Below are 43,442 nucleotides of genomic sequence, written 5' to 3'. Positions count from 1 at the left end.
CCCAGCACCCAGCACCCAGCACCCAGCACCCAGCACCCAGCACCCAGCACCCAGCACCCAGCACCCAGCACCCAGCACCCAGCACCCAGCACCCAAGCCCCAAGCCCCAAGCCCCAAGCCCCAAGCCCCAAGCCCATTATCTTGATAGGAGATAGTAGCTACCGGAACCACCACAGCGGTTGCACGGGAATCTCAGTGGGCGAGGAACTCCGCACGGGTGAGCCGCCAGCGGACGTCGACCCCGTCCTCCCCCGGCGTGATCGGCTCCTGCGGTGGCGACACCCGGGCCACCTCCCGGAACCCCAGCCGCCGCGGCACAGCCCCGCTGCGCGGGTTGGCCGTGTCGTGCACGATCTCCACCCACTCCACCTCGGGCAGCGCGAACACCGCGGCCAGCATCGCTTCGGTGGCGGTCGTGGCGAACCCCCGGCCCACCGCGCCCGGGTGCAGCCAGTACCCCATCTCCACGCCACTGGTGCCTGCGAGGAACCGGGCCCCGCACCGCCCGACGATGCTCCCGTCGACGGTGATCGCGTAGGCGAAGTCGACCCCGCCCTCCCACTGCTCGTCGCAGCGGGCGATGTGGGCACGGACCGTTTCCGGGGTGGGGTCCTCTGCCGCCCAGGCCATCCACGGGCGCAGGTGCTCGATCGACTCCTGGATCACCCGCAGCAGCTCGTCCAGGTCCGCAGCCGAGGACCTGCGCAGCACGACCGGCGACTTGCTCAAGACAGCGGGAAGGCGGGCCATGCCGGAAGATCCTCCCGGCACAGCCCGCCCTCCGGCAACGCGTTTACAGCGAGGCGATCAGCCGTTCCACCCGCTCGTCGACCGCCCGGAACGGGTCCTTGCACAGCACGGTGCGCTGGGCCTGGTCGTTGAGCTTGAGGTGCACCCAGTCGACGGTGAAGTCGCGGCCCGCCTGCTGGGCCGCGGCGATGAAGTCGCCGCGCAGCTTGGCCCGGGTGGTCTGCGGCGGGGTGTCCTTGGCCGCCTCGATCTCGCCGTCGTCGGTGACCCTGGCGACGAGGTCCTTGCGCTGCAGCAGGTCGAAGATGCCCCGGCCGCGGCGGATGTCGTGGTAGGCGAGGTCCAGCTGCGCGATGCGCGGGCTGGACAGGTCCAGGTCGTGCTTGGCCCGGTACCGCTCGATCAGCCGGTGCTTGATCGCCCAGTCGATCTCGCGGTCGATGCGGGTCAGGTCCTGCGCCTCGACGGCGTCGAGGACCTTGCCCCACAGCTCGACCACGCGCTCACCGATCGGGTCCGGCGAGCGGCGCGCCACGTGCTCGACGGCCTTCGAGTAGTACTCGCGCTGGATGTCGAGCGCCGAGGCCTCGCGGCCACCGGCGAGCCGGACCGGCTTGCGGCCGGTCAGGTCGTGGCTGATCTCGCGGATCGCCCGGATCGGGTTGTCCAGCGAGAAGTCGCGGAACTGGACGCCGTCCTCGATCATCTCCAGCACCAGGTTGGCGGTGCCGACCTTGAGCAGGGTGGTGGTCTCGGACATGTTCGAGTCGCCGACGATGACGTGCAGCCGCCGGTAGCGCTCGGCGTCGGCGTGCGGCTCGTCGCGGGTGTTGATGATCGGCCGGGACCGAGTGGTGGCGCTGGAGACGCCCTCCCAGATGTGCTCGGCGCGCTGCGACAGGCAGAACACCGCCCCGCGCGGGGTCTGCAGGACCTTGCCCGCCCCGCAGATGAGCTGGCGGGTGACCAGGAACGGCAACAGCACGTCGGCGATGCGGGAGAACTCCCCGGCCCTGGTGACCAGGAAGTTCTCGTGGCACCCGTAGGAGTTGCCCGCCGAGTCGGTGTTGTTCTTGAACAGGAAGATGTCGCCGCCGATGCCCTCGTCGGCCAGCCGCCGCTCGGCGTCGACGAGCAGGTCCTCCAGGATCCGCTCGCCCGCCTTGTCGTGGGTCACCAATTGCACGAGGTCGTCGCACTCCGCGGTCGCGTACTCCGGGTGTGAGCCGACGTCGAGGTAGAGGCGTGAACCGTTGCGCAGGAACACGTTCGAGGAACGCCCCCACGACACCACTCGCCGGAACAGGTACCGCGCGACCTCGTCCGGTGACAGCCTGCGCTGCCCGTGGAACGTACAGGTCACGCCGAACTCGGTCTCGATGCCGAAGATCCGCCGCTGCATCCTCTAAGCGTAGGCGCAAAGAGCGCACCGGACCGTGCGCCGTTCGGGGTGGTCCACATTCTGTTATCGAGCGCACGGTGACCGGTTGTGCACCGAGCCGGTCCGGGCGGCCACTGCGGCGGTCCCACGCGGCGGCGCGGGCGGCTGTCGGGTTGAATCTACGATCATGTTCGGACAAGTCCGGCGGACCGGGCGCCAGGTGGGCCGCGTCGACCTCGATCTCATGCACCGCAGTGCCGCATTGTCGCGGAGCCGGGCCGACGACGCGCTCAAGACGCTGTCGCGCTCGGCGAACAAGGGCAGGTTGTGGTTCGCCCTGGCCGCGCTGCTGGCCGCCCGCAAGGGCCCGACCAGGCGCGCGGCGCTGCGCGGGGTGGCCGCGATCGGCTTCGCGAGCGCGTCGGCGAACCTCGTCGGCAAGAATCTGTTCCCGCGCAGGCGCCCGGCGGCCGAGCTGCTGCCCGAGCACCGGCGGCTGACCAAGCGGCCGACCAGCTCGTCCTTCCCGTCCGGGCACTCGGCCTCCGCGGTCGCGTTCACCACCGCGGTCGCCATGGAGAGCCCGGGTGCGGCCATCGCTCTGGCGCCGGTCGCGGCGGCGGTGGCGTACTCGCGCATGCACACCGGGGTGCACTGGCCGACCGACATCGCGGCGGGCGCGGCCATCGGGGTGGGCGCGGCGTACGCGACCCGGCACTGGTGGCCCAAGACGCACGAGGGTCCCGCGCACGTCACCGAGTCGGTCCGGTTGGCCGCCCTGGAGGAGGGTGACGGGCTGTTGGTGCTGGTCAACCCGCACTCCGGCACGGCGGGGGTGGACCCGACCGACGAGATCAAGGCGTCCTGGCCGAGGGCGACGGTCGTCTACCCCGAACCCGGCCGCGACCTGGTGGAGCAGCTCTCCGAGGAGCTGGGCACCTCGCCGGGCGACATCAAGGCGATCGGGGTGGCGGGCGGGGACGGCACGGTGGCCGCGGTCGCGACGGTCGCCGCGGAGTTCGACCTGCCGCTGGTGCTGATCCCGGCAGGCACGCTCAACCACTTCGCCCGCGACGTCGGTGTCGAGTCGACCGCGGAGTCGGTGGAGGCGGCGCACACCGGGACCGGCGTGCGCATCGACCTCGGCTACGTCGACATCTCGGGGGTCGAGGGCAGCACCCACCGGTGGTTCGTCAACACCGCCAGCCTGGGCGGTTACCCGGAGATGGTGCGGCTGCGGGAGCGGCTGGAGGGCCGCAACTGGCCGAAGTGGCCCGCGGGCGCGATCGCGCTGATCCGCACGCTGCGCCGCGCCCAGCCGATCCGGCTGGAGCTCAACGGCAAGTCGCACCTGGTGTGGATGCTGTTCGTCGGCAACGGCACCTACAAGCCGAAGGGCTTCGGCCCGACCAGGCGGCCCGCGCTCGACAGCGGTCTGCTCGACCTGCGCTACCTGCGCGCGGACGTGCCGTACTCGCGGTCCCGGTTCGTGCTCGCGACGCTGGCCGGGACCCTGGTCACCAGCCACGTCTACCGGCAGCGCGACGTGCGGTCGGTGCGGGTGCGGCTGCTCGACGAGCACCGCAGGATCGCCACCGACGGCGAGGTGGGCCCGCTGGCCGAGGAGTTCGAGTTCAGCGCCCGACCGGGGGCGTTGGCGATCTACCGCGGTGTCTAGGCCGGGCGGCTAGGCCTCGTCCGGGTTGAACTTGGCCCACCACGCGGCGAAGAGCGGGTTGGTGCCGGTGAGCTGGGAGTAGGCCTCCAGCAGGGCCTTGGGCGCCTGGTCGGCGGCACCGGCCAGGGCGCTCTCCTCGTGCCAGACCAGCACGATCTCCTGGCGCATCGGGCTGCCCGCGATGGCCCGGATGACGATGCCGCTGCCCTGCCTGGCGACCGGTTTGGCCAGCGTCACCGCGCCCGCCTGGACCAGGGCGCGGGTGGTGGTCGAGTCGGTCAGCTGGTGCTTGATGATCGGGGTGAACCCGTGCTGCGCGCAGACCCGGGTGAAGGCGAGCTGCTCGGTGCCCTCGGCGACCGGCGGCATCACCCAGTTCTCGCCAGCCAGCTCGACCAGGTTGATCTCGCCCTGGTCGGCGAGCGGGTGGTCCACCGACAGGGCCAGGAACAGCGGCGCGCGGAACATGATCCGGCTCAGCAGCCGGGGCGGCAGGGTGGTCCGGAAGCCGGGGTTCTCCTCCAGCACCGCGAAGTCGACCTTGTGGTCGAGCACCTTGCGGACCAGCTCGGCCGGGTGCATGTCGATGTCGATGGTCGCCTCGGCGCCGCCAAGGCGCTTGGCGATGGCGGTGGCGAACAGCGGGACGATCAGCCCGGGCGGGCCGCCGACGCGGACCTGGCCGGTGTGGGTGGCCAGCTGGGTGCGCTGGCGGATGCCCGCCATCAGCTCGTCGACGTCGTTGAGCAGGGCGCGCGCCGAGGACAGCACGTAGCTGCCGAGGTCGGTCGGCACGACGCCGGTGCCGGTCCTGGCGAACAACAGGCCACCGACGCGGCGTTCCAGGCGCTGCAACTGGGCGGTCAGGGCGGGCTGGGAGACGCCGAGTTGGACGGCCGCCTTGGACAGGCTGCCCGCGTCGGCGACCGCGCGGATGACGCGCAGATGACGGAGTTCCAACTCGCTCACACCAAAGTTATGCCCGCCGCGCGGACATTATGCAAACTTCCTGCCGATCCCTGGGAATATCCGCACATTTTCCCAGCGCGGCGTGTGGAACCAGCGAGTAGTGCATCCATGCGCACATCGGTCGGCGCGCTGACGGTGAGCGATCGGCGGTCACCGGACGTCGCGGGCGATCGGCGGTGGCGGCGGCGCGAACCGGACCGGGATCGCTCCCACCGGTGAGCGCCGAGGGCCGCGCGCGGGTCGGCCACTATCGGCCGACCGCGCACGGCGACCGGTGCTACTCGGGTGCGTCCTCGGACGGCAGTTCGACGTCCTCGACCGGGCGGGCGGGCGACTCCGGCTCGGCCGGGGCGGGGGCCTCGGCGGGCAGGACCGCGGTGAGCGCGGCGCCCTGGATGCGGCGGAAGGCGCGGTTCGGGCGGTGCCGCTCGAGGACCGCGACCTCCAGCTTGTCGGTGGTCGGGCCGGTGTCGGCTGCCGCGCCGTTGCCCGCGGCGGCCGAGCCGAGCGCCTTGAGGGCGACCCGGATCGCGTCGGCGAGGGCGAGGCCGTCGGTGAAGTTCTCCTTCAGCGAGGTGACCAGCGGCTCGGTCTGCCCGCCCATCACCAGGAACTGCGGCTCGTCGACGATGGAGCCGTCGTAGGTGAGCCGGTAGAGCTGGTCCTGCGCGGGGGTCGCGCCGACCTCGGCCACGCAGATCTCGACCTCCATCGGCTTGACCTGCTCGGTGAAGATCGTGCCCAGGGTCTGCGCGTAGACGTTGGCCAACTGCCGGGCGGACACGTCGCGCCGGTCGTAGGAGTAGCCCCACAGGTCGACGTGGCGGATGCCGCCGCGGCGCAGGCTCTCGTACTCGCTGTAGCGGCCCGCGGCGGCGAACCCGATCCGGTCGTGGATCTCCGACACCTTGTGCAGCGTCGCCGAGGGGTTCTCGGCGACGAACAGCACGCCGTCGGCGTACTTGAGCGCGACGACGCTGCGGCCCCGGGCGATGCCCTTGCGGGCGTACTCCGAGCGATCGCGCATCAACTGCTCGGGCGAGGCGTACAACGGCATCGTCACGGGGCGGGCTCCTCGTCAGTCCTGGTCCGGCACGGGGGCGGGTGGTGCACCAGCTCGGGTGGGGGTCGGCTCAGCCGCGCGGGTGGGCGGAGCGCTGGGCGACCACGGTGGCGGCGACCGCGGCCGCCTCCTCCTCGGTCACCCGCACCGCACCGGCGTCGGCGGTGATGGTCGCGATGCTCGGGTAGATGCCGCGGCCCATGTCGGGGCCACCGGTCGCCGAGTCGTCGTCGGCGGCGTCGTAGAGCGCCTCGACCGCCGCGCGCAGCGCCGCGTCGCGGTCGCCGTCGGGCTGGTAGAGCTTCTTGAGCGCGGAGCGGGCGAACATCGAGCCGGAGCCGATGGCGTGGAACCCGGCGCGCTCCTCGTAGCGGCCGCCGGTGATGTCGAACGACACGATCCGCCCGGCCCGCGCGGGGTCCTCGGCGTCGATGTCGTAGCCGACGAACAGCGGCAGCACGGCCAGCCCGGCGAGCGCGACGTCGAGGTTGCCGCGCACCATGCTGGCCAGCTTGTTGGTCTTGCCGTCGAGGGAGAGCTGGACGCCCTCGATCTTCTCGTAGTGGCGCAGCTCCACCGCGTACAGCCGGACCATCTCCACGGCGAGGCCTGCGGTGCCCGCGATGCCCACCGAGGAGTAGTCGTCGGTGACGAAGACCTTCTCGATGTCGCGCTGCGCGATGAGGTTGCCCGCGGTCGCGCGCCGGTCACCGGCGATCAGCACACCGCCGGAGAAGGTCAGCGCGACGATCGTCGTGCCGTGCGGCGCGGCGTCGATCGGTGCGACCCGCTCCCCCGCGCCGCGGCCGCCCGGCAGCAGCTCGGGGGCCTGCACGCGCAGGAAGTCGGTGAACGAGGAGGTTCCTGCCGACAGGTAGGCGGCCGGGAGCGAGGCGCCCAGCTGCCCTCGGGACGAGGTGTGTTCCATGCCTTCTTTCAATCCTGTCGTGGGTCGGGGACGTGACGAGCGCGGGACTGCCCTGGTCGGCAGGGGACCCTCACTCGCCGCCCTTCTGCACGTAGGCGCGGACGAAGTCCTCCGCGTTCTCCTCGAGGACGTCATCGATCTCGTCGAGGATGGCGTCGGTGTCGTCGCCGAGCTTCTCCCGGCGCTCCTGACCGGCCGCGGTGGTGTCCTCCGCGCCGTCGTCGCCGTCTCCGCCGCCTTGACGCTGCGTCTGCTCCTGGGACATCTCGCCCTCCCGGTGTCGACTGGGGCCCTACCGGAAACACTACCCAGCCGGACCGACTTTCGTCGCGGGCCGCGCCGGGGACTTGATCAACCGGCCCCGATCACCGGGGCCGCCGCTCGGTGAGCAGCTTTTTCCCGCGTGAAGGCGGCACCCGGCCCGCCCTGTTCGGCAGCGGGCCGGGCCCTTGCTGTGGCGCCCAGCCTGTGAGACCGGCACGGGTGTCGCGGCCCGCGCGGTACGGGCCGGGCCCGCGCTAACGCCGTGCGGCGCCGGTCAGGGCGTCGACGAGCTCCTCGGCGGTGTTGGCGGCGTCGAGGAGGGCCCCGACGTGGGCCTTCGTGCCGCGCAGCGGTTCCAGGGTGGGGATCCGGACCAGCGACTCGCGGCCGAGGTCGAAGATCACCGAGTCCCAGGAGGCGGCCGCGATGGCGCTCGGGTAGCGCTCCAGGCAGCGGCCGCGGAAGTAGGCCCGGGTGTCCAGCGGCGGGGTGGTGATGGCCGCGCGGACCTCGTCCTCGGTGACCAGGCGCTTCATCGAGCCCCTGGCGACCAGCCGGTTGTAGAGGCCCTTGTCCAGGCGCACGTCGGAGTACTGCAGGTCGACCAGCTGCAGCCGCGGCGAGGACCAGGCGAGCCCGTCGCGGGCCCGGAAGCCCTCCAGCAGGCGCAGCTTGGCGGGCCAGTCCAGCCGGTCGGCGCACTCCATCGGGTCGCGGCGCAGCGCGTCGAGGATCTCGCCCCAGGTGCGCAGCACGTCGCGCGAGACGCGGTCGGGGTCGGTCTTGTCGACGTTCTCCGAGACCAGCTCGTGGTAGGCCTGCTGCAGGTCGATACCGGTGAACCGGCGGCCGTTGGCGAGCTCCACGGTGGCCTTGAGCGTCGGGTCGTGGCTGAGCACGTGCACCGCGCGGACCGGGTCGGCGAGCTTGAGGTGGTCGAAGCGGATCCCGGCCTCGATCAGGTCGAGCACCAGCGCGGTGGTGCCGACCTTGAGGTAGGTGGCGGTCTCGGCCAGGTTCGCGTCGCCGATGATCACGTGCAGCCTGCGGTACTTGTCGGCGTCGGCGTGCGGCTCGTCGCGGGTGTTGATGATGCCGCGCTTGAGGGTGGTCTCCAGGCCGACCTCGACCTCGATGTAGTCCGCGCGCTGCGAGAGCTGGAACCCGGCCCCGTCGCCGGAGGCGCCGAGACCGACCCGGCCGGAGCCGCAGATGACCTGGCGGGAGGCGAAGAACGGGGTGAGGCCGCCGATCACCGAGACGAACGGGGTCGAGCGGGCCATCAGGTAGTTCTCGTGGGTGCCGTAGCTGGCGCCCTTGTTGTCGATGTTGTTCTTGTAGAGCTGCAGCCGGGGCTGGCCGGGGACGGTGGCGGCGCGCAGGGCGGCCTCCTCCATCACCCGCTCCCCCGCCTTGTCCCAGATGACCGCGTCGCGCGCGTTGGTGACCTCGGGCGCGGAGTACTCGGGGTGGGCGTGGTCGACGTAGAGCCGGGCCCCGTTGGTGAGGATGACGTTGGCCGCGCCCAGGTCCTCCACGTCCGGGTCCGAGGGCGCCATGCCGGGGACGCCGAGGTCGAAGCCGCGCGCGTCGCGCAGCGGGGACTCCACCTCGTAGTCCCACCTGGCCCGCCGGGCGCGCGGGATGTCCGCCGCCGCGGCGTAGGCCAGCACGACCTGGGTCGATGTCAACACCGGGTTCGCCGTCGCGTCGCCCGGCACCGCGATGCCGTACTCGACCTCGGTTCCCATGATCCGCCGCATACGGCAAGCCTACGGGTCCGCACCGACCGCCTCGCCGTGACACGGGCCCCGCAGGCGAACCCGGTGCGGTCGTCGGAGGGCGGTGGCCGCCGGGCGGGTGACTGTTGGGCGGGTGACTGCTGGGCGGTAACTACGGTGGCGGCAGGAGATCGGGCGTGGAGGGGGCGGCATGGAGGTCGTGGCGCACTACGACGCGGCGGGGGCGGTCATCGGCGCGGTTCCCCGGCCCAGGATGCGGGCGGAGGGACTGTGGCACGCGTGCACGTCGGTGTTGCTGCGCTCGGGTGACGGCGAGCGGGTGTACGTGCACCGGCGCACCGACACCAAGGACATCTTCCCCGGCGCGCACGACTGTTGGGCCGGTGGCGTCGTGGCGGCGGGCGAGTCTGTCGAGGACTGCGCGACGCGGGAGCTGGCGGAGGAGTTGGGCGTAAGCGGGGTGCCGCTGACTCCGCTGTTCACCCTGCCGGTAGAGCTACCGCCGTTGCGGGTGCACGTGTTCGCCTACGAGACCCACTGGGACGGCCCTGTGGTCCACCAAGAGGCTGAAGTGGCCGACGGGTGGTGGATGTCCGTGGACGAGCTGCGGGACCGGCTGGGCGACCCGTCGTGGCCGTTCGTGCCGGACGGGAAGCTGGCGGCGCTGGAGTGGCTCAGACGCCTCGGGTGAGCGCCTCGGCCGCCTTCAGGGCGACGCGGGCGATCGCGGCCTTGGCGCGGGCGGCGGTGCTCGCCTCGACGGTGATGACCGTGGCGAGGCGACCGTTGGCGAACACCACGGTGCACGAGGACTTCCCCGTGCTGGTGGCGCACCACGTCAGCTGGTCGTCCGCGCCGGTCAGCGCGGGTAGCGCCACCGACTCGTCCACCTGGTAGGTGACGCTGCCGGAGCGGAACGACTTGCAGTCCAGCCCGTCGCGCACGGCCTCGACGAACGCGGCGGTGTCCTCGGCGTAGAGCACGACCTGGCGGAGCTTGGCGCCGCTGGGGTAGGTCCAGGTCGCCTGGCGGGCGGTGGCGGGGCCCAGCGCGATCCCGCAGTCCGGTAAGGCGGTGATCGGCGTGGCGGCCGGGTCGCTCTCGACCTCCTCGGCGGCCAGGTCGGCCGCCGACAGCACGGCGCGGGCGGCGACGGCGTCCGGGCGCGGTGTCGTGGTCGTGGGGACCGCGGCGCGGGTCGACGGGACGCCCTGGACGACCCCGGGCTGGGCCTGGGCGGCCTGGCTCGTGGGGTCGTCGTAGTAGGTGTAGAGGTCGTTGGGGCGGTTCGAGCAGGCCGCGAGCGCGGCCAGGGGAAGCGCGGCGACGGCGGCGAGGGCGCGGGCCCGGGGCAACGGTCGTCCCTTCGAGGGGAGGCGGGTGATCAACCGACCGTACCGGTAGGGATCACCACCGCGTCCGGGCCCCGGGTGCCCGCGGTGGTCGAGGCGGGCGTCCGGCGGGCTTGGCCCGCGGTTCACCTCGGTGTGGCGCCGCGTTCGACCCCCCGTGGCCGCTGGGTGCGATGGTCTGCGCTGGACGGGTCTGGACACGGCGGTGGGCCCCGACCAGGGGGTGGTCGAGGCCCACGCGCGCGCTGTCCTACAGGTACTGACCGGTGTTGGTGGCGGTGTCTATCGCCCGACCGGACTCCTGGTTCTTGCCGGTGACCAGTGTCCGTATGTAGACGATGCGCTCACCCTTCTTGCCGGAGATGCGCGCCCAGTCGTCGGGGTTGGTGGTGTTGGGCAGGTCCTCGTTCTCGGCGAACTCGTCCACAATGGCGTCCAGCAGGTGCTGCACCCGCAGGCCGGGCTGGCGGGTCTCCAGCACCGACTTGATGGCCGCCTTCTTCGCCCGGTCCACGATGTTCTGGATCATCGCGCCGGAGTTGAAGTCGCGGAAGTACAGGACCTCCTTGTCCCCGTTGGCGTAGGTCACCTCCAGGAACCGGTTGTCCTCGGTCTCCTCGTACATCCGCTCCACGGTGTGCTGGATCATCGCGTCGATGCACACCCGCTTGTCGCCGCCGAACTCGGCGAGGTCGTCGGCGTGGATGGGCAGGTTGGTGGTGAGGTACTTGGAGAAGATGTCGCGGGCCGCCTCGGCGTCCGGCCGCTCGATCTTGATCTTCACGTCCAGCCTGCCCGGTCGCAGGATGGCCGGGTCGATCATGTCCTCCCGGTTGGACGCCCCGATGACGATGACGTTCTCCAGGCCCTCCACACCGTCGATCTCGCTGAGCAGCTGCGGGACGATGGTGGTCTCCACATCGGAGGAGACACCGCTGCCGCGGGTCCGGAAGATCGAGTCCATCTCGTCGAAGAACACGATCACCGGGGTGCCCTCGGAGGCCTTCTCGCGCGCCCGCTGGAAGATCAGCCGGATGTGCCGCTCGGTCTCGCCGACGAACTTGTTGAGCAGCTCGGGACCCTTGATGTTGAGGAAGTACGACTTGGCGTCCTTGGGCGCGTGGTCCCCGCGCGCCGCGGCCACCTTCTTGGCCAGGGAGTTGGCCACCGCCTTGGCGATCAGCGTCTTGCCGCAGCCGGGCGGGCCGTAGAGCAGCACGCCCTTGGGCGGGCGCAGCTCGTACTCGGCGAACAGGTCCTTGTGCAGGAACGGCAGCTCGACCGCGTCGCGGATCTGCTCGATCTGCCGGAACAGGCCACCGATGTCGGCGTAGTCGACGTCGGGCACCTCCTCCAGCACCAGGTCCTCGACCTCGGCCTTGGGCACCCGCTCGTAGGCGTAGCCGGACTTGGCGTCCACCAGCAGCGAGTCACCCGGCTTGAGCGGCGCCTCGGTCAGCGGGTCGGCGAGCCACACCACCCGCTCCTCGTCGGCGTGCCCGACGACCAGCGCGCGGGTGGCGACCTCCTCGCCGTCGACGGCGAGCAGTTCGCGCAACGTGGACACCTCACCGGTGCGCTCGAAACCACCGCCCTCCACGACGGTGAGCGCCTCGTTGAGCCGCACCGACTGGCCCCTGCGCAACTCGGTGCCGTCCACAGCGGGCGACACCGAGACCCGCATCCTGCGGCCCGCGGTGAACACGTCCACAGTGCCGTCGTCGTGGCCTTGCAGGAACACGCCGTAGCCGCTGGGCGGCTGGGCGAGGCGGTCGACCTCTTCGCGCAGCGCGAGCAGCTGGCTCCTGGCCTCCCGCAACGTGTCGACCAGCTTGGTGTTCCGCTCGGTGAGCTGGTTCACCCGCTCGGTCGCCTCCGCGAGCCGCTGCTCGAGCAGCCGCGAATGCCGTGGCGATTCCGTCAGTTTCCGGCGAAGCAGAGCGACTTCCTCTTCGAGGAAGCGGATCTGCGCGGCCTCGGACACCTCGGGGCGCTCGCGCCCAGGGTCCACCGCGCCTCCGTGCTCACCGTCGGCGTTATCTGGCCGACTGCCGGGACGATCGTGCTGCATGTCGGCACCTCCTCCCGAACTCGTACCCCTACGGTACCGGCGATCACCGACAAGGACAGAGCATCGACATGTCGGAACTTGCGTGTCACCCGGGCGCAACACTCGCTTGGCCGCACCGGGTCCGCCATCCCGGTACTGGCGGGAACCGGCCAAGCGTTACCGTGCGTCCGCGCGCTAGGCCGACCGCGTGTGTAGTCCGGAGTGTCGCGACAGCACCGGTTGTGTTACCGACACGGGCACCACCGCCTGGTCGGCGCCCGGTGGCGTGACACGATCTACCGCCGCCGCGCGATCACCCCGCCAGGACGCGCAGCCACCGCAGCACCACCAGCCACTTCGCCAGCGACCAGCCAGGACGAGAGCCCGGGGACGATGACACAACCGCCGCACGACCCGTACGCAGGACAGCCGCAGCAGGGCGGGCAGCAGCCTGACCAGGGCGGATACCAGCAGGCGTTCCCCCAGCAGACCCAGTTCCTGCCCTCGGGCGCCTTCCCCACCCAGGACCCGTCGGCCCAGCCGCAGCCGCCCCAGCAGCAGCCCGCCCAGCCGGAGTACGGGCAGTACCCGGGCGCGCAACCGGGTGCTCACCCGGCGCACCCCCAACCGGGCATCCCACAATCCGGGCACTACCCGCCGGGGCAGTACCCGGGCGCCGAGCAGTTCCAGCCGGGTGGCTACGCGCCGCAACCGGGCCAGTTCCCCCAAGCGGGTGGGTATCCGGGCGCGCACGGTCCGCAGCCGACCGGCTACCCGTACGGCAATCCCTACGGCCCGCCGCGGCGCAACAACCTGCCGTGGATCCTGGCGGGCGGCGGCCTGCTGGCGATCGGGATCGTGGTCACGCTGGTGCTGGTGCTCAGCGGCGGCGGCACCGGGTCCCCGCGCGGCACGACCGAGTCGTTCATCGACGCCGTGGTGGGGCGCGACGCCGAGGCGTTCAACAAGGTGATGTGCGACGCCGACGACCACACCACCCAGGCGGAGATCGACAAGGACAGCAGCTTCAAGGTCACCGACACCGAGATCACCAAGGTCACCGAGAACGGCGACACGGCGATCGGCGAGTTCACCGCGACCATCAGCGGCCGCAAGACCACCGTGCAGCTGCGGCTGCGCAAGAAGGCCGACCAGTGGTGCGTGGACCGGATCAGCGGCGGCTGAGCCGGGCCGTGCCCGTTTCGTCACCCGATCGAGGCCGGTCGGCGTGGTGGGCCGGGCGTGTCGGGGGTCCGACGGCCAATACCATGTGCACCCGGCGACGGGATACGGTCGGCGGTGGAACGCGGCGGTGGCCCCAACCGTCTACCCCGCATGAGCCGCCCGGCGCGGCAGCGAGCAGCACCCCGCAGTCCACACGGAAGTCAGGACGACGATGACCTACCCTCCGCAGCAGCCTGGGCCCTACGGCCAGCAGCCGCAGCAGCCCGGCGGCTACGGGAACCAGCCACCGCAGCCGGGGCCCTACGGGCCGCCGACCAGCCAGTTCCCCCAGCAGGGCGGGTACCAGGGGCTGGGCGGCTTCCCGGGTGGCGGCGGGCAACCGCCCAAGCCGAGCAACACCGGCAAGATCGTGGCGATCGTGATCATCGCCGTGCTGGTGCTCGGCGGTGCCGGGGTCGGGGTCTACTTCTTGACCAAGGACGGCAAGAGCGGGGCGGGCGGCGGGGGCGCGACGAGCACCAGCGCGCCCAAGACCACGGGCAAGAAGTCGGGCACCGACGAGCCCACGACCACCACCAAGGCGGCGCCGGACACCTCCGGCCCCCAGGAGGTCGTGGACAACTACGTCAAGGCCTACGAGGGCAAGAGCTTCGGCTCGGTGACCTCGAACGCGTGCGAGGCGTACAAGAACAAGTACGGCACCGACACCTCGGCGCTGGAGAAGGAGCTGGCGGACTTCGAGATCACCGCCACCGCCAACGGCGAACCGACCGTCTCCGGCAGCTCGGCGACCGCGCTCATCGACCTGGTGCTCACCAAGGGCACGACGAGCAAGGACGCCAGCATCAAGATCAAGATCGTCAAGGAGAGCGGCGAGTGGCGGTTCTGCGGCGAGGAGGAGGCCTGAGCACCACCGCACCGACCGAGACCGCAGCCACCGACACCGCAGCAACCCAGACAGCACGAGCCGGGGATCACAGATGACCTACCCTCCGCAGCAGCCGGGACCCTACGGGCAGCAGCCCGATCCGTACGGCCAGCAGCAGCCGCAGCCCTACCAGCAGCAGCCCGACCCCTACGGTCAGCAGCAGCCGCCGCAGCAGGACCCGTACGGGCAGCAGCAGCAGTACTACGGCCAGCAGCAGCCGCAGCAGTTCGGCCAGGACCCCTACGGCCAGCAGCAGCCCTACGGCTACGGCCAGCCGATGGGCGGCCCGCCGAAGAAGAAGAACAACGGCCTGATCATCGCCATCGTGGTGATCGCCGTCCTCGTCGTCGGCGGCGGGGTGGGCGCGTACTTCCTGCTCCGCGACGACAACTCGAGCGCCTCCCCCGGTGGCAGCCCGACCTCGACCACCACCAAGAAGGCTCCGACCACCACGGAGGAGCCCGAGGAGACGACCACCACCAAGAAGTCCTCCCCCACCAAGACCACCGAATCCGGCGGCGGCCAAACCGGCGGCGGCGGCGAGGACCTCAAGGCAGCGGGCGCCAAGTACGCCGAAGCCGTCAACGCCAAGGACGAGGCAACAGCGAAGTCCCTGACCTGCTCCGGCGACGCGGGCATCATGTACACCAGCGTCGCGCCCAACGGCGGCAAGGTGACGGTGGTTGGCGAGCCGGAGACCTACGGTGACAGCAACGGCAAGGTCGACACACAGGTAACCGTGGCAGGCTCGGCACCGATCGACTTCCCGATCGTGTTCGAGAAGAAGTCCAAGGGTTGGTGCGTGTCGCTTTAAGCGGGTTTGCATGGAAGGGCCAGCGGGGTACTCCCGCTGGCCCTTTCGCTTGTTTGCGGTGGGGTTACCCACAATGCCCTCTGCTGCCCACAGGCGCTGGTTGCTGCTCCCGGTTTGTCAGCGCCTCTAGGTAGGCTGCATATCGGGGCTTGACCTCAAGGGGTCATCTCGCCACCATGTTTGACCAGTAGTTCGTTTAGTTTCTCGACGGGTTTGTACCAGCCAAGGGTCTGGAGTGGGCGGCCGTTGAGCTCGCGGGCGACCCGGTCGAGGTGGGCTTGAGAGTGGACCGACAGGTCCGTGCCTTTCGGGAAATACGGACGAAGAAGACGGCAAGCAACGCCCCGTGGACAGCAGAAGACGTTGTGGACAACCCGCCACTACGGCACGCACCCACAAGCATCCCACGGCCTCAGAATGCCCCAGTCCGGCCGACGATTCAGAGACTGCTAATCGGCGCGGTCCAGTGGTGATTCCTCACCGGGGTCAGGTTCTGGCCAACCTGGATAAGGCGGCGGCGTTCCGCCGAATTCCGGGCAGCGGGCTTGGTGTGAGCACCAGCCGCACAGTTTTGACTTGTTCGGGCGGAAATCGCCCGTCTTCCCGGCCCGCAGGATCGCCGCCCAGATCGCGTCGAGGGTGCGTTCGAAGCGGGCCAGTTCGGCCTCGTCGGGGGTGTAGGCGAGGGATTGGCGGTCGGACAGGTACATCAGGCGGAGTTGGCGGGGGACCTCACCGCGTAGGCGCCAGATGGCCAGGGCGTAGAACTTCATCTGGAAGAGGGCTTTGGCCTCGCCGATCTCGCGGGGCGCTGTGCCCGTCTTGTAGTCGACGACGCGGATTTCGCCGGTGGGGGCGACGTCGAGGCGGTCGATGTAGCCGCGGAGCAGGACGCCGGAGGGGAGTTCGGTCTCGACCAGCAGTTCGCAGGCGTCGGGCTCCAGGCGGCGGGGGTCTTCGAGGGCGAAGTAGCCGTCGATCAGGCCGTTCGCGGTGGCGAGCCAGTCGGCGGGGTCCTCGCCCTCCTCGAAGATCGCGGCGAGGCCGGGCTCCCCGGCCAGCAGAGCTGCCCAGGTCGGTTCCAGCAGGCCGTGCGCGGTGTCGGGCACCCGCTCGGCGGCGGGCAGGCCGTAGAGCCGCTCCAGCACCGCGTGCACGACGGTGCCGCGCACCTGGGCCTTCGTCGGGGTCTCCGGGAGCCGGTCCACGGCGCGGAAGCGGTACAGCAGCGGGCACTGCTTGAAGTCACCCGCCCGCGACGGCGACAACGCGGGGCGCCGCCGGGTCGTGCGGTCCGCCGCCGGTACCGGGATGGGTTCGGTGTCGGTCGCCATGGCGCAAACCCTAGTGTCGACCACCGACAGCCCCCGGCACCGCACCGCCCGTGTCCGGCCGCGACCGCGGATCACCCCCGTCCCACACCCGCCCGGTTACGCTGTGCGGGGTGTCGGGCACCACACACCACCTCCCCGCCGCTGGCGGCGGACTGCTGCTGTTCCGCTATAGCGGCGTGCCCGTCGTGCTCGCGCCGTCGTGGTGGTTGGGCGCGCTCGCCGTTGTCGTCTTCTACGCGCCGCTCGTGGGTTCGTTGATGCCCGGCGCGGACATGGTCACCTCGGTCCTGCTGGCCGCCGCGTTCGCCGTGCTGCTCGGCATCTCCGTGCTCGCCCACGAACTCGGCCACTGCGTGGTCGCCCTGCGGTTGGGCCTACCGGTGCGCAGGCTCCGCCTGTTCCTGCTGGGCGGCCTCTCGGAGATCGCCCGAACCCCGCGCCGCCCGGGCCACGAGGGCGTGGTCGCCGCGGCCGGACCGGCGGTGTCGATCGCGCTGGCGGGCGGCTGCGGGCTGGCGCTGCTGGCGATCCCACCCGGCGGCCCGGTGTGGCTGCTCGTGCTCGAGTGCGCCTTCGCCAACACCGCCGTCGCTGTGTTCAACCTGCTGCCCGGGCTCCCGCTCGACGGTGGTCGGATGTTGCGCGCGGGCGTGTGGGCCATGACCGGTCGCCGCGGCACCGGCACCCGGGCGGCGGTCGTCGGTGGCTGGGCGGTCGCCGGGCTGCTGGTCGTCTGGGCGTTGTGGGGTGTCGTCGAGCAGAGCCCGGACCGGTGGCTGCGGTTGGGCGTCTGCCTGCTCACGGCCTGGTTCGTGGTCGCCGGGGCCAGTGGTGAGCTGGCGGCCGAGCAGCGCCGCGGCTGGCCGGAGGGCCTCACCCTGGCCGACGTCGTGCGGCCGGTGCTGCAGCTGCCCGCGGAGAGCCCGGTCGCCGACGCGCTGGCCGCCGCGGCCGGGCGGGGCGTGGTGCTGGTGCGCGCGGACGGGGTCGCCGCCGGGTTGCTCGACGAGGTCGCCGCCCGCGAGTTGGCCGCGACCTCGCCGTTCTCCCCGGCCGAGCACGCCGCCGAGCCGATCCGCCCGGAATCGGTGCTGCTGGCCTCGGAACCGGGTGAGGAGATCGCCGAGCGGGTCATGGAGACCCCCGCCTGGCAGTTCGTGGTCGTCGACGACGAGGGCAGGCCGTGCGGGGTGCTGCGCCGGGAGGACCTGCACGCCGCGCTGCGCGAGCACGGACCCGCCTGACAGGGCCGCCGCACCGCTCTGCGACCATCTCCCGACGGTTGAGGACGGCAGGGAGGGCGAGGTTCGGGTGTCGGCACGCAAGGTCAGCGGTCCGTTCGAGGCGGGGGACCGGGTGCAGCTCACCGACCCCAAGGGCAGGCACTACACGCTCATCCTCGAACCGGGCGAGAAGTACCACACCCACCGCGGCGCGCTGGCCCACGACGACATCATCGGCCAACCCGAGGGCTCCGTCGTCAGCTCGGTGGCGGGCACGGCGTACCTGGCCCTGCGACCGCTGCTGGCCGACTACGTGCTGTCGATGCCGCGCGGCGCCCAGGTGATCTACCCCAAGGACGCCGCCCAGATCATCATGCACGGCGACATCTTCCCCGGCGCCCGCGTCCTGGAGGCCGGTGCGGGCTCCGGCGCGCTCACCTGCTCCCTGCTGCGCGCCGTCGGCCCCACCGGCACCGTGACCTCCCACGAGATCCGCGCCGACCACGCCGAACACGCCGAGCGCAACGTCATCCAGTTCTACGGCGAACACCCCCCGAACTGGACCCTCACCGTCGGCGACCTGGCCGACCACACCGGCGAGGCCGACCGCGTCATCCTCGACATGCTCGCCCCCTGGGACGTCCTCCCCACCGTCGCCCGCAGCCTCATCCCCGGCGGTGTCCTGGTGGTCTACGTGGCCACCACCACCCAACTCTCCCGGGTGTCGGAGGCGCTGCGCGAGCAGACCTGCTGGACCGAGCCCTACGCCTGGGAAACCCTGGTCCGCCCCTGGCACTCCGTCGGCCTGGCCGTGCGCCCAGAACACCGGATGATCGCCCACACCGCCTTCCTCATCACCGCCCGCCGCCTAGCCGACGGCGTGGTCACCCCCCGCCCCCAACGCCGCCCCAGCAAGGGCTGAGCCCCCCAGAGGCCCCGAGAACCGCGCCACCAGCAGTAGCGCGACCACATCGCACCAACCCGGTCGCTCGCCCCCAAGCGCATCGCCTGCCCCTGGACACCCGGCCGCCCCTGGTGCCAACCTCCTGCGACCCCGGGCGTCATACCCTCCTGGGCAACCCCGCGTTCTTCGGTAGCCGCTGGCGCCAACCCAGCCCCTCTACCCCGACAGCAGTGCGAGCCACTGGACACTCGGATGCTTCGGTGCCAGCCCAGCCCGTCCTCGTCGACGCTGCCAACCCAGCGCCTGGACAGTCGGACTCGCTGGTGCCAACTGCTCGATGGGTGGACCTGTTTTGTGTGGGGGGACGGCACCCGTAGCGTTTCCACGCGGCAGGGCCATGCTTTTCGGCCCCTGCTTTGCGGTCCTGCCACGGGTGTCGTAGAGGCCCCGCACAAAACAGGTTCGCCCCATCGAGCCGACCGCATTGCCGCGGATCGAACGCCGAGCTTGCCGCTAGGCGACGAGGGCGGATCAGAGGTACCGGTAGACGTCCTCCAGTGACAACCCGCGGCCAAGCATCAAGACCTGTACGCGGTAGAGCAGCTGTGAGATCTCCTCCGCCAGCTCCTCGTCGCTCTGGTACTCGGCGGCGATCCAGACCTCGCCCGCTTCCTCGATGACCTTCTTGCCCTGGGCGTGCACGCCGTCGTCGAGTGCTTTTACCGTGCCCGAGCCCTCCGGGCGGTTCTCGGCTCGGTCACTGAGTTCGGCGAACAGCTGGTCGAAGGTCTTCACGCCGGACGATCCTGCCACCCGGTGGCCATGACCGCGCGCAGCAGGTCCTCGTCCAGGCCGAGCAGGGAGTCGCGGAAGACCCGGCGGGGGCCCGCGGGGACCGGGACCTCGCACGGGACGACCAGTACGACGCAGCCCGCTGAGGTGGCTGAGGTGGTGCCGGTGGGTGAGTCCTCGATGGCCAGGCAGTCGGTCACGTCGACGCCCAGGGCGGTGGCGGCAAGCAGGTAGGGGTCGGGCAGGGGCTTGTTGCGGCCGTCGACCTCGTCGCCGCAGAGGGTGGTGTCGAAGTGGTGGCGGCCGAGGGTGTCGAGGGCCACTTCGGTGAGGGCGCGCTCGGTGGAGGTGACCAGGGCGACCGGCAGGCCGGTGGCGCGGACGGCGCGCAGGGCCTCGGGGGCGCCGGGGCGGAAGGTCAGCCGGGTGGCGAACAGCTCGCGCATCCTGGCCGTGATCCAGTCCATGGCCTCCCGCACGTCGTCCCCGGTCGGCACCCGGCCGACCCCGCCGAAGAGCAGGCCCATGCTGGTGGGGACGTTGCTGCCGACCATCGCCGCCCTGATCTCGGGGGTCAGCGGGGCGCCCAGCTTGAGCGAGTACTCGCTGAGCGGGATGTCCCACAGCTTCTCCGAGTCCAGCAGCGTGCCGTCCATGTCCCACAGGACCGCGGCCGGTAAGCCATCCACAGTGGACGGTCTGGGCACGGGGGCGTCCTCCGCTCGCTCGACGTCGCTGACCACCGGGCGCTGACCCGGCCGGGCCGCGGCGTCGCGGCACGTCCCCAGCCTACGATCTCCCCCGCCGGGCGCGTAGCCGTAGGCTGACCCGGTGACCGACCCGGACCACCCGAACATGGCTGCCGACCGCGAGCCCTCGGCTCGGCAGGAGCTCGTCGACCCCGTCTTGGTGGCGGCGTTCGAGGGCTGGAACGACGCGGGCGACGCGGCGAGCACCGCGATCGAGCACCTGCAGCTGACCTGGGACGCGAGCCCGCTGCTGGAGATCGATCCGGACGACTACTACGACTTCCAGGTGACCAGACCGACCGTGCGCATGGTGGACGGTGTCACGCGGAGGGTGGAGTGGCCGACGACGCGGCTGTACCTGTGCAGGCCGCCCGGGTCCAACCGGGACGTGGTGCTGGTGCACGGCATCGAGCCCAACATGCGGTGGCGCAAGTTCTGCGCCGAGCTGCTCGGGCACATCGAGGAGCTCAACATCACCACGGTGGTGACGCTGGGCGCGCTGCTGGCCGACACCCCGCACACCCGCCCGGTCCCGGTGACCGGCACGGCCTACGACGCGACCTCGGCGGCCCGCTTCGGCCTGGAGCGCTCGCGCTACGAGGGCCCGACCGGCATCGTCGGGGTGCTGCAGGACGCCTGCGTGCGCGCCGGGGTGCCCGCGATCTCGATCTGGGCCGCGGTGCCGCACTACGTGTCGCAGCCGCCCTCGCCCAAGGCGACGCTGGCGCTGCTGCACCGGGTGGAGGAGGTGCTCGACGTGGAGGTGCCGCTGGGCACGCTGCCCGAGCAGGCCGAGGAGTGGCAGCAGACGGTCAGCGAGATGGCCGAGGAGGACGAGGACGTGCGCAACTACGTGCGCGCCCTCGAGGAGCGCGGCGACGCGGAGGACACGCTCAACGAGACCAGCGGTGACGTGATCGCCGCGGAGTTCGAGCGCTACCTGCGCAGGCGCCGCCCGGGGCCCGGCCGGGGCGGTTCCGGGCCCGGCCCGACCGGCGTGTGAGCCGCGGTACCCCCACCGCCACCGTCGTCGCGCTGTACGCGGGTGGTTTCCTGGGCCCGTTCGCGGGCGGCATCGTCACCTCGATGCTGCCGGAGCTGGGTGCGGACTTCGGGGTGTCCACCCAGGTCGCGTCCTACTCGCTGACGGCCTACCTGGTGCCGTTCGCGGCGCTGATGCTGTTCTCCGGCACGCTGGGCGCCCGCTGGGGCGCCGCGCGCAGCGTGCGGGTGGCCTACCTGGTGTACGTGGTGTCGTCGGTGGTGTGCGTGCTCGCCTCGACGTACCCGGTGTTCCTGGCCGCGCGGGCGGTGCAGGGCGGGGCGAACGCGTTCACCACTCCCCTGCTGCTGGCCGCGATCGCCACCGTGACGCCGCCGGAGCGGTTGGGCCGCTCGCTGGGCCTGTTCGCCTCGTTGCAGGCCGCGGGGCAGACGAGCGCGCCGCTGCTCGGCGGGCTGGCCGCGGAGGTGAGCTGGCGGTACGCGTTCCTGGGGGTCGCCGCGGTGTCGGCGGTGCTGGCGTTCGCGGGGTTGCCGGAGCGGATGCGCGAGCGGCAGCGGACGCACGCGACCCTGCGTTCGGCGTGGCGGCCCGCGGTGCTCAAGGCCGGGTGGCTCGCCCTGGTCGGTTGGGCCTGTTTGGGCGGTATGTCGGTGTTGTTGGCCGTGCGCGCCGAGGACGCGTTCGGGTTGAGCGCGGCCGAGCGGGGGCTGGTGCTGACCGGGTTCGGCGTGGTCGGTCTGCTCTCGGCGCGGCCGGTGGGGCGGGCGATCGACCGGATCGGGGCGCGGCGGGCGGTGCTGATCGGGTCGGTCGCGGGCGCGGTGCCGGTGGCGCTGGTGGGGACCCTGACGTGGTTGCCCGCGGTGGCGGCGCTGTGGGCGGTGACCGGGGTGGCCGCGCAGTTGGTGCTGACCGGGGTCAACGCGCTGGTGTTGGGCGGGGACGGTCCCAACCGGGCGGGTGCGGTGTCGGTGGTGCAGTCGTTGCGGTTCACCGGGGCCGCGGTGTCCCCTTTGGCCTTCACCCCGCTGTACCAGGTGGCGCCCTGGCTCGGCTTCGTCGTGCCCGCGGTGTTGGTGACCGTCTCGGCCGTACTGCTGCTGGGCGGGCGCGAGGTCCCCTAGCGCGGCGGCGCGCTAGGGGACCGACCGCTACAGCTCGATGCCCAGCAGGGCGTCGACGGCGGCCTTGACCGCTCCCGGCGCCGTCGGGTCCGCGCCGCCCTGGCTCGCCCACGCGTCGATCGCGGCGAGGGCGCTGGGGGTGTCCAGGTCGTTGGCCAGGTGGTCGCGCAGCCGGGCGATGACGTCCTCGGCGGGGGCGCCCGCCTCGGCGCTCACCGCGCCCCGCCAGCGGGCCAACCGGGCCCCGCCCTCGGCGAGGACGGCGTCGGTCCAGGACCGGTCTTGGCGGTAGTGGCCCGAGAGCAGGCCGAGCCGGACCGCCATCGGGTCGACCTTGTCGGCGCGCAGCCGGGACACGAAGACCAGGTTGCCGCGCGACTTGGACATCTTCTCGCCGTCGAGGGCAATCATCCCGCTGTGCGTGTAGTGCCGGGCGAACGGGTGCTGCCCGGTCAGCGCCTCGGCGTGCGCGGCGCTGTACTCGTGGTGCGGGAAGATCAGGTCGGAGCCGCCGCCCTGCAGGTCGAAGGTGATCCCGAGCCGGTTGAGGGCGATGACGCTGCACTCGATGTGCCAGCCGGGTCGGCCGGGGCCGAGCTCGCTGTCCCACTTGGGCTCGCCGGGGCGGGCGGCGCGCCACAGCAGCGCGTCGAGCGGGTGCCGCTTGCCCACCCGGTCGGGGTCGCCGCCGCGCTCGGCGAAGAACCGGTTCATGGTCGGCTCGTCGTAGTTGGACTCACCGCCGAAGCGGCCGGTGGCGGTGTGGTCGAAGTAGACGTCCGGGTACTCGGGGTCGTCCACCCGGTACGCCGCGCCGTCGGCGAGCAGCTTGGCGACCGCGGTGACGATCTCCGGGATGGACTCCACCGCGCCGACGTACTCGCGCGGCGGCAGCACCCGCAGCGCGACCATGTCCTCGCGGAACAGCGCGGTCTCGCGCATCCCGAGCACGACCCAGTCGTCCTGGTCGCGCTCGGCCCGCTCCAGCAGCGGGTCGTCGATGTCGGTGATGTTCTGCACGTAGTGCACCTCGTGGCCGTTGTCGAGCCACTGCCGGTGCACCAGGTCGAAGGCGAGGTAGGTGGCCGCGTGCCCGAGGTGCGTCGCGTCGTAGGGGGTGATCCCGCAGACGTACATCGTCGCGGTCGGCCCGGGGGCGGTCGGTCGGACCTCCCCGGCGGCGGTGTCGAACAGCCGTAGCGGCCGAGGCGTGCCAGCGACCCGCGGCACCGGGTGGGATTGCCAAGTCTGCATGCTCCGACAGTAAACGCCCGGCCGCCCCCGGCAGGCGTGTGCCACGGGGTGGACGGTCCGGTTCCGGTCCGGATCCCCGCCACCCTGCGCCATTGGTGTGACTCCCGTTACACCCAACCGGTGTTGGCGATCACCCTTGAAGGGGGCACGGCGGCGGAAGGGGCGGACATGACCAATCCCGAGGACAGCACGACCGAGGAGACGACCGGGCGGTTCCTGGTCCTGCTGGAGGACGGCGCGATCGAGGCGGGCACCCGCGCGCTCAACCAGATCGCGGGCATCCGCACGGTCAGCACGGCCGAGGCGGCAGGCGCGGAGTTCCCCGGTCCCGACGGGCTGGTGTTCGACCGGCTGGGGGTGGCGGTCATCGACGCCGACCCCGACCAGCTCACCGCGCTCGGCCTGGCCGTCGACCAGCCCGGCCCGATCGCGGCGCTGGAGGCCGAGCGGCGGGTGTACGCGATCGCCGCGCCCGCCGAGGAGGCGGCGCCGGGGCCGCAGATCGACGAGTCGGTGTTCACCTGGGGGCTGCAGGCGGTCGGGGCGCACAAGAGCGCGGCGACCGGCAAGGGCGTGCGGATCGCGGTGCTCGACACCGGGTTCGACGCCGAGCACCCGGAGTTCGCCGGGCGCGCGGTGACCACGGCGTCGTTCATCACGGGTGAGACGGTCGAGGACGGCCACGGGCACGGCACGCACTGCATCGGCACCGCGGCCGGTCCCCGGACCCCGGGCGGCGGCGCGGGCTACGGGGTGGCCCACGAGGCGGAGATCTTCGCGGGCAAGGTCTTGAGCAACGCCGGGTCCGGGTCCGACGGCGGCATCCTGGCGGGCATCGCGTGGGCGGTGTCGAACAACGCCCAGGTCGTGTCGATGTCGCTGGGCGCGGCGGTGCGGCCGGGGACCCCGTACTCGCAGACCTACGAGCGGGTGGCGAGCCGGGCGCTGGCGCAGGGCACGCTGATCGTCGCGGCGGCGGGCAACGAGTCGCGGCGGCAGGAGAACAAGATCAGCCCGGTCGGGCACCCGGCGAACTGCCCGTCGGTGCTGGCCGTCGGGGCGATCGACGTGGCGACCGCGCTGGGCTGGTTCTCCTGCGGCACGGTCGACCTGATCGGCGCGGTGGACGTGGTGGCGCCCGGGGTGGACGTGTACTCGTCGTGGCCGCGGCCGAAGAACCACAACCGGATCAGCGGCACCAGCATGGCGACCCCGCACGTCGCGGGCATCGCCGCGCTGATCTCGCAGGCCACCGGGGCGCGCGGCTGGGAGCTGTGGGCGCGCCTGCACCAGGCGGCGCGCCGGTTGCCGCTACCCTCGGTCGACGTGGGTGCTGGTGTGGTGCAGGCTCCGTGAGCGTTCCGGTCCTGGTGACCGTCGACGACGGCGCGCTCGGCTCGCTCACGGCGGTGGTGGCGGCGTTGGAGTCCGCCGGGATGCGGGTCGACCGCGTCCTGCCGGAGATCGCCACCATCACCGGGGCGGCCGAGCCCGCCGTCTTCGGCGCGCTGCGCGCGGTGTCCGGTGTGGACGGTGTGGAGCGGGCCGGGCCCGGCTTCTCGATCCCGCACCCGGGCAAGGGCGTGCAGTAGTCAGCGGGCTCAGTAGTCAGCGGCGCGCGGTGGTCAGCGATCGGCGGCGACCGCGGCGGCGAGGGCCTCGAACCCCGCCTCGGTCACCGTGATCGTGGCGCCGAGGCGGAGGTAGCCCTGCCCGCCGTAGAAGTGCACCGCGGTCTCGATGTTGTGGTGGGTGCTGAGTTCGTCGTAGTAGCGGTAGGCGTCCTCGACGCTGGTGACCCGCCCCTGCGGCAGTGCGACCAACCGCATCAGGGGTGCGTGGTGCGGGCTCGCCTGGCCGTCGGCGCCAACGGCGTCCGAGACGATCCGGACGCCCTCGTCCAGGAGCCGGGCGCTTGCCGCCACCGCGTCCCACCCGCCGATCTCGTGCCAGAACGCCAACCCGTCCGGCAGCGCCATCCAGGCCGTGTAGTCGGCGGTGCCCGCGTGGTCGAACCAGGCGGGGAACTCCAGCGGGTGGTTGAAGGAGGGCACGAGGGGCAGGATCCGGTCGCGCCACGGTTCGGCGATGTGCAGACCCGCTGTCGCCCGGGGCACGTAGGCCCACTTGTGGAAGTTGCCCACCCAGAAGTCCGCGCCGGTGTCGGCGGGGCGCTGGTCGAGGTGGCCGGGCACGTGCGCGGCGTCGACGAACACCGGGACGCCGTGCTCGTGGGCGACCTCGACGACCCGCTCGACCGGCAGCACCAGCGCGGTCACCGAGGTGATGGCGTCGACGATGACCAACCGGGTGGTCGGCCGGATCCCGACGGCGAACGCGGCCACGACCTCCGCCGGGGTGGCGTCCACCGGGAACGACACCTGCCGGACGAGCGCGCGGTCCTGGCAGGCGAGCAGCACCGCCTGGTAGCCGTGGTCGGACACCAGGATCTCGTCGCCGTCGGCGAACGGGATCGAGGCCAGCACCGTCGCCACCGCCTCGGTGACGTTGCGCACCAGGACCAGCCCGTCGGACCCGAGGAACTGCGCGCCCGCGACCCTGGCGCGCGCGACGAGCGGGATCGTCTCGACCCGGTGGAAGCGCATCGGGTTGGTCTCGGCGCGCTTGGCGTACTCGGCCCGCGCCCGGATCACCGCGCGGGGCACGACCCCGACGCTGCCCGGGTTGAGGTGGTGCACGGCGGGATCGAGGTCGAAGCGCGCGTCGCTCACCCGGCCATCATGGCAGCGATCACCGGTCGGGCGGGTCCTGCTCCGGCAGGTTCTTGTGGGCGTCGGCGCGCACCGCGGCGCGGATCTGCTCGATGTTCTCGCGCAACAGGTCCGAGATGAGCTCGTCGGTGCGCGGGTCGGCCAGCATCTCCAGCAGGACGCGCAACGTGGCGTCGGTGACGGTGCCGACGACCTCGTCGTGGAAGGGCATCCGGCGGAACAACCCGGCTTGCGGGTCTTGGCGGATCTTCTCCAGCACCATCGCGCGGATCTCGGCGCGGTTCTCCTCGAGCGCGCTGGCGAGGTTGCGCGCGTAGTGCCCGGTGCGCAGGACGGAGACGACCTCCTCCAGCACGGCCACGGTCAGCGGCTTCTTGACCACGTCGATCAGCACGCCGCCGAAGCGCGCCATCGCCCGGTGCGCCAACTCCTCGCCGACGGAGCGGTCCACGGGGCGCCGCAGCCGGGTCAGCTGGACGCCGATGCGCACGACGCGCAGCACCCGGAACACCCGGAACCACAGGCTGGCCACGGGGACCATGCCGACCAGGTCGTACCAGTTGACCAGCACGAACCGGCGGGTGAAGCCCGCCGACCACCAGCGCGCCAGGAACTCAACGGCGAACGCCGCGCACAGCCCCCGGTCGACCCAGGTGATCAGCCGGACCTGGTCGGGCGGCGGGTGCCAGAACCTCAGGTAGGCCAACAGGCCCACGGCGAGCACGGCCAGCAGGAGCATCGCCCAGTCGTCCAGCGAGACGCGGTGCTTGCGCTGCGCCGGTGCGGGGCTGATGACCATGGGGAAAACCTTTCATGCCGCCACGCGCGCGGCCACTCGCGGGTACCGTCGGTGCCGTGACCGGACCCCTGCGCGTGGAGCGCTCACCCAAGCGGGTCCGGGCGTACCGCGGCGGCGCCCTGGTGGTGGACTCGACCGCGCCGCGACTGGTGTGGGAGCGGCAATACCCGACGTACTACTTCCCGGCGGCGGACGTGCGCGCGGAGTTGGTGCCGCCCGGGGCGTTGCGGGTGGCCGACGAACCGGAACTGGCCGGGTTGGCGCGGGTCGCCTGGGACGCGATGGACGAGTGGTTCGAGGAGGACGAACCGGTCTACGTGCACGCGCGCGACCCGTACACCCGGGTGGACATCCTGGCCTCCTCGCGGCACGTGGTCGTGGAAGTCGGCGGGACACGGGTGGCCGAGTCGCGCAGGCCCAGCGTGCTGTTCGAGACCGGGTTGCCCGCGCGGTTCTACCTGCCGCGCCACGACGTGCGGATGGACCTGCTGCGACCGTCGCGCACGACGACGATGTGCCCGTACAAGGGAACCGCGACCTACTGGCACGTGGTGGTCGACGGGGTCGTGCACGAGGACCTGGTGTGGTGCTACCGCTCGCCGCTGCCGGAGAGCCAGAAGATCGCCGGGTTGGTGGCCTTCTACCCGGACCGCGCGACGCTTACAGTGTCCACTGAGGACTGATCGGTTGCTCTCCCACCACACCGGCCGCCGATCGGTTTCCCAGCACCGCGCGGTTCGGTCGCCGCGGTGGCGCCACCCGGGTAGGCTTCGCCCGAACTCCGACTCCCCTGGGCGATGGGCACCCGGTCCCCCAGCCCCCCGGTTCGAGGACGTGACCGCATGAGCGCACCGGGTTTCGCCCACGAGGCACTGGTCTACCGCGACGAACCGGGCTACCTGGACGCCGTGGCGGGCTTCGCCCGCGAAGGACTGCAGGCGGGCGAGGCGGTGTTCGCCGTGTTGCCGCCGCGGGGCACCGCGGCGCTGCGCGAGGCCCTGGGCTCCGCGGCCGACGAGATCACCTTCGTCGACGCGGGCGAGGTGGGCCGCAACCCGGCGCGGTTGATCCCCACCATCCGCGCCAACGTCGCCGACCGCCCGGCCCGCGGCGTCGCCGAGCCCGCGTGGACCGGTCGGGGCGAGGCGGAGTACGCCGAGGTCATCCTGCACGAGGCGCTGATCAACCTGGCCTTCGAGGAAGCCAGGGCGCTGCGGCTCGGCTGCCTGTTCGACGCCGCGGCGCTGCCGGGGTCGGTGCTCGACGCCGTCGCGCACACGCACCCGGTGGTGGTCGACGGCGCCCGCGCGGTGAGCCCGGTGTTCGACCACGGGTACGCCCACCACCGCTTCGCCGCGGACCTGCCCGCGCCCGCGGCGGTGTCCGACATGGTCCACTTCTGCCTCGACGACCTCCCGGAGCTGCGCGACCTGGTCGGCGTGCGGGCCAAGCAGTTCGGCATCGCCCGCGCCAGGGCGCTCGACCTCACCCTGGCCACCAACGAGATGGTCACCAACAGCATCTGCCACGGCGGCGAGCGCGGCACCCTGCGCCTGTGGACCGACACCGACACGCTGGTCTGCGAGATCACCGACAGCGGCTACATCGCCAACCCCCTGGTCGGCCGGATCGCCCCGCTGCCCTCGATCCAGGGCGGCCGCGGCGTGTGGCTGGCCAACCAGCTGTGCGACCTGGTGACGATCCGCTCCCGGGAGACCCAGGGCACCACGGTCCGCTTGCACGTCCGGCGCTAGGGCCGGGGGTCCGCGCGGAACCGGACCACGATCCACATCGGACCGGGGTGGCCACCGGCTGAATGCCTTGGCCCCAAAGGGAACGCGCGCCTGCCCGGGCGAGTACGGTTCGCCTTGGGGCCATCCACCGCGATGGCCCGCCTGCGGCCGCCCAGGAGCCGGGTACACCCGGTTCTCCTCGCCGGGGCAGGTGAACGGCCACCGAACGGAGACACCGGTATGAGGCTGCCCGACACCGCGCACACCCGTCAGCCGTGGCGCATCCACGAGATCGCCCCCGACTTCCACCTCGAGGACGTCTGGGCGTTGCCGACGCCCGGCGGCGTCGAGGACTTCCCCCGCCTGGTGCGGCTCGCCGCGAACCGCGATTCCGACGACACGCCCTCCTCAGCCGCCCGCGCGCTGGTCGCGATCCGCCGCAAGTTGGGCGCCTGGTTCGGCTGGGACGCACCGGATTCCGGCCTCGGCTCACGGGTGCAGACGCTGCGCGACCGACTACCCGCCGACCTGTTGGCCGCGCCCGCGGGTCCGGAGTTCCCCAACCGCCCCTTCACTTCCGTCTACCTGACCGAGACCGAGTGGGCGGCGGAGGTCGCCAACCGGACGGTGCACGCGGTCATGCACCTCGCCTGGGTCACCGACGGCAATGGGGGCTACCGGGGGCAGATGGCTGTGCTGGTCAAGCCGAACGGCGCGCTCGGACACGCTTACATGAAAGCCATCGCGCCGTTCAGACACCTCGTCGTCTACCCACCGCTGATCCGGCACTTCGGCCAAGCGTGGCGGACAACCCCACCAAGCGCCTAGAGCCCAACACTCCTCGAAGGTCGCCGGTGCCAAGTGCTCGATGGGGTGGACCTGCTTTGTGTGGGGGACAACACCCGTAGCCTCGTTGGCGGCTGGCTGGGCCAGCTCTTTGGCCCCCAGCTTCTAGGCCCAGCACGGGTGTTGCAGAGGCCCCGGGCAGAGCAGATCCACCCATCGAGCTTTCCGCTCAGCTGTGGAGATCACGGCCCGTTCAGGGGTTCATGGCCTCGATCGCTTTGAGGATGCGCTTGTCCGACACCGGCCCGGGCGTCCCGAGGGTCTGCGCGAAGTAGCTCACCCGCAGTTCCTCGATCATCCACCAGATCCCCCGGACCTCGGGCGTTTCCCTGGCGCTGGGCCGCAACCGCTCGACGGCCCCGTGGTAGGCGTCCTCCAGGTCCTGCACGGTGTGCATCCAGGCCCGGTCGCGGTCCGGCCGCTCCGGGAGCTTGTCCAGCCTGCGCTCCACCGCGCGCAGGTAGCGCTCCAGGTCGGGCAGCCGGTCCACCCCGGTCGCGGTGACGAACCCGGGGAACACCAGGCCCGCGACCTGGTCCTGGATGTCGCGCAGCGGTTCGACGAAGATCGGCCCCTTGGTGCGGGCCAGGCGCGCCTGGACCTCGTTCCAGGCCAGGACGACCTTGCGGACCCGGTCGAGCACCTCGACGGTCGTCTCGTTCAGCGCGCGCCGGACGTGCTCGCGCAGGGCGGTGAACGCGGCCTCGTTCCAGGCCGGACCGCCCGCGCGGGCCATCAGGTGGTCCACCGCGGCGTCGACGCAGTCGGCCAGCAGCGCGGGGACACCCCCGTGCGGGTTGTGCGACAAGGCCAGTTTCGCCTGGTTGGACAGGGAGCGGACGACGTGCTTGGTCGGGGCGGGGACGGTGAGCAGCAGCAGCCTGCGGGTGCCCTGCCACATCGCGGCCCGCTGGTCGGTCGCGGTGTCGAGCATCCGGACCGACACGGTCGCGCCCTCGTCGACCAGCGCCGGGTACGCGGTGACGACGAGCCCGTTCTGCTCGGTGCGGGCGACCTTGGGCAGCGTCCCGATCGTCCACGTGGTCAGGCCGCGCTTCTCCAGGTCCACCGTGGCCTCGGCGAGCGAGGCGCGCAGCTGGGTCTTGAGCTGGTCCTTGAGCGCCACCAGGTCCTTGCCCTTGGCGAGGGTCTTCTCCCCGTCCACGACCTGGAACGTGGTGCGCAGGTGGTCGGGCACGGCGGAGGGCTGCCAGGCCTCGCGCGGGATCACCACCCCGGTGAGGGTGCGCAGTTCGCGGCCGATCGCCTCGGGCAGGGACTCCTCGTCGGGGCGCAGGCGGGCGACCACGGCCTTGGCGAAGTCGGGCACCGGGACGAAGTTGCGGCGCAGGGGTTTGGGCAGCGACCGGATCAACGCGGTGACGATCTCCTCGCGCTGGCCGGGGACCTGCAGCGCGAACCCGTCGCCCGCGAGCTGGTTGAGGACCGCGATCGGGACCTTCGCGGTGACGCCGTCGTCGTCGCGGCCCGGTTCGAAGCGGTAGGTCAGCGGTAAGGTCAGGCCGCGCTGGCGCAGCGCGTCGGGGAAGTCCTGCTCGCGGATGTCGCCCGCGGTGTCGTTGACCAGCATGGACTTGGAGAAGGTCAGCAGGTCCGGGTCCTCGTGGCGGGCCTTCTTCCACCACGTGTCGAAGTGCTTGGCGGAGACGACCTCGGCCGGGACGCGCTGGTCGTAGAACTGGAACAGGGTCTCGTCGTCGACCAGGATGTCGCGGCGGCGGGCCCGGTGCTCCAGTTCCTCCACCTCGCGCAGCAGTGCGCGGTTGTCGCGGAAGAAGTGGTGGCGGGTCTGCCAGTCCCCCTCCACCAGGGCGTTGCGGATGAACAGGTCGCGCGACATCTCCGGGTCGATGCGCCCGTAGTGGACCTTGCGGTCGACCACGATCGGCAGGCCGTAGAGGGTGACCCGCTCGGTCGCCACGACCGAGCCCTGCTTGGCCTCCCAGTGCGGCTCGCTGTAGGTGCGCTTGAGCAGGTGCTCGGCGAGCGGCTCGACCCACTCGGGTTCGATCCGGGCGCAGATCCGGCCCCACAACCTGGTCGTCTCCACCAGTTCCGCCGACATCACCCAGCGCGGCGGCTTCTTGAACAGCGCGGAACCGGGGAAGACGGCGAACTTCGCGTTGCGGGCGCCGATGTACTCCTTGCCAGCCGGGTCGCGGAAACCGATGTGCGACAACAGACCCGACAACAGTGCTATGTGGACGTTCTGCGGCGCCGCGGGCACCTCGTTGGCGTTCACGCCGAGCTGGCGGGCGACCTGGCGCAGCTGGGAGTGGATGTCCTGCCACTCGCGGATGCGCAGGTAGTTCAGGAACTCCGCCTTGCACTGCCTGCGGAACCTGTTGCCGGACAGCTCTTTCTGCTGCTCGCGCACGTACTGCCACAGGTTGAGGTAGCTGACGAAGTCGGAGTCCGGGTCGGCGAAGCGCGCGTGCTTCTCCGCGGCCGCTTGCTGTTTCTCCTGCGGGCGTTCGCGGGGGTCCTGGATGGACAGCGCGGCGGCGATGACCATGACCTCGGTGACGCAGCCCGCCTTGTCGGCCTCGATCACCATCCGCGCCAGACGGGGGTCCACGGGCAGCTGGGCGAGTTTGCGGCCCAGCGGGGTGAGCCGCTTGGCCGGGTCCTTCTCCGCCGGGTCGAGCGCGCCCAGTTCCTGCAGCAGCTGCACCCCGTCGGCGACGTGGCGGCGGTCCGGCGGGTCGATGAACGGGAAGTCCGCCATCTCGCCGAGGTCGGCCGCGCTCATCTGCAGGATGACCGAGGCCAGGTTGGTGCGCAGGATCTCCGGGTCGGTGAACTCGGGGCGGGCGAGGAAGTCGTCCTCGGCGTACAACCGCACGCAGATGCCGTCGGAGGTGCGGCCGCAGCGGCCCTTGCGCTGGTTGGCCGAGGCCTGCGAGACCGGCTCGATCGGCAACCGCTGGACCTTGAGCCGGTTGCTGTAGCGGGAGACGCGCGCGGTGCCGGGGTCCACGACGTACTTGATGCCGGGGACGGTCAGCGACGTCTCGGCGACGTTGGTGGCCAGCACGACCCGGCGGCCGCTGTGCGCCTGGAAGACCTTGTGCTGCTCGCCGCTGGAGAGCCGCGCGTACAGCGGCAGGATCTCGGTGTTGCGCAGGTTCCGGCCGGTCAGCGCCTCGGCGGTGTCGCGGATCTCGCGCTCGCCGGAGAGGAACACCAGGATGTCTCCTGGTCCCTCGGCGCACAGTTCGTCGACCGCGTCGAGGATGCCCTGGGTCTGGTCGCGGTCCGGGTCGGCGTCGGGGTCCTCCGGGTCGACCAGCGGCCGGTAGCGCACCTCGACCGGGTAGGTGCGGCCGGACACCTCCACGACCGGGGCGTCGCCGAAGTGCCGGGAGAACCGCTGCGGGTCGATGGTGGCCGAGGTGATGACGACCTTGAGGTCCGGGCGCCGCGGCAGCAGCCTGGCCAGGTAGCCGAGCAGGAAGTCGATGTTGAGGCTGCGCTCGTGCGCCTCGTCGATGATGATCGTGTCGTAGGCCGAGAGCAGCCGGTCGTTCTGGATCTCGGCCAGCAGGATGCCGTCGGTCATCAGCTTGACCAGGGTCCGGTCGCCGACCTGGTCGGTGAAGCGGACCTTCCAGCCGACCGTCTCCCCCAGCGGCGTGCCGACCTCCTCGGCGACCCGCTCGGCGACCGTGCGCGCGGCGATCCGGCGCGGCTGGGTGTGCCCGATGAACCCGCGCACCCCGCGCCCCAGCTCCAGGCAGATCTTGGGCAGCTGGGTGGTCTTACCGGACCCGGTCTCACCGGCGACGATGACGACCTGGTTGTCCCGGATGGCGGCGAGGATGTCGTCGCGGCGTTGGCTGACCGGTAGCTCTGCCGGGTACTTCAGCGCGGGCACGGACGTACGGCGGCGTTCAACGCGCGCGCGTGCGGCTTCGACCTCTTCGGCTACCTTGCCGAGGCTGGCCTGCCTGCGCTGCGGATCCTTGGTCTTGCGCAGCCCATCGAGCCTGCGCGCTAGCCGCCGCTCGTCCCGCAGCATGAGCTCGGGAAGGGCAGCGCGCAGGTCGGCAAGACCAACCGTGGTGTCGGTACTCATTTGCCCCCAGCCTAGGCAATGGTCCCGGTCGGCTTCACCTCGGTTTACCCGATCTCCGGCGGGCCTACCTGCACACAACCTCCACAAGCCGCGCGGATGTGGCGCACACGCGGTGCTTAGAGTCACCCCATGGGGAACAGGCGCCGAGTCCTTGTCGTCGAGGACGAGCTCACCATCGCCGAGTCGGTCGCGGCCCGGCTGCGCGCCGAGGGCTTCGAGGTCGACCTGGCCCACGACGGCCCGGCCGGGGTCGACGCCGCCGAGCGGACCCGGCCGGACCTGGTGGTGCTCGACGTGATGCTGCCGGGGTTCGACGGGCTGGAGGTGTGCCGCCGGGTGCAGGCGCGCCGCCCGGTGCCGGTGCTCATGCTCACCGCCCGCGACGACGAGACGGACCTGCTGGTCGGCCTGGGCGTCGGGGCCGACGACTACATGACCAAGCCGTTCTCCCCGCGTGAGCTGGTCGCGAGGGTGCACGCGCTGCTGCGCCGGGTCGAGCGGGCCGCGCAGACCGAACCGGACCAGGCCATGACCGTGGTCGGCGACCTGGAGGTCGACCCGGTGCAGCGGCGGGTCCGCCGCGCCGGGGTTGCCGCGCACCTGACCCCCATCGAGTTCGACCTCTTGGCCTACCTGGCCGCCCGCCCGCGCGCGGTGCAGCCCAGGGAGCGGCTGCTGGCCGAGATCTGGGGGTGGGGCGACGCGGCGGGCACCCGGACCGTGGACAGCCACATCAAGGCGCTGCGGCGCAAGCTGGGCGCCGACCTGATCCGCACCGTGCACGGGGTGGGCTACGCGTTGGAGGTGGCGGGGTGAGCACGCTGCGCAGCCGGGCGCTGACGGTGCTGGAGCTGCTGCCGCGCCCGCTGGACCCGGTCCGCTCGATGAAGTTGAAGATCAGCATCCTGCTGGTCGCCGCGGGCACCGTCGGCCTGGCCTACTTCTGGCTGGACGTGGGCTGGATCCCGGCCTGGAACTCGATCATCGCCATCCTCGGCGCCGTCGTGGTGTCGCAGGTCCTCGCGCACGGCATGACCCGCCCGCTGCGGGACATGACCGCCGCGGCCAGGGCGATGGCCCGCGGCGACTACTCGCGCCGGATCCGGGTCACCGCCCGCGACGAGGTCGGCGAGCTGGGCCGGGCGTTCAACCAGATGAGCGCCGACCTCGACGCCGCCGACCGCAACCGGCGCGAGCTGATCGCCAACGTCTCGCACGAGCTGCGCACCCCGATCGCGGCGCTGCAGGCCGTGCTGGAGAACGTGGTCGACGGGGTGAGCGAGCCGAACCCGGCCACGATGCGCACCGCCCTGGCCCAGACCGTGCGGCTGAGCAGGCTGGTGACCGAGCTGCTCGACCTGTCCCGGATCGACGCGGGCGCGCACCCGCTGCCCCGCGAGGACGTCGCCATCGAGCCGCTGCTGGCCGAGGTGGTCGCCGAGGCCGAGGTCAACGCCGCCGCCGTCGGCCGCTCCATCCGGTTCACCACCACGGTGGCCCCCGACGCGCACTCGGTCGCCGCCGACCGGGAGCGGCTGCACCAGGTCCTGGTCAACCTGCTCGACAACGCCGTGCGGCACGGCCCGGCCGACGGCCGCGTCTGGGTCAGCGCGGCCCGCTCGACGGCGGGCGTGCTGCTGGAGGTCCGCGACGAGGGCCCCGGGATCGCCGTCGCCGAACGCGACCTCGTCTTCCGCCGCTTCACCCGGGGTGAGAAAGCCCGCGGCGGCGGTACCGGCCTCGGCCTCTCGATCGCCCGCTGGGTCGTAGAGCTGCACGGCGGCACTATCGCGGTCGTCGACTCCACACGGGGCTGCCGCATCCGGATAGTCCTGCCTGCCTAGGCGGCTCGAGCGCCTGGAGTCCGTGTCGGACGGTCCGGCACCCCGGTGCCCCTCGGTACGGTGGCGGACGTGGCAACGGAGACCGACATCGTCGTAGTGGGCGCCGGACTGGCTGGACTGGCGGCGGCCAAGACGCTCAGCGCGGCGGGGCGCGAGGTCGTGGTGGTCGAGGCCGACGAGGCGCCCGGCGGCCGCGTGCGGACCGACCGGGTGCGCGGGCTGCTGCTCGACCGCGGCTTCCAGGTCCTCAACGCCGGCTACCCCGCCGTCCGCGACCTGCTCGACGTGGAGGCGCTCGACCTGCGCCCCTTCCTCCCCGCCGCGATGGTCAGCGACGCCGCGGGCCTACACCTGCTCGCCGACCCGATTCGCGAACCGGGCAGACTGCGAGAGACCTTGCGCGCACCGGTCGGCTCTCTTACCCGCAAGATGATGCTGGGCGCCTACGCCGCCGCCTTGGCCGCCGCACCAGCCAAGACACTACGAGACCGCGACGACCGCCCGTTCCGTGTCCGGCTGGCCAACTACGGCATCACCGGCCCCCTTTACGACCGCTTCGTCCGCCCATTCCTGTCCGGCGTCTTCCTCGACCCAGACCTAACCGTGCCGAGCCGCTTCGCCGAGTTCGTGGTCCGCTCGTTCGCCCGCGGGACGATAGGCGTGCCTGCCGCGGGCATGCGCGCCATCCCAGACCAACTAGCGGCAGCACTACCGCTGGACACGATCAAGTACAGCTTCCCCATCCGCGAAGTCCACCCCGGCCGCGTCACAGGCGACTTCGGCACAATCACCGCTCGCCACGTGGTCGTCGCAGTGAGCGGGACGGTCGCGCATGCGCTCCTCGGAGACCGCATCCCCCGCCCAGCCACCCGCGGCTGCCTCACCTACTACCACCTAGCGGACTTCCCACCCATCCCCGAAGCCGTCATCGTGATCGACGGCGACCACCGCGGCCCAGTAATCAACACGGTGGTGTTGACGAACGCCGCACCGGAGTACGCCCCAGGCGCCACCTTGGTGTCTTCGACCGTCCTCGGCACCGACGACCCCGGCGAGCCTGCCGTACGAGCGCACCTGGCCGCGATCTACCACCAAGACACCACAGCCTGGCAACACGTTCGTACCTACCAAATCCAGGAAGCCCTACCCGTCCACACCGGCCCCCTACGCAAACCCACCACCCTCCCCAACAACCTCTATGTCTGCGGCGACCACCGAGACACCCCCTCCCTACAAGGCGCCTTGGTCTCCGGCCGCCGCACCGCTAAAGCAATCCTCGCCGCGCAATAGCCCACCCCTCTCCGCCTTACGCCTCCGTTGCACACCCGGCACTCGCTGTCTCCACCCCGCCCCGCGCAAGATCATCTGCCGCAAGAGCCCCCGATATACAGCCTATTGACGGATCCCGACAGAACCGGCTCAGCGACCACGGCCTGTGGACACCAGAACACGTTGTGGACAACCACCCGCCAGCCCACCACCCCAGCCCCCTGCACCCTCGGCCCCCTGCGGTGCCAGCCCAGCACCCGTCAGGTCCACCCCAACCCACCTGCTCAACCCCTGGACACTCGGAACGGCCGGTGCCAGCCCAGCCCGCTCTCGTCGGCCCTGCCAACCCAGCACCTGGACACTCGGACCCTGCGGTGCCAACCCGCCCCCCGTCAGGTCCGCCCCAGCCCACCTGCTCAGCGCCTGGACAGTCGGACTCGCTGGTGCCAAATGCTCGATGGGGTGGACCTGTTTTGTGTGGGGGAGCGGCAGCCGTAGCGTCGTTCGCAGCAGGGCCATGCTTTTGGGCCCCTGCTTTGCGGTCCTGCCACGGGTGTCGTAGGGGCCCCGCGCAAAACAGGTCCACCGCATCGAGCTTTTACGCATTGTCGCGGATCGGGCCCGATGTTGCCGCCAGGCAACGAGGCGTCCGATCCCGGGTCGCGATGCCGCAGGCGAGCCGACCCGAAGGTCTGAACCCCTTCCCCCGCATCCCCAACCACGGCCTACGTCAAGATCAACCTGATCGAAAGCCCCCAAATACACAGCCTACCGAGACCCACCGACACAACGAGAGCATCAACCAGCACCCAGTGGACAACCACAACCGTTGTGGACAAACACAACCAGTCCACAAGATCACCCACCAAAAGCACCCCCTCCACAAAGGATCCCACCACAGATCCCCACCCGGATCCCCACCCCAGATCCCCAGCCCCAGCCAACCCCCGCTGCCATTTCCCCACCCACCCCCCACACTGTGGGGATGGTGGCACCCGAGCGGGCAATGCGCGTCCTAGTAGTCGACGACGACGAGGATCTCGTCGATCTCATGGAGATGTGCCTGACCACCTACCAGGGCTGGGACGTCCAAGCTGTCACCTCCGGCGTCGAAGCCCTCGAGCGCTGCCGCCGGGACGCCCCCGATGCCGTGCTCCTCGACGTCGACATGCCGGTGCTCGACGGGCCTGGTGTCCTGGCGGCGCTGCGCGCGGACCCCAGCACGTGCGCCGTGCCCGTCGTCTTCGTGACCGGGGCGGCCGAGCCCGCGCTCAACCAGCGCCTCTGCGCGATGGGCGCCGCCGCGGTGTTGTCGAAGCCGTTCGACCCGCGGCGGATCGGGGCGGAGGTCGCGTTGATCCTCGGTTGGTAGCGACCACCAGCCACCTACCACCAGGGGCGGTCTTCGTCCTCCGGCCCGTCCGCGGGCAACTGCACCTCGAACACGCTCCCGCCGCCCTCCGCCGGGTACGCGCGGATCGAGCCGCCGTGCGCCTCCACGATCCCGCGGGTGATCGCCAACCCCAACCCCGCGCTGCCCGCCTGCCGCTGCTGCGGGAGCTCGAACTGCACGAACGGCTCGAAGATCGCCTCGAGGTGCTCCGGCGGCACCCCCGGCCCGCGATCGCGCACGGTCAGCGTGGTCCAGTTCCCGCGCCGCTCGGCGGCCACCTCGACCTTCGTCCCCGGCTCCGACACCCGCACCGCGTTGGCCAGCAGGTTCGTCAGCACCTGCACCAACCGGTCAGCGTCGCCGCGCAGGTGCAGTGCGTCCTCGCACGCGACGGCGACCGGGACCTGGGCCGTGCGACTGGCGTGCTCGACCGAGTGCACGGCGTGGTCGACCACCTCGGCCAGCGCCACCCGCGCGAAGCGCAGCCGCAGGTCGCCCCGGCGCATCCGGTGCAGGTCGAGCACGTCGGTGGACATCCGGACCAGGCGGTCGGCGTTGCGGGCGGCGATGGCCACGAGCTTGCGCTGCGGGGCGGCGAGCTCGCCGAAGTCGCCGGAGAGGGCCAGTTCCAGCGAGCCGCGGATGGAGGTCAGCGGGGTGCGCAGTTCGTGGCTGAGCACCGAGACGAAGTCGGTGCGGGCGCGCACGGCGTCGCGCTCCCACTGGGAGGCCTGCACGACCGCGCACTCCAGTTCCACCCAGGCGGCGAGGTCGCGCAGCAGTTCGCGCTCGGCGTCGTCGAGGTGGCGCACGACCATGTCGACCACGCAGAGGGTGCCCACCAGGTGCCCGGACGGCCCGGCGATGGGCTGGCCCGCGTAGAAGCGGATGTGCGGGTCGCCGACGACGTGCGGGTTGTCGGCGAAGCGGGGGTCGGCGGTGGCGTCGGGGATCTCCATCAGGGTCGGCTCGGCGATGGCGTGCGAGCAGAACGAGACGCTGCGGTGGGTCTGCTCGGCGTCGAGGCCGACGCAGGACTTGAACCACTGCCGGTCCACGTCGACCAGGCTGACGAGCGCGATCGGGACGTCGAGCAGGCGCTGGGTGAGCCGGGTGATCCGGTCGAAGCGCTCCTCGCGCGGGGTGTCGAGCAACCGCAGTGCCTTGACCGCGGCCAGCCGCTGGATCTCGGAATCCCACCCGGCACCGGACACCCGACCGCCTCCCGTCGCCACGATCTCCCCCGTCGAGTATCGAGGCGCTGACCAGGCCGTTCACCCCTGGACCGGAGGTACGCCCGATCGAGTGACACCGGCGGGAAGCCGACCCGGCGATCTCGAACAGGCGAACGAGTGTTCTAATTCACCGGATTCACCAGGCGTCGTGAGAGGGAGTGGATCTTGTCCACCGAGACCGAGACCGAGCAGGCGGAGACCGTGGCGACCGACGAGTCGTCGACCCCCGCCGCAGCGCCCGAGCAGGTGGCCGTCGCGGAGCAACCCGCGAAGAAGCCGAGGGCGCCGCGCGCCCAGAGCACCGCGAAGAAGACCCGCACGGTGGAGCTGACCCTCACCGTCACCGGCACCGCCGAGGGCGAGTGGCAGGCCGAGCTCAGCCAGGGCGGCAAGCGCGTGCTGCAGGGCCTCAGCGTCCCCGCGGCCGCCGTGTCGCGGGCCGCCGCCGAACTGCACGAGGACATCTCCAAGGCCATCGAGACGGTGATCGACGCCGCGCGTGAGCAGCACCGCGCGCGGATGGAGGAGCTCGAGGCGGAGTTGTCCAAGGTCAAGGCGGCTCTGGCCGACCTGCAAGAGGGCTGAGTCCGATCACGAGGAAGGCCGTCCACCCCCGGGTGGGCGGCCTTCCTGCTCGTCACCGCCCGGTGAAGTCCGCGCGGCCGGGGCCGTCGGCCAGGAACGAGCGGACGCCCTCACGCAGGTCGTCGGTGTCGAAGAGGGCCGAGGCGATGGCAGTGGTGTTGGCGGTCGCCTCAGGCAGTCCACCGGTCTCGTAGTGGCGCAGGATCTGCTTAGTGGCCGCGTGCGCGCGGGTGGGCCCTTCAGCGAGCAGCGTCGTGTAGGACAAGGCGGCCTCGTCGAACTCCTCTTCGGGGAAGACCTCGTTGACCACGTTCCAGGCACTAAGCGTCTCGGCGTCGTACTTGTCGCCGGTGAGGACCATCTCCTTGGCCCTGGCGACCCCCGCGCGAGCGGCGAGCCGCTGGGTGCCACCCATCGTCGGGGTCAGCCCGATCACGCTCTCCACCAGGCCGAACCGGGCGTGCTGCACCGCCAGCAGCAGGTCACACGCCAGGGCGACCTCGAACGCCCAGGTCAGGCACAGGCCCTGGGCAGCGAACACGGTCGGGCAGTCCAGCGCCGCGACCCGCTCGGGCAGCTCCAACATCACGTCGAACAGCGCCTTGGCCTCCGCGGCGGAACGCTGCGCCCCGAACAGCGCCACATCGACCCCACCGCTGACGATCTCACCGGTCGCCCGGATCAACACCGCCCTGGGCGGGTTCGCCTCGATGTCATCAAGCGCGACGGCGAAGCTCTCGTGCAACGCCACGGTGTAGAGGTTCAACGGCGGATCATCGATCGTGAGCACCGCGACCGACCCGACCCGCTCCAACACCACACCCACGACTCCTCCTCCGCTGCCTGGTCCATGGCTATCACGCCGGATCCCCGCCCGCCGGACGCAAGGGCTCGGGCCACTTCCCGCGCACCAACACCCACGACTCTGCCGCGAGCCCCTGACCTGCGGCTCCGACTCCGCCGAGTGCCCCCCATTCACCCGTTCCAGGGACAGAAGTTATCCACATGTCGATCTTCGCCCCCCGCTTCCCAAGATCCACTGTCGGTAGGGCCCAGTAGACTGGCCCTGGGGCCGCCCCCCGGAGAGGGTGGGGGCTGCGCCCCGGACCCGCGCGCGGGGGGAGTTGTGCGGGGAGGGTCTTGAGCTGCCGTTGGTTGTGACCGCGAGCGGGTCTGGAACGGTTGGTTCGGGTGGTACGCGGGAGCAATTCGCGCGGTCGGATACACCGGGATTCGGGGCAACTTGATCACCCGGGCACGACTTCCGCTCGTGCGCCGGGCCACGGGGCGCCCGACGTCCTGATGCCCTGGTCAACGCCACCAGGCCGCCTCGATATTCACCCGTCTCAGCGACAGAAGTTATCCACATCTCGATCTTCAGAACCGCCGTCGAAGATCGACAACTACCCTGACCTGGTAAGATGGGCCTGGGGACGCCCCCCGGAGAGGGTGGGGGCTGCGCCCCCGGACGCGGGCGTGCGAGGGGGGCTGGGTGGGGTGCTCTTGGGCTGCCGCGGTGGGGGGCGGGCAGGGGGTCGCCGGGGGTGTCGGGGGGCGCTTCTACAGTGGTGGCTCACCGAGGTGGGGATGGGCATGACGGCGACTCAGGACGCGGCGGCGCGGGAAGATCTGGGCGGGGGGATCGACCCGGAGCGGATGCGCGCGTGCCTGGCCGTGCTCGCGGAGGTCGAGTTACTGCCGCCGGAGCACCCGGACGCGGTCGCGGTGCGGCGGGCCACGGCGGGGGTCTTCAAGGAGGTCCGCAGGCGGCGCAAGGCGGAGCGGCGGGCGGCGGTCACCGAGGCCGACCGGGCGGTCACCGCGGCGACCGCGACGGGCGCGCCGAACCGGATCGACGACGAGACCCAGGGCATCCCGCTGGTGTCGAACACGCCGGGCGCCACGGCGGGCACCCTGCTGCGGGCCCGCTCCTGCTACACCTGCAAGCAGCGCTACCACCAGGTCGACGCGTTCTACCACCAGCTGTGCCCGAGCTGCGCCGAGCTGAACCGGGACAAGCGCGACGCGCGCACCGACCTCACCGGCCGCACCGCGCTGCTCACCGGCGGCCGCGCCAAGATCGGCATGTACATCGCGCTGCGGTTGCTGCGCGACGGCGCGCACACCACGATCACCACCCGGTTCCCGCGCGACGCGGTGCGCCGCTTCGCCGCGATGCCCGACGCTGGGGACTGGCTGCACCGACTGCGCGTGGTCGGCATCGATCTGCGCGACCCGGCGCAGGTCGTCGAGCTCGCCGACACCGTCGCCGCGCGCGGGCCGCTGGACATCCTGATCAACAACGCCGCGCAGACCGTGCGCCGCTCCCCCGGCTCTTACGCCCCGCTCGCCGCGGCCGAGGCCGACCCGCTGCCCGCGGGCGCGCTGCCCGAGATGATCACGCTGGGTGACGCGGCCGCCGTGCACCCGGCCGCGCTGATCGGCGGTGAGCACACCCCGCACGAGGTGCACCCGCTGACCGCGCTCGCACTGACGGCGGGCTCGGCGACCCCGGAGCGGATCGCGGCGAACACCGCCATCGACGCGGGCGGGCTGGTGCCGGACCTGCACTCGGTGAACAGCTGGACGCAGCGGGTGCACGAGGTGGACCCGCTGGAGCTGCTCGAGGTCCAGCTGTGCAACCAGACCGCGCCCTTCATCCTGGTGAGCAGGCTGCGCCCGGCGATGGCAGCGGCGGCCGCGCGGCGCAAGTACGTGGTGAACGTCTCGGCGATGGAAGGCCAGTTCAGCCGCGCCTACAAGGGACCGGGGCACCCGCACACGAACATGGCCAAGGCGGCGCTGAACATGCTGACCCGCACCAGTTCCGAGGAGATGCTCAACGACGGCATCCTGATGACCGCTGTGGACACCGGCTGGATCACCGACGAACGTCCACACCCGACCAAAATCCGGTTGGCGGACGAGGGTTTCCACGCGCCACTGGACTTGGTCGACGGCGCCGCGCGGGTGTACGACCCGATCGTGCGCGGCGAGGCGGGCGAGGACATCCGCGGCTGCTTCTTGAAGGACTACGCCCCCGCGCCTTGGTAGCGCGCCAGTGATGTGTCGGTGATGCGTCGCAACCTCCCTTACGCCAACGCGTCTTTGTCGATGTAAGACGGAGAGCGGGCAATCGGAACAGGGTGGGGACCATGAAGGCATTGGGCGGTTTAGTCTTGGGCGCGGCGGTTGCTTTCGGCGCTGTGGGGTGCACCACGGTCCAGGCGGCCGATGCCGCCAACCAGCCCACCCTCGGTACGACCACATCGGCCCAAGCCACCGGCTCCGCCGCGTCCACCCCCGAGTCGGAGGCGTCGTCGGCCACCCGCAAGGTGCCCACGACCGGCAAGGCCACGACGACCACGACCACGACGCACCGGGTCACCACGACCACGTCACGGCCGGTGACGAACG

Annotated in this window: 39 protein-coding genes (1 of these 39 only partly in view); 21 read left to right on the top strand and 18 right to left on the bottom strand. The window is 71.6% G+C overall.

What is annotated here, in order from left to right:
• Window positions 1-192: 192 nt before the first annotated feature.
• Together LV75_RS05180 and pafA are read right to left on the bottom strand one after the other, a co-directional pair.
• Window positions 193-750 (bottom strand): GNAT family N-acetyltransferase, encoded by a 558-nt coding sequence (locus LV75_RS05180; RefSeq protein ID WP_253885446.1) that lies wholly within the window; start codon window positions 748-750, stop codon window positions 193-195.
• Between the two features lie 43 nt (window positions 751-793).
• Complete coding sequence (gene pafA, locus LV75_RS05175; protein WP_253885445.1) at window positions 794-2,152, bottom strand: Pup--protein ligase; 1,359 nt, start codon at window positions 2,150-2,152, stop codon at window positions 794-796.
• A gap of 166 nt (window positions 2,153-2,318) precedes the next feature.
• Between pafA and LV75_RS05170 the strand changes: the two genes are divergently transcribed.
• Complete coding sequence (locus LV75_RS05170; RefSeq protein ID WP_253885444.1) at window positions 2,319-3,809, top strand: bifunctional phosphatase PAP2/diacylglycerol kinase family protein; 1,491 nt, start codon at window positions 2,319-2,321, stop codon at window positions 3,807-3,809.
• A 9-nt stretch (window positions 3,810-3,818) separates the two neighbouring features.
• Here LV75_RS05170 and LV75_RS05165 read toward each other — a convergent pair whose 3' ends face one another.
• The 5 genes from LV75_RS05165 to dop all read right to left on the bottom strand — a co-directional run bounded on the left by LV75_RS05165 (window position 3,819) and on the right by dop (window position 8,796).
• On the bottom strand, window positions 3,819-4,778 hold the full coding sequence (locus tag LV75_RS05165; RefSeq protein WP_253885443.1) for a LysR family transcriptional regulator: 960 nt from the start codon (window positions 4,776-4,778) through the stop codon (window positions 3,819-3,821).
• Between the two features lie 277 nt (window positions 4,779-5,055).
• Window positions 5,056-5,841, bottom strand: coding sequence for a proteasome subunit alpha (gene prcA / locus LV75_RS05160; RefSeq protein WP_253885442.1), 786 nt, complete (start codon window positions 5,839-5,841; stop codon window positions 5,056-5,058).
• A 70-nt stretch (window positions 5,842-5,911) separates the two neighbouring features.
• The gene (gene prcB, locus LV75_RS05155; RefSeq protein WP_253885441.1) at window positions 5,912-6,769 is read right to left on the bottom strand and encodes a proteasome subunit beta; all 858 of its coding nucleotides are present in this window, start codon (window positions 6,767-6,769) and stop codon (window positions 5,912-5,914) included.
• Between the two features lie 70 nt (window positions 6,770-6,839).
• Window positions 6,840-7,034 carry a ubiquitin-like protein Pup gene (locus tag LV75_RS05150; RefSeq protein WP_091369973.1) on the bottom strand — a complete coding sequence of 65 codons (195 nt, stop codon included), beginning with the start codon at window positions 7,032-7,034 and terminating at the stop codon, window positions 6,840-6,842.
• Window positions 7,035-7,287: 253 nt separating this feature from the next.
• Window positions 7,288-8,796 (bottom strand): depupylase/deamidase Dop, encoded by a 1,509-nt coding sequence (gene dop, locus LV75_RS05145; protein WP_253885440.1) that lies wholly within the window; start codon window positions 8,794-8,796, stop codon window positions 7,288-7,290.
• Between the two features lie 169 nt (window positions 8,797-8,965).
• On the opposite strand from dop, the gene LV75_RS05140 reads away from it, so the two are divergent.
• Window positions 8,966-9,466 (top strand): NUDIX hydrolase, encoded by a 501-nt coding sequence (locus LV75_RS05140; protein ID WP_253885439.1) that lies wholly within the window; start codon window positions 8,966-8,968, stop codon window positions 9,464-9,466.
• Here the strand turns inward: LV75_RS05140 and LV75_RS05135 are convergent.
• Window positions 9,450-10,130, bottom strand: coding sequence for a hypothetical protein (locus tag LV75_RS05135; RefSeq protein ID WP_253885438.1), 681 nt, complete (start codon window positions 10,128-10,130; stop codon window positions 9,450-9,452). The two genes, LV75_RS05140 and LV75_RS05135, sit on opposite strands and share 17 nt — an antisense overlap.
• Window positions 10,131-10,377: 247 nt before the next feature.
• On the bottom strand, window positions 10,378-12,198 hold the full coding sequence (gene arc / locus LV75_RS05130; protein WP_253885437.1) for a proteasome ATPase: 1,821 nt from the start codon (window positions 12,196-12,198) through the stop codon (window positions 10,378-10,380).
• Window positions 12,199-12,570: 372 nt separating this feature from the next.
• Here arc and LV75_RS05125 point away from each other — a divergent pair, with 372 nt between their 5' ends.
• The 3 genes from LV75_RS05125 to LV75_RS05115 all read left to right on the top strand — a co-directional run bounded on the left by LV75_RS05125 (window position 12,571) and on the right by LV75_RS05115 (window position 15,104).
• Window positions 12,571-13,362 carry an Rv0361 family membrane protein gene (locus LV75_RS05125; protein ID WP_253885436.1) on the top strand — a complete coding sequence of 264 codons (792 nt, stop codon included), beginning with the start codon at window positions 12,571-12,573 and terminating at the stop codon, window positions 13,360-13,362.
• Window positions 13,363-13,573: 211 nt separating this feature from the next.
• Window positions 13,574-14,269 carry a hypothetical protein gene (locus tag LV75_RS05120; protein WP_253885435.1) on the top strand — a complete coding sequence of 232 codons (696 nt, stop codon included), beginning with the start codon at window positions 13,574-13,576 and terminating at the stop codon, window positions 14,267-14,269.
• A gap of 73 nt (window positions 14,270-14,342) precedes the next feature.
• Complete coding sequence (locus tag LV75_RS05115) at window positions 14,343-15,104, top strand: hypothetical protein (protein ID WP_253885434.1); 762 nt, start codon at window positions 14,343-14,345, stop codon at window positions 15,102-15,104.
• Between the two features lie 449 nt (window positions 15,105-15,553).
• Here LV75_RS05115 and LV75_RS05110 read toward each other — a convergent pair whose 3' ends face one another.
• Window positions 15,554-16,438, bottom strand: a complete 885-nt coding sequence (locus LV75_RS05110; protein WP_253885433.1) for a RecB family exonuclease — start codon at window positions 16,436-16,438, stop codon at window positions 15,554-15,556.
• A gap of 110 nt (window positions 16,439-16,548) precedes the next feature.
• On the opposite strand from LV75_RS05110, the gene LV75_RS05105 reads away from it, so the two are divergent.
• Both LV75_RS05105 and LV75_RS05100 read left to right on the top strand, forming a co-directional pair.
• Complete coding sequence (locus LV75_RS05105) at window positions 16,549-17,682, top strand: site-2 protease family protein (RefSeq protein WP_253885432.1); 1,134 nt, start codon at window positions 16,549-16,551, stop codon at window positions 17,680-17,682.
• 67 nt (window positions 17,683-17,749) lie between these two features.
• Window positions 17,750-18,583 (top strand): tRNA (adenine-N1)-methyltransferase, encoded by an 834-nt coding sequence (locus tag LV75_RS05100; protein WP_253885431.1) that lies wholly within the window; start codon window positions 17,750-17,752, stop codon window positions 18,581-18,583.
• Window positions 18,584-19,096: 513 nt separating this feature from the next.
• Here the strand turns inward: LV75_RS05100 and LV75_RS05095 are convergent.
• Together LV75_RS05095 and LV75_RS05090 are read right to left on the bottom strand one after the other, a co-directional pair.
• Window positions 19,097-19,360 carry a phosphoribosyl-ATP diphosphatase gene (locus LV75_RS05095; RefSeq protein ID WP_253885430.1) on the bottom strand — a complete coding sequence of 88 codons (264 nt, stop codon included), beginning with the start codon at window positions 19,358-19,360 and terminating at the stop codon, window positions 19,097-19,099.
• Window positions 19,357-20,064, bottom strand: coding sequence for an HAD family hydrolase (locus LV75_RS05090; RefSeq protein ID WP_344800213.1), 708 nt, complete (start codon window positions 20,062-20,064; stop codon window positions 19,357-19,359). The genes LV75_RS05095 and LV75_RS05090 overlap by 4 nt, the downstream gene beginning before the upstream one ends.
• Before the next feature lie 148 nt (window positions 20,065-20,212).
• Here LV75_RS05090 and LV75_RS05085 point away from each other — a divergent pair, with 148 nt between their 5' ends.
• Both LV75_RS05085 and LV75_RS05080 read left to right on the top strand, forming a co-directional pair.
• Window positions 20,213-21,109, top strand: coding sequence for a PAC2 family protein (locus tag LV75_RS05085; RefSeq protein ID WP_253885492.1), 897 nt, complete (start codon window positions 20,213-20,215; stop codon window positions 21,107-21,109).
• Window positions 21,106-22,236, top strand: coding sequence for an MFS transporter (locus LV75_RS05080; protein ID WP_253885429.1), 1,131 nt, complete (start codon window positions 21,106-21,108; stop codon window positions 22,234-22,236). The genes LV75_RS05085 and LV75_RS05080 overlap by 4 nt, the downstream gene beginning before the upstream one ends.
• A gap of 27 nt (window positions 22,237-22,263) precedes the next feature.
• On the opposite strand, the gene mshC is transcribed toward LV75_RS05080, so the two are convergent.
• Window positions 22,264-23,490 carry a cysteine--1-D-myo-inosityl 2-amino-2-deoxy-alpha-D-glucopyranoside ligase gene (gene mshC, locus LV75_RS05075; protein ID WP_253885428.1) on the bottom strand — a complete coding sequence of 409 codons (1,227 nt, stop codon included), beginning with the start codon at window positions 23,488-23,490 and terminating at the stop codon, window positions 22,264-22,266.
• A gap of 168 nt (window positions 23,491-23,658) precedes the next feature.
• On the opposite strand from mshC, the gene LV75_RS05070 reads away from it, so the two are divergent.
• Both LV75_RS05070 and LV75_RS05065 read left to right on the top strand, forming a co-directional pair.
• Window positions 23,659-24,846, top strand: a complete 1,188-nt coding sequence (locus LV75_RS05070) for a S8 family serine peptidase (protein ID WP_253885427.1) — start codon at window positions 23,659-23,661, stop codon at window positions 24,844-24,846.
• Window positions 24,843-25,082 (top strand): hypothetical protein, encoded by a 240-nt coding sequence (locus tag LV75_RS05065; RefSeq protein ID WP_253885426.1) that lies wholly within the window; start codon window positions 24,843-24,845, stop codon window positions 25,080-25,082. Before LV75_RS05070 ends, LV75_RS05065 begins: the two co-directional genes overlap by 4 nt.
• A gap of 33 nt (window positions 25,083-25,115) precedes the next feature.
• Here LV75_RS05065 and LV75_RS05060 read toward each other — a convergent pair whose 3' ends face one another.
• Together LV75_RS05060 and LV75_RS05055 are read right to left on the bottom strand one after the other, a co-directional pair.
• Window positions 25,116-26,222: an aminotransferase class V-fold PLP-dependent enzyme gene (locus LV75_RS05060; RefSeq protein WP_253885425.1), complete on the bottom strand. Its 1,107-nt coding sequence runs from the start codon at window positions 26,220-26,222 to the stop codon at window positions 25,116-25,118.
• Window positions 26,223-26,241: 19 nt separating this feature from the next.
• Window positions 26,242-27,021, bottom strand: coding sequence for an ion transporter (locus LV75_RS05055; protein ID WP_253885424.1), 780 nt, complete (start codon window positions 27,019-27,021; stop codon window positions 26,242-26,244).
• Between the two features lie 14 nt (window positions 27,022-27,035).
• On the opposite strand from LV75_RS05055, the gene LV75_RS05050 reads away from it, so the two are divergent.
• The 3 genes from LV75_RS05050 to LV75_RS05040 all read left to right on the top strand — a co-directional run bounded on the left by LV75_RS05050 (window position 27,036) and on the right by LV75_RS05040 (window position 29,582).
• The gene (locus tag LV75_RS05050) at window positions 27,036-27,704 is read left to right on the top strand and encodes a DUF427 domain-containing protein (RefSeq protein WP_301318610.1); all 669 of its coding nucleotides are present in this window, start codon (window positions 27,036-27,038) and stop codon (window positions 27,702-27,704) included.
• Window positions 27,705-27,863: 159 nt separating this feature from the next.
• Entirely contained in the window at window positions 27,864-28,775 is a 912-nt protein-coding gene (locus LV75_RS05045; RefSeq protein ID WP_253885422.1) for an anti-sigma factor RsbA family regulatory protein, read from the top strand.
• A 219-nt stretch (window positions 28,776-28,994) separates the two neighbouring features.
• A complete protein-coding gene (locus tag LV75_RS05040; protein ID WP_253885421.1) occupies window positions 28,995-29,582 on the top strand; it encodes a DUF2867 domain-containing protein in 588 nt (195 codons plus the stop codon).
• 211 nt (window positions 29,583-29,793) lie between these two features.
• Here the strand turns inward: LV75_RS05040 and hrpA are convergent, their stop codons facing one another.
• Window positions 29,794-33,699 (bottom strand): ATP-dependent RNA helicase HrpA, encoded by a 3,906-nt coding sequence (hrpA, locus tag LV75_RS05035; protein WP_253885420.1) that lies wholly within the window; start codon window positions 33,697-33,699, stop codon window positions 29,794-29,796.
• A 129-nt stretch (window positions 33,700-33,828) separates the two neighbouring features.
• Here hrpA and LV75_RS05030 point away from each other — a divergent pair, with 129 nt between their 5' ends.
• The 4 genes from LV75_RS05030 to LV75_RS05015 all read left to right on the top strand — a co-directional run bounded on the left by LV75_RS05030 (window position 33,829) and on the right by LV75_RS05015 (window position 38,184).
• On the top strand, window positions 33,829-34,515 hold the full coding sequence (locus LV75_RS05030) for a response regulator transcription factor (RefSeq protein WP_253885419.1): 687 nt from the start codon (window positions 33,829-33,831) through the stop codon (window positions 34,513-34,515).
• Window positions 34,512-35,543 (top strand): sensor histidine kinase, encoded by a 1,032-nt coding sequence (locus LV75_RS05025; RefSeq protein WP_425547628.1) that lies wholly within the window; start codon window positions 34,512-34,514, stop codon window positions 35,541-35,543. The genes LV75_RS05030 and LV75_RS05025 overlap by 4 nt, the downstream gene beginning before the upstream one ends.
• Window positions 35,544-35,612: 69 nt before the next feature.
• Window positions 35,613-36,833 (top strand): NAD(P)/FAD-dependent oxidoreductase, encoded by a 1,221-nt coding sequence (locus LV75_RS05020; protein ID WP_253885418.1) that lies wholly within the window; start codon window positions 35,613-35,615, stop codon window positions 36,831-36,833.
• Between the two features lie 964 nt (window positions 36,834-37,797).
• Window positions 37,798-38,184, top strand: a complete 387-nt coding sequence (locus LV75_RS05015; protein WP_253885417.1) for a response regulator — start codon at window positions 37,798-37,800, stop codon at window positions 38,182-38,184.
• A 14-nt stretch (window positions 38,185-38,198) separates the two neighbouring features.
• Here the strand turns inward: LV75_RS05015 and LV75_RS05010 are convergent, their stop codons facing one another.
• Window positions 38,199-39,440, bottom strand: a complete 1,242-nt coding sequence (locus LV75_RS05010) for a GAF domain-containing sensor histidine kinase (protein ID WP_253885416.1) — start codon at window positions 39,438-39,440, stop codon at window positions 38,199-38,201.
• Between the two features lie 165 nt (window positions 39,441-39,605).
• Between LV75_RS05010 and LV75_RS05005 the strand changes: the two genes are divergently transcribed.
• Entirely contained in the window at window positions 39,606-40,025 is a 420-nt protein-coding gene (locus tag LV75_RS05005; protein WP_253885415.1) for a DUF6319 family protein, read from the top strand.
• 52 nt (window positions 40,026-40,077) lie between these two features.
• On the opposite strand, the gene LV75_RS05000 is transcribed toward LV75_RS05005, so the two are convergent.
• Entirely contained in the window at window positions 40,078-40,851 is a 774-nt protein-coding gene (locus LV75_RS05000; RefSeq protein ID WP_253885414.1) for an enoyl-CoA hydratase/isomerase family protein, read from the bottom strand.
• Window positions 40,852-41,618: 767 nt separating this feature from the next.
• Between LV75_RS05000 and LV75_RS04995 the strand changes: the two genes are divergently transcribed.
• Window positions 41,619-43,079: an SDR family NAD(P)-dependent oxidoreductase gene (locus LV75_RS04995; RefSeq protein WP_253885413.1), complete on the top strand. Its 1,461-nt coding sequence runs from the start codon at window positions 41,619-41,621 to the stop codon at window positions 43,077-43,079.
• A 101-nt stretch (window positions 43,080-43,180) separates the two neighbouring features.
• Window positions 43,181-43,442, top strand: the 5' end (the start) of a protein-coding gene (locus LV75_RS04990) for a hypothetical protein (protein WP_253885412.1). The gene runs 320 nt beyond the window's last position; only the first 262 of its 582 coding nucleotides appear in the window; it begins with the start codon at window positions 43,181-43,183; the stop codon falls past the right edge of the window.

The sequence above is a fragment of the Actinokineospora diospyrosa genome, from assembly GCF_024171925.1.
In the GTDB taxonomy this organism is placed as follows: domain Bacteria; phylum Actinomycetota; class Actinomycetes; order Mycobacteriales; family Pseudonocardiaceae; genus Actinokineospora; species Actinokineospora diospyrosa.
Note: the sequence above shows the minus strand (reverse complement) of the source record. Positions and strands in the feature narration are given on the sequence as shown.

What these genes read in the sequence shown, in the direction of transcription:
- LV75_RS05180 (WP_253885446.1), bottom strand. Translation starts at nt 750, where the DNA reads ATGGCCCGCCTTCCCGCTGTCTTGAGCAAGTCGCCGGTCGTGCTGCGC.
- pafA (WP_253885445.1), bottom strand. Translation starts at nt 2,152, where the DNA reads ATGCAGCGGCGGATCTTCGGCATCGAGACCGAGTTCGGCGTGACCTGT.
- LV75_RS05170 (WP_253885444.1), top strand. Translation starts at nt 2,319, where the DNA reads ATGTTCGGACAAGTCCGGCGGACCGGGCGCCAGGTGGGCCGCGTCGAC.
- prcB (WP_253885441.1), bottom strand. Translation starts at nt 6,769, where the DNA reads ATGGAACACACCTCGTCCCGAGGGCAGCTGGGCGCCTCGCTCCCGGCC.
- LV75_RS05150 (WP_091369973.1), bottom strand. Translation starts at nt 7,034, where the DNA reads ATGTCCCAGGAGCAGACGCAGCGTCAAGGCGGCGGAGACGGCGACGAC.
- dop (WP_253885440.1), bottom strand. Translation starts at nt 8,796, where the DNA reads ATGCGGCGGATCATGGGAACCGAGGTCGAGTACGGCATCGCGGTGCCG.
- LV75_RS05140 (WP_253885439.1), top strand. Translation starts at nt 8,966, where the DNA reads ATGGAGGTCGTGGCGCACTACGACGCGGCGGGGGCGGTCATCGGCGCG.
- arc (WP_253885437.1), bottom strand. Translation starts at nt 12,198, where the DNA reads ATGCAGCACGATCGTCCCGGCAGTCGGCCAGATAACGCCGACGGTGAG.
- LV75_RS05125 (WP_253885436.1), top strand. Translation starts at nt 12,571, where the DNA reads ATGACACAACCGCCGCACGACCCGTACGCAGGACAGCCGCAGCAGGGC.
- LV75_RS05120 (WP_253885435.1), top strand. Translation starts at nt 13,574, where the DNA reads ATGACCTACCCTCCGCAGCAGCCTGGGCCCTACGGCCAGCAGCCGCAG.
- LV75_RS05115 (WP_253885434.1), top strand. Translation starts at nt 14,343, where the DNA reads ATGACCTACCCTCCGCAGCAGCCGGGACCCTACGGGCAGCAGCCCGAT.
- LV75_RS05110 (WP_253885433.1), bottom strand. Translation starts at nt 16,438, where the DNA reads ATGGCGACCGACACCGAACCCATCCCGGTACCGGCGGCGGACCGCACG.
- LV75_RS05085 (WP_253885492.1), top strand. Translation starts at nt 20,213, where the DNA reads ATGGCTGCCGACCGCGAGCCCTCGGCTCGGCAGGAGCTCGTCGACCCC.
- mshC (WP_253885428.1), bottom strand. Translation starts at nt 23,490, where the DNA reads ATGCAGACTTGGCAATCCCACCCGGTGCCGCGGGTCGCTGGCACGCCT.
- LV75_RS05070 (WP_253885427.1), top strand. Translation starts at nt 23,659, where the DNA reads ATGACCAATCCCGAGGACAGCACGACCGAGGAGACGACCGGGCGGTTC.
- LV75_RS05055 (WP_253885424.1), bottom strand. Translation starts at nt 27,021, where the DNA reads ATGGTCATCAGCCCCGCACCGGCGCAGCGCAAGCACCGCGTCTCGCTG.
- LV75_RS05050 (WP_301318610.1), top strand. Translation starts at nt 27,036, where the DNA reads ATGCCGCCACGCGCGCGGCCACTCGCGGGTACCGTCGGTGCCGTGACC.
- LV75_RS05045 (WP_253885422.1), top strand. Translation starts at nt 27,864, where the DNA reads ATGAGCGCACCGGGTTTCGCCCACGAGGCACTGGTCTACCGCGACGAA.
- LV75_RS05040 (WP_253885421.1), top strand. Translation starts at nt 28,995, where the DNA reads ATGAGGCTGCCCGACACCGCGCACACCCGTCAGCCGTGGCGCATCCAC.
- hrpA (WP_253885420.1), bottom strand. Translation starts at nt 33,699, where the DNA reads ATGAGTACCGACACCACGGTTGGTCTTGCCGACCTGCGCGCTGCCCTT.
- LV75_RS05030 (WP_253885419.1), top strand. Translation starts at nt 33,829, where the DNA reads ATGGGGAACAGGCGCCGAGTCCTTGTCGTCGAGGACGAGCTCACCATC.
- LV75_RS05015 (WP_253885417.1), top strand. Translation starts at nt 37,798, where the DNA reads ATGGTGGCACCCGAGCGGGCAATGCGCGTCCTAGTAGTCGACGACGAC.
- LV75_RS04995 (WP_253885413.1), top strand. Translation starts at nt 41,619, where the DNA reads ATGACGGCGACTCAGGACGCGGCGGCGCGGGAAGATCTGGGCGGGGGG.